Source organism: Candidatus Omnitrophota bacterium, assembly GCA_030650275.1.
Taxonomy (GTDB): domain Bacteria; phylum Omnitrophota; class Gorgyraeia; order Zapsychrales; family Fredricksoniimonadaceae; genus JACPXN01.
The window spans coordinates 1-57671 of record JAUSEK010000008.1; the positions used below are offsets into that span (position 1 = coordinate 1).

Below are 57671 nucleotides of genomic sequence, written 5' to 3' on the forward strand. Positions count from 1 at the left end.
ATTACGCATCAGGGTGGACACGTTGTTTATTTCCAACCCGCAAAGGGCGGGTTTTTACAGAAGGTCATCGCGGGTCAACGAGATCGTTTTAACGAATAGCCGGTTTTATGACACTTTTTTGGCCCATTCTTACCCGGTGACGGAGGATTATATCGTATTTTTGGACTCCATGGTACCATATCACCTTGATCAGGTGCTCTGGGGGCATGGCCTGATCGACAGAAGTTCGTATTATTCCAATCTGAACCGCGTTCTGGATGTCATTGAACAAAAACTGGGCAAGAAAATGGTGGTGTGCCTTCATCCTCAATATGATGAAGCAAATTCAAAGAGAGATTTTGGCCGGCGTCAAACTGTCAAGCATAGGACCCGGGAGTATACGGCCCAAGCGGCCGTGGTCATTACGCACGAATCAAGTTCAGTCAACAATGCTGTCCTTTATCATAAGAAAGTTGTCCAATTGACCGGCAGCCGGTTCAATGATTTTACAAAAGCCAATTGTGCATGTATACAAAAAATGCTCAGTTTTCCGACGATCGATATGTATGAAGCCACTGAACAACAGATATCCGATTTGTTAAATACGTTAAAGATCGATGAGGAAAAATACAAAGCGTTTTTGTCCGATTACATTGTACGTTCCGGTCAAGAGGGAATCACTTCTTACCGGAAAATAGCCGACCATATTAAATTGAAATACATGTGAGAATGATATGTCCGATCTGAGAGAGATAAAGTTTTACGATAAAAATATAGATAAAACCAGCGTGATCTATGACGAGCATATTGGGGACAAAACCAACTGGTTTGGAGATGTGCCGCCGTTCACATGCCTTGAATTGAACATCCTGGCCATTTGTAACCGCAAATGTTTTTTTTGCCCTAAATCCGATCGGGAGAAATTTCCTAATTTAAAAGAGTATATCTCTTTTGAATTCTATGAAGAATTGATGAAGCAGCTTGCCGGCGTTCATTACCGGGGACGCATTTCGTTGTGCGGCTTAAGCGAACCGTTCATTCATAAAGGACTTAATCGCCTGGTGCAGATCACTAAACAGCATTGTCCGAAGTGCTATCTGGACATTATTACCAATGGTGATTTTTTAACGGTGGATAACGTCAAGGAACTTTTTGGGTCCGGGTTGGATAACCTGAAAGTGAGCATGTACGATGGGCCGCAGCAGATCCCGAAGTTTGAGAAGATCAAAGAGGCCCTGCAGTTGACAAATAAGCAGTTTGACGCACGTCCGCGGTATTTGTCCGCCGATCAAGATTTCGGGATGACCATTAATAATAGAGGAGGGTCTGTCAATCTGCCGCAATATAATGTGGTTCCTTTAGCCGAACCTTTGAAACAAAGCTGTTATTACCCGTTCCATAAATTGATCATTGATTACAATGGGGATGTCATGATCTGCCCCAGCGATTGGGAAAAACGGCTGGTTGTCGGAAATCTCAACAAAAAAAGCATATTTGAGATTTGGAATTCACCAGGTATGAAAGAAGTGCGTTTGCGGCTCATCAATAAAGACCGCTCCAAAGCGCCTTGCACGCAGTGCAACATTCATGGCACGCTTTATGCCCAGAAACATTTTGATGCCTGGAAAGACTATTACGGAGTGAGCCAAAAGCGTGCAAAAATTTAATTTTGGTTTTGTCGGATGCGGGAAAATGGCCCACGCTCACGCGGAGGTCGTTAAATCCATCGGCCACAGGATCGGGGCTGTTGTTGCCCGTCCGGGGTCATCGCACATTGACAGTTTTTCCAGTTCCTTTGGTGTTGTCAAAAAGTTTTATGCGTTGACGAAATTCATGGAGGAGCTGAAGCGTTCCCCAAAGGAGTATGATGCGCTGGTGATCTGCGCGGCGTGGGACGCGCAGGAAGGGATATTAAAACAGTTACTTCCATTTAAAAAACCTGTTTTTGTCGAAAAACCTGCCGTGTTGTCCATGGCTGCCTTAAAAAGGATCAAGACGCAGCGCGGCACAAAAAATATATACGTGGGGTATAACCGGCGGCATTACGATTTTATCCCGCGGCTCAAAAACATGATCGCCCGTGGAGGCCTGGTCTGTGTGGATATCCTGTCGGCTGACCCCTGGACCATGCTCGTCAAGCAGCGGGGGGCAAGGATCAAGGGCCATATCCTGCATTATTATACGGCGCATATCATTGACTTGATGTTTTATCTTTTAGGGGACGTGAAACTAAACCAGGGCGCGGTTGTCAGGCATCAGGGGAAGGATTCCTGGGTTTGCCAGCTGACGGCAAAAAAAATACCGGTCCAATTGAAGGTATTAATGGACAGTCCGCAGAACAGTTATATGAAATTCTTCTTCAAAGATAAAGTCGTGCAGTTGTGCCCGCTGGAGACAATGGTCATCTACGATCGGATTGAACGGGTCCAACGCAATGGCCGGGGCATTTATCGTCCCGGCGAACGTGCCCGCATGGTGACTTCGGACACCTTTAAGCCGGGCCTTTATAACCAGATGTCTTATTTTCTGAAAAATTTTGTCATTCATAAGAATTCTTCCAATGAACAGTTCAAACAGTTGGAAAACGTCACGGCCTTTTGTGATGAGCTTCTTCAGATGAGGGCATAATGAAAAAAATGATCGATGACGCTAAAGAAGTTTTTAAGATCGAGGCCGAGGCGATCCTGCTCTTGTCAGAGCAGCTCGATGAGAATTTTTCCGCGGTGGTTGAAAAAGTCCTTTCGTGCAAGACGCGGGTGATCGTTTGCGGCATGGGCAAGTCCGGCATTATCGGACGAAAAATTTCCAGCACGCTTGCCAGCACGGGAACGCCGAGTTTTTTTATGCACCCCGGGGAGGCCTTTCACGGTGATCTGGGGATGCTCAAGAAGGAAGATATTTTAATTTTGATCTCTTATTCGGGGGAGACGGAAGAGGTGCTGCGCATTATCCCGTTCTTAAAAGAAAATGGGAATATGCTGATCTCCATGACCGGGAACCCTGGATCCACCCTGGCCAGAACAGCGGATCACCATTTGAACGTGGCTGTCAAAAAAGAGGCCTGTCCGCTGGCCATGGCCCCGACATCATCAACAACCGCGGCGCTGGTGATGGGGGACGCGCTGGCGGTTGCCCTGATGAAAGCAAGGAATTTCAAGGCGGAGGATTATGCCCGCTTTCATCCCGGGGGAAGCCTGGGACGGCGCTTGCTGACACGGGTGGGGGATGCCATGACCACGGGCAATTTGCCGCTTGTTTCCAAAACAACGCCCATGAAGGATGTCATTACGATCATGACTTCGGGGCGTTTGGGGCTGGCGGTCGTGGTGGATGAAAAGGGCCTCATCATCGGGGTCATTACCGATGGGGATTTGCGCCGGGCGCTTAACAAACACGAGAACATTTTCCAGTACAATGCCGAAAAATTCATGACCAGGGGTCCCAAAACCATTGACAAAGACCTTTTGTTATATGAAGCCGAGAAGCTCCTGAATCAGTACGCCGTCAACGCCCTTTTGGTTGCGGATAAAGAAAAGAAACTCCTCGGTATACTTTTATTCCATAATATCCAGCATCTTTAAGAGAGTTCCCTGATGACCCCGGAAACCAAAAGCAAAGAAGAGATCTTCCAGCAAACGATCCTCGTTAATATTAAACGCAAATCGCTTTATGTCGACCAGGTCCAGATGCGGGAGGGCGTGCCGTTATTCAGCTGGATCGATATTAACCCCACTGAACTGTGCAACCGAAAATGCGTATTCTGTCCGCGTGTTGATCCAACAGTTTATCCGAATCAGAATTTGCATATGCCGGTGCCCTTGGCCCAAAAGATCGCGGACGAACTGCGCACGTATCAATACAAAGGAGGCGTCATTTTTTCCGGCTTCGGAGAACCTCTCCTGCACAATAATTTTCTTAAGCTGGTGTCCACCTTTGGCTATGATATTCATACGGAGCTTGTCACCAACGGCGACCGGCTCACCGTCCCATTGATCCGGGAACTTTACGCGGCCGGAATGGGTGTGATCTTGGTCAGCATGTATGACGGGCCTCACCAGATCGGACATTTTCGCAAGATGTTCCAGGAGGCCAGGGCGCGTGAAGATCAATATGTCTTGCGGGACCGCTGGTACGACATGGAAAAAGATTTTGGGCTCAAACTCACCAACCGCGCCGGCATGGTCACTACCGGTCATCAGATGGAAGTGGATGTGAAAAGACCGTGTTTTTACACACACTATTCGCTTCAGGTCGATTGGAATGGCGAGGTGCTTTTATGCGTCCAGGATTGGAATAAAAAAGTAAAATTCGGCACTGTGGCTGATCAGTCATTGTTTGAGATCTGGACATCTGCGCGATTCAGCGAATATCGCAAGAATCTGGGACGAGGTTCCCGGTGCCTGGCCCCTTGCAGCGGTTGCAATGTCAACGGAACATTGCACGGGAAGAAGCACGCGCAGATCTGGAATGATCTTTACAAAACCATCCCATGAGCCATCAGACGCTTAAGAAAAAATTATACCGCGTGTTGCATCAACGCAATCAACCCGCATCCGTTTATCTCCGTCTTCGTCGAAAAGCCCGCATTTTTAATGAAGGTTATGCAAAAAATAAACTGCACGCCGTTAAAGCCCGGGGCTGTTTGATCACAGATGTCAGCGGTCACATCTACATTGATACCGCGATGGGAGCGGGAACGCATCTTTTGGGATATGCGCCCGGCGTCCTGACCAAAGCCGTTAAAGAGCAATCCTCCCGGGGAACGTTGTACATCCTTCCCAACCTGCATGCGTATCAGCTGGGACGGCTTTTGACCAAAGCCATTGGGCATTTTGACAGTTTTGTGTTCTGCAATACCGGTTCAGAGGCCACGATGCGCGCCTGCCGCATTGCCCGCGCGTATACGGGGCGGAAAAAAATCGCCATGTTCAGCGGCGGATGGCACGGCGGTCACGACGGTCTTTTGTTTGACGAAGATTATAAAGGCCGGGAGACGGCCCCAAAGATCATTTTCAAATCCGCCGGCGTGCCTGACGAGCTTAAAGATCTGGTGCTGATCCTGCCTTATCATTGCGACTCCGCCTTAACAATGATCAGGAAGCATAAAGATGAGCTGGCTATGGTGATCATTGAGCCCGTACAAGGTTCCAACCCGCGTGATGATATGGGGGAATTTTTGAAAGAATTGCGCGGGTGCACAGCAAAGAACAAGGTCCTTCTTTGTTTTGATGAGATCATCTCGGGATTTCGACTGGCTCCGGGGGGCGCCCAGGAATACTACGGGGTTAAAGCCGATCTGGCGACCTACGGCAAGGCGTTGGGCGGGGGACTGCCCATCGGGGTTGTGGCCGGGCCAAGATCGATCATGAATGTTGTGACAGGTCAAAAGAGCGGCCGGACGGTTTTTATGGGCGGGACTTTTTCGGCGAATCCGTTGGGCATGTGCGTGGCCAGAACATTCCTGGAATATCTGCTCAAGAACAAAAAAAGAATTTATCCGTTGATCAATGATCATGGACAATACCTGCGGGATTCTGTCAACGCCTTTTGTTTGCTTCATCGCATTCCCGTGCGCATGATGGGCATCGGCTCGATGTCGCGGCTGATCTTTACCGATCGCGCCGTCCGATCGCGCTGGCAGAGGGACCATTTTGAAATAAGTCGGGAGATCCAAGATCTTTTTTATTTATATCTTCTTCTTGAAAAGGGAATTCACGTCAATCATAACCGGATCCTTTATCTGTCCACGGCGCATCACAGAGAACATGTGCAGAGGATCATTGACGCGATCACGGAAACCCTGCAATATTTCTCCAAGAAATTAAAACTTATATAACGGAGCTCGATCGTGCGTAAAGAAGAGCTTGTCTCCAAAGAATATGTTTTTAAAAAGGTCAAAGGCGATCAACTGGCCTTTGTCGGTGACTTCGATGTGTTTTATAAGAATGAAGACGACCCGTGGGGCCAGAAGGGCAGTGACGTCAGACTTAACGAATACTATCAATATTCACGCCGTAATCTTTTAGAGACCCTCCGGACGTTCACGAGTTCAAAGACAAAAGTAGGAATTCTGGAAGTCGGCTGTGGTTTGGGCTACGTAGCCGATTTCTTAAATAAAGGGCTTGCAGGGGCCCAAGCCGCTGTCACCGGCATGGACATCAGCCAAACAGCTGTCGCAAAAGCCAAGAAAGTTTTCCCCCATCTTAATTTTGTCGCTGCGGACATAGGTGAGGTGGATTTGAAACACAAGGCCAGCTATGACGTTATCATTATGAGCCAGATCTTGTGGTATGTCCTTGAGAAGCTTCCGCAGATCTTTAGAAATTTTAAGCGGTTGATCAAGCCCAGCGGACATGTGGTCTTTGTCAATGCGTTTTTGCGTGAACAAAAATATGGCAGGAACATTGTTGACGGTTTTGATGGCTTAGTTCGTTATGTTATGACGAAACACGGGACCCAATTTCGTCTGGTCAGTGCGAAGATAGATTATTCTAAAGAATTCATCCATGACGATGGCATTGCCGTTTTTCAAAAGAAATGAAAAACCTGCGGCTCTTAAAAGCTTTTTGCGCCGGCTACTTTAAATATAAAAAATTGTTCGCCGATGTCGGTCTCGAGCTGGGCCAATGCGAGTTGATCGATGGGGTCAATATTGTCTTGCTGGTCGATCGGAAAAGATCCATTGTTTATCGTTGCGCGTTGAATGCATTGGGCCGTGAAGGGATCATCAATAATTATCAGTTCCTTACGGAATCAAAGATTGAGGGCATTCCGGCCCCGATCGCATTGGTCCACAAGGGTGGGGCAGTGGTCAGCGCTGAGAGATTTTTGCCCGGCAAGCCCGTTGGCGTTAATGACCAAGAACGTTTCAGCGCCATCATGGACCAGCTTTCTTTGTATTATAAAGCAAATCTGGTCCAGGTTGAATTCGATGTCCGTCAGTGGTTTGAATATTATGACCGTTATTTGCGCTTTATTGATCCTGTTTATGCGCAGAAATTGGCTGATCTTAAGGTTAAGCTGATCAAAAAGTGGCCTTCAGGCCATCAGGCCGCTGTGCATACTTATATCCACGGAGATCTGACGTTCAGGAATATATTGGTTGAGGGGAATAAGATATTTTTCTTTGATTTTGACCGCTCCTGTATTGATTTTCCTGAATTTGATGCGTTGCTTTTCCATCTTGATCTGCTGACCCATCAAACCGGGCGGTCCAGCTATGATGTTTTCCTTGATCATCTTGCGCGATTTGCTCATGGGAAGACCGATGTCCCATTGTTGGAGGGTTTTTATGACCGCAACCCGGCTTTTGCGGGCAATACGCATATCAAAGGCCTAAAGTATTTATTTTTGTACAGGGCCTTGATCTTTGGGTTGTATGATCTCAATAACAAAGAAAAGTTCAATTTAAACCGGTTCGATAAATTTTTACAGGAACTTGATGAGACGTCTAGCAAGGATCTCTAAAGTTTTTCCTTACCTGTTCATCAATTTCATCCGTTGCTTTGCATTGGTGGAATTGTATCAACCCACGTACAATCCTCGCCGGTTATTTCTGGTCCGTTCAGGCCCCATTCAGCGGGCGTCCGATGACAGGATCCAGGCCATTGAAAAACATGTGCCTGTGGAGGGGATCAATACCTACATGGACTTGGGCTCCCAGCTGGGCTATTTTCTTTTTAGGATATGCGCTAAGAGAAAAGAAATGGTCGGGTATGGCGTTGAAATGGACGGCCTGGCCTGCCACTATGCCAATGCCCTGGTTTTTTTGAACGATCTGGAGAATATTTCTTTTATCAATTTGAAACTCACCGCATCATCGGTCAAGAACTTGCCCGCCTGTGACATGGTCAGTTTCTTGAATGTTTTTCATCACATTGTGCATTTTGAGGGCTTCGACGCGGCGGATGCCGTCATGCGGGAACTTTATAAAAAATGCGGCCGTTATTTCATTTTTGAAACAGGACAGTTCGATGAACCAGGGTATTATTGGCACGGGTCCTTAAAGTTCATGGGTGAGAAACCGGAACAGTGGATCCGGGACTATCTTCTCACGCTGGGGTATCAACAGGTCGTTTTAGTGGATAGGTTTCCAAGCCATTTGAGTGATCGCAAGAGGGCTTTTTTTATTTGTACTAAATGATGCGCGTTCAATTCTTCCTTAAAAAGATATATCAATTCTTCCGTCGCCACGCCGGCATTCTGATTTATATTCTTTCCGGAAGAAAACCCTGGAGTATAGGTTATGGGGAGTATAAAAGACGTGAGATCGCCCGCCTTTGTTCTGATGGGGACCTTTTGAGCGCCTTCTCGCAAAATAGGCCTTTACCGGCCAATTACGGCCACCGGCTTGATGAACGGATCATTGAATATCCCTGGGTCTTGTCCAGATTAAATTCTAAACACAAGGGGATACTCCTTGATGCCGGGTCAACTCTCAATTTTGATCTCATTCTTTCCCATCCTGTTTTGATCAACCGGACCGTTTATATTTATACCCTGGCCCCGGAAACGGTGATCAGCCGGTCCAATGTTTCTTATATATACGGTGACTTGCGTTCAACAGCTTTTAAAGACGAGCTCTTTGATGACATCGCTTGTATTTCGACCCTTGAGCATGTGGGGATGGACAATACTTTTCTGTATTCTGATGATCAGGGATTCAAAGAGTCCGCGGGCCATGATTTTCTTAAAGTGATCAATGAATTCAAAAGGATCTTAAAGCCGGGAGGAAGGCTTTTCATAACGGTCCCTTTTGGTGAATATGAGCATATGGGCTGGTTTCAGCAGTTCAATGGGAACATGGTGAACAGCGTTGTGGAAAATTTTAAGGGAAGAGAAGCAAAAGTGGCTTATTATCAATACCTCCCGTCGGGCTGGCGATCAAGCACTGCGGACCAATGCGCGCACTGCCGGTATTTTGATATCCACAAAACCGGGAAATTTGACCCCGATTGCGCGGCGGCGTCCCGGGCCGTTGCCTGCATAGAATTGATCAAATAGCCGAGGTTTTATTGAATATGCGCGTGGTGGTCGATGGTGTCATTTTTCAGGCACAAAAATACGGGGGCATTTCACGTATTTTTCATGAGATCATGCCGCGGATATGCGCGCTTGATCAAAGTGTAGAGTTTATCCTTTACACCGATGGCATACTTTTACAACACCTGCCCTGTCATCCGCGGATCATTCAAAAGAAAAATTTTCCGATCCATTCGTTTCTAAGGCCGCAAAGGTTATGGGCCCCGTTGACGCCGGTTCTCCGTCAGATATTCCAGAAAATGGTTCTAGGGGACGGGCAAGGCGTCCTCTGGCATTCAACTTTCTTTACATGGCCCAAAGGATGGAAGGGAAAGCGGGTGGTCACTGTTTATGACCTCATCCATGAGAAATTTTCTCATCTTTTTAACGGGCGCGATGATGATCTGTTTCGAAAAGAAAAAAAAGAGTGCATTGAACAAGCGGATGCGGTCATCACCATTTCCGAAACGACGCGCCAGGATGTCCACAAATTGTACGGTACGCCGCTAAGTTCCATTTTTCCGGCGCATTTGGCTTGCAGTGAGGCCTTTAAGGTCTTAGGCGAGAACGAGAAGAAGCCGTTGCCTTTGATCACCAAACCTTTCTTGCTGTATGTCGGAGGCAGGGTGCATTACAAAAATTTTGATTTGCTGGTTCAGGCCTTTGACCGCTGGCCGCAGGCCAAGCATGCGCAATTGGTGTTGGTGGGGGACGCGTTAAATGAAGCGGAAGAAAGAAAATTGCGTGAACTGAACATCCTTGAGCATGTCTGTGTGATGAGCAAAGCCGGCGATGACACGCTCTGCCAGCTGTACAATCAGGCGGCGGCGTTTGTTTATCCGTCGTTATACGAAGGTTTTGGAATACCCCTGCTGGAAGCGATGAACTGCGGATGTCCCGTGGTGGCTTCCCGCATTCCAACGACCCAGGAGATCGCCGCGGATATTCCTTTGTATTTTGAACCGACCAGCGTTGAAGGGCTGGTCCATGCCTTGACCCAGGTTTTTCAAGGCAAGGACATGGAGCGCGTTGCATCGGGTTTGGCCCGGGCCAAAACATTTTCCTGGGATCAAACGGCAGAAGAGACCTTAAAGGTTTACCGGAAAGTCCTGCAATGAAGAAAAAGGCGTTGATCACGGGCATCACGGGTCAAGACGGCTGCTACCTGGCCCAATTCCTTTTGGGCAAAGGTTATCAGGTCCATGGCATTGTCCGTCCCAAGCAAGGACCTGATCTTAAAGGATTGCGCTATTTGGGAATTGACAGGCAGGTCCATTTGTCTTCGGCTGATCTGGCCCAAGGCCGTCAAGTTCAGAAGATCGTCGGCGCTATTAAGCCCGATGAGATATACAATTTAGCGGCCATGAGCTCCGTTGCCCGGTCATTTCAAAAGCCGTTGGAGACCATTGAATTTAACTTGAACTCGACAACCAACGTGCTGGAGGCGGCGCGTTTGTTTGTACCTCACGCAAGGATCTATCAGGCATCATCCAGCGAGATGTTCGGAAGGGCAAGCCGGTTACCGGCCACCGAAAAAACGCCGTTCGATCCGGTCAGCCCTTACGGGATCTCCAAAGTTTTCTGCCACTGGAAGGCGCATCATTACAGGCGCATGCATCACATGTTTTGCGCCTGCGGGATCCTTTTTAATCACGAGTCCGTTTTGCGTCCCGGATATTTCGTGACCAAGAAGATCATTGCAACGGCCGTGCGCATCAAGCATGGTTCCAGGGAAAAACTTAAATTGGGGAATATCCGCGTTCAAAGGGATTGGGGCTATGCGCCGGAATATGTGAAGGCGATGTGGCTCATGCTTCAGCAAAAAATACCGGATGATTATATTTTGGCGACGAACAAGGCGCACAGTTTGGAGGAGTTTGTCAGCACGGCTTTTGGTTATTTGGGTCTGGATTGGAAAAAGCATGTGGTGGTGGATAAAATCCTTTTTCGTCCGAGCGATATTGATGTCAGCCGCGGTAATCCCGCGAAAATAAAGCGCGGCCTTGGCTGGGTTTATGACCTTCGGTTCAAGGACCTGATCAAATTGTTGATCGACGAAGAACAGGGATCGAGAGGAAAATTTTGAGTCAGCGCCTGACCATATTCTCCTGCCCCAAACCATTCAAAGGGCATATTGAGATCATCCAGCGCAATGCCGTGCAAAGCTGGGCGCGTCTTTCCTTGAAGCCGCAGGTCATTTTGATAGGAGATGAAAAAGGCGTTGAAGAAGTTGCCCGGGAATTTGGCATTGAGTACATAGGATCGATCAAACGCAATGCGTATGGGACGCCTCTTTTAAGCTCTATTTTTGAGACCGCCGGCCAAAGATCACGGGGCGAATTTCAATGTTATGTGAATGCCGATATTATCCTGACCAATAAAATAGCGGACGCGCTTGAACAATGCCCGCGCTTTTTCAAAGAGTTTTTAGGCGTTGTCCGTCGATTAGAGATCAATATTGAAAAGCCCCTGGATTTCGCGTCTGACTGGGAAAGGCAGGTTGAGGGCATTTACAGGGAGAATGGCAAATTGCAGGACCATACAGCCATTGATTGTTTTATTTTTCCAAAAGGGATGGTGGATCATTTTCCGGATCTGGCCTTGGGACGTCCGATGTGGGACAATTGGTTTATTTATGATACCCAACGCAAGAAGATCCCGGTCATAGACCTGACGCCCGTTCTGCCGATCTATCATCAAAACCATGATTACGCCCATTTGAAAGACAACACATGGGAAGGGCCGGAAGGGGATGAGAACCGCAGGCTGGCCGGCGGCTACAGCTATCTCTATACGATCGCGGACAGCGACTACCTTTTAACACATAACGGCTTGAAAAAGAATACGCGACGGCATGTTTCAAAATTCATACGTCATTTAAAGACGGCTTATCACCGATATATACAACATGATGCCGGATGGTAGGAGGGGCATGAAAGAACAGACCTTGGCAAAATTACGTGTACCGGGCCAAAGCGGCGATCGGCTGACATTATGTGAAGGCGATCTGCGCAATGGAAAATTATCCGGAGCCGGGCGGAATTTTAACATCGTCCGGGGCATACCGCGGTTACTGGCAGACCGGCATGACCGCTACACCAGCAGCAGTTTTTCCAGGGAGTGGAAGGAGCTGAATGCCGGGGATGATGTGTGGGGCAGGCCGGTCAAAGAGAGGATGAGTGAGTTGAATTTCCTGGAAATCCCTTTGGACCGGCTGAAAGGCCTGGACTTTTTAGACGTCGGCTGCGGGAATGGATTATTCGCCAGGGAAGTCGCCGCGACCTTTGGCGCCAATGTCATTGCCGTTGATATTTCCCAGGGGCTTGAATTGGGCAGGACAATGTCTGATGATCAAATGACCGTTGATTTTGTACAGGCGGACGTCCAATATCCGCCGTTTGCCGAGGGCTCTTTTGATATCATATGGTGCGCCGGCTCGATCCACCATACGCCTGATCCGAAGAGAACATTTCAACGCCTGGCCCCTTTGTTAAGAAAGGGAGGGCGGATCTTTCTTTGGTTATATACGCCCGAGGAACATAAATCCCTGAAGACGGGCATTCGGAATATTGTTAAAGAAATTGTCTGCCGGCTTCCCGGGATCGCGCAGAACATGGCTGTTTATGCCATCGCTTCTTTTACCCTGGCCAAACATTTCGTGATCGTTAAAGTGTTAAGGCAAAAACTGCATGTGCCTTTGGTCTTGAAATTTCGTCACCATCGCATGATGGCCAGAGATGCCTTTACGGTCCGCTACGACTGGCATTTGACAAAAGAAGAAGTGGCCGGATGGCATGTGCCCAACGGGTTAAAAACCATCTATTCAAAATATGTGCAAGAGAGCGACGGGCTTTGGCTTGCCGCTTTGGGAGAGAAAGTTTAACGCGCGGGGTTTCATCAATGTGCGGATTTGTCGGTTTTGTAGAGTTTGGTGAGGCGCGTGCACAGCAAGAAGATCTGCTGGCGATGCGCGATCGCCTGCGTCATCGTGGTCCCGACGATGAAGGACATTGGTTCAAGCCGGGGGCAGGGCTGGCCCATGCCCGGTTATCCATTTTAGACCTGTCTTCCAAAGCGCATCAGCCCATGCGCCGCGGGAATTTGGCGCTGGTTTATAACGGTGAGATCTACAATTACCGTCAGTTGCGCGAGGAATTGCGGGGGCTGGGACATCAGTTCACGAGCGATAGTGACACGGAAGTTCTTTTGTGCGGTTTTATACAATGGGGCACCGGCGTGCTGGCGCGTTTGGACGGCATGTTCGCTTTTGCCATTTATGATGAAAGCGCGCGCACGCTTTTTTTGGCGCGCGATAAGGCCGGCATCAAGCCGCTGGTCTATTACGCGGACGCGGGGCGTTTTGTGTTCGCCTCCGAGCTTAAAGCATTGTGGCATTACCCCGGGCTTGCCCAAGAACTTTCCGCGCAGGGGCTTGAAGATTATTTGCGCCTCGGTTACACCACGGGCCGCATCACCATGTTCAAGGGCGTCGCGCGCGTTTTGCCCGGAGAATATTTGAGCATTGACGCCGGCGGCAACGTCCACAGAGATACGTATTGGCCGGGGGTTTTCACGCCGGAGAAGGGGCTTAATTTTGCGGATGCCGCCTCCCGGTTAAAGCCGTTGCTGGCCCAAGAATTTAAAATGAGCCTGGTCAGCGATGTGCCCGTCGGTGTGTGCATCAGCGGTGGCGTGGATTCCAATGTTTTGGCCGGCATCCTGGCCAAAGAGCACGGGCTTAAAGTCAGGACGTATTCTTTGGGCGGCGCGGATGCCGCCTTTGATGAGAACCGCCAGGCCGCGGCCGTGGCCAAACATTTGGGAACGGACCACCGCGCTTTGATGATGGACCCCTCCGGGGCGCGGGCCTTACTGTTGGATACGATCAGTCATTATGATGAGCCCATGGCAGACCAGAACATGCTGTCCTTGAGGGTCATTGCCCGTCAGGCGCGCGCGGATGGGGTGAAGGTTTTGCTTTCGGGTTTGGGCGGCGATGAGCTGTTTTACGGCTATCCCACCATTGATGTTATGGCCGGCCTTAAGGCATTGTTCTGTGTTCCCGCATCCATCAGACGTCTTTTCCCAAAACAATGGCTGGCATTTTCCAACGCCGCGTATAAGGCGGTGCACATAGGCCAGCAAAGGGATTTTTATTCTGCCGTGTATGGCGTTACAGGCAATTGTTTTTTTGACGATGAAGTTGAGCGTCTGATGGTCCATAAGTCCCTGCCGGCGCGGGAGGACTATTTGAGGGAAACATTCGACCGTCAGCAGGCAACAGGCACAGGTATTATTGAGGCGCTCATGCGGGTGGATCTTAAGTCGTACTTGCCGGACAATGGTTTGGCCTTGTCCGATATGAGCGCCATGGCCGAAGGAGTGGAGATGCGCGTTCCTTATTTGAACGGACCGGTCATGGATCTTGCCCTGCGCGTGCCAAGCGCAGTTAAGAAACACGGGGGAGAATTTAAGGCCTTATTACGTTCCATTGAGCGTGAATATGTGCCGTCCCATTTGACCATGCCGGATAAAAAAGGGTTTTATCCGTTTGTCAAAGCCCAATGGCTTAAAGGTGAGTTCAAAGACCTGACGGAGGAATTGCTTGGGCAGGAGCATATCCGCCGCCAGGGGATCTTTGATCCACAGGCCGTTGCTTGCACGCGGCATTTGTTTGAACATTCCAACGTCAATGTTTCCGGGAAGATATGGAATCTGCTGATGTTTGAGCTTTGGGCAGAGGCTCATTGATATTCACGCCGGGGCCCGTTATAATGACGGTTCTTCGAATGAGGATTTATGGGGACCATTAAAACAGCGGCAAAAAAGGTCATGTGGTTTCTTAGCTATCTGGGCTGGGCGTATAAATATGCCCGCCTGCGGCTGGGTTTTAACACGCTCAAAGACATTGAGATCCTGTCCATTGAATTTTCATCGGTATGCAATTTGCGCTGCAAGTATTGTTTTTTGGACCAGCTGGACCGCGCGCGGTTTTTGGACATCGCCGTTTATGAGAAACTGATCCGCGAGATCGCCTCTAATCCGAAATACAACCTGAAGGCCATGGAGTGGCCCATCAGCGGCGAGTTTTTGGTTTACCCCCAATATAAAGAGGTCGTTGAGATCACCCGCCGGTATATGCGGCAATATCCCCATTTCCGTCCGCATGTCATCCTGAATGAGAACCTGGCTTTGCTCAACGAAGAGAAGATCGAATTGCTTTTAGGTTCAGGCGTTCTTAAGCAGATCATCTGCAGCATCGACGGGCATGATGCCGCCACCTTTGAAGACATGCGCCCGCCGGCCAAATTCGACCGGGTGCTGGCCAACATGCGTCTGTTGCATAAACGCAATGCCGAATTAGGCCATCCGGTGTTCATCCAGGTCAACAATGGCCGCGATGAGCGTTCACAGGACAGGCCTTTGAGCGACGCCATGAAGGAGATCTTCCGCATGGGGGACATAGTGAGCTTCTGGAATCCAAAGTATTGGAACGAGTCCTTTAATAAGAAAGATAAAAGGTTCTTTCCCGCTAAAGGTTTTTGTTCTTTTGTTTTTAATAATGTGACGCTGGCCAGCTCCGGCAAAATATCCAAATGCTGCATGGACCTGCGGGGAGCGACCGTATACGCGGACCTCAATACCCATACGCTCGAGGAAATTTGGAATTCGCAGATGCGCCGGCAGTTTTTGGACTTGATGTTCGCCAATAAGCGCAAGGACATCAAAGGTTGTAGCACGTGTTCCATCACCCAGACCAATAACGACAACCGTTATACCAATTGGGCGCGGACGGTGCGCCGTATATTGGCTAAAGCGGGCGGGTACGCTTAAAAGGAGAGAATGTCAGAGACGGGTCAGTATATTTTGGGGATCTCCGCGTTTTACCACGACAGCGCCGCCTGTTTGCTCAAAGACGGCGATATCGTCGCGGCCGCGCAGGAGGAGAGATTCACCCGCAAAAAGCACGATGCCGTCTTCCCCAGGCAGGCCATTGCGTATTGCCTGCGCGAGGCGGGCATTACGATGGCGCAGGTGCGTTATGTGGCCTTTTACGAGAAACCCTTCATCAAGTTCGAACGCTTGCTGATGACATATTTGAATTACGCCCCCTGGGGCTTAAGTTCTTTCCTGAAGGCCATGCCCGTGTGGCTTAAGGAAAAGATCTTTATTAAAGAGCTTATTAAAGACGAATTGCAGTTTACCGGTGAGATCATTTTTCCGGAGCACCACGAGTCGCATGCCGCCTCCGCTTTTTTCCCCTCGCCTTTTCAAAAAGCCGCGGTCATCACCCTGGACGGTGTCGGGGAATGGACCACGACCAGCTGGGGGACGGGGGAAGGCAATGCCGTTGAGTTAAAAAGCGAGCTCCATTTTCCCCATTCGCTGGGGCTTTTGTATTCGGCCTTCACCTATTACGTTGGCTTCAGGGTCAACTCCGGCGAGTATAAGCTGATGGGCCTGGCGCCGTACGGTCGGCCTGAATATGCGGATCTGATCAGAAAAGAACTGGTGGACATCAAACCGGACGGCTCATTTCGTTTAAATATGAAATATTTCAATTACCCGGTTGGATTGACCATGACCAATGCGCGTTTCCATAAGCTTTTTGGGGGAGGGCCCCGCAAGCCGGAGACGAAGATCACTCAAAAGCACATGGACATCGCCGCCTCCATCCAAAAGGTGACCGAGGAGATCATGGTCAATATCGCCAACCATGTCCATCGGCAGACCGGCCTGGATAATTTGTGTCTGGCCGGCGGGGTAGCGCTCAATTGCGTCGGCAATGGAAAAATATTAAAGCAAACGCCTTTTAAGAACGTTTGGATACAGCCGGCCGCCGGGGACGCGGGCGGCGCTTTGGGCGCCGCGCTGATCGTTTGGCACCGGTATTTGGACAAACCGCGCCGGGCAGACGGTGTCAACGACAGCCAGAAAGGTTCTTTGCTGGGGCCTGATGTGGACGGGGACATCAGGGCATTGGCAGACGCGCAGGGTTGGGTCTATGAATATTTGTCTGATGATGCCCTTCCCGCGCGTGTGGCAGGGCTGATCGCGGAGGAAAAAGTCATCGGCTTGTGCCGCGGCCGCATGGAATTCGGGCCGCGCGCTTTGGGCAGCCGCAGTATCGTCGCCGATGCCCGTTCGGAGAAAATGCAGTCGCTGTTGAATTTGAAAGTGAAGTTCCGTGAATCATTCCGTCCCTTTGCTCCGGCGGTGCTGAAGGAGAAATGCGCGGAATATTTTGATCTTGGCGGGGAAAGCCCGTACATGCTGCTGGTCGCCGATGTTCAAGAAGGCAAGCGTTTGGATGCGCGGTCATCCGCAGAGGGGATAGAGCTTTTGAAGGTCAAACGTTCTGTTATTCCCGCGGTAACGCATGTGGACTATTCCGCCCGTGTCCAGACGGTTGATGAAGAGCGCAATCCTTTATTTTATCGTCTCATCAAGGCCTTTGAGAAGAGGACCGGCTCACCGGTCGTCATCAACACGTCGTTCAATATCCGCGGGGAACCCATCGTCTGTTCCGCCCGCGACGCGTACCGCTGTTTCATGTGCACGGACATGGATTATTTGCTGGTCGGCAATCATTTGTTCGAACGCGAACACCAGCCGAACAAGGATGCGTATAAAAAAGAGGATATTTCAACGGTATTGGATTGATATGGAACAACAGCAAAAACAATTATTGGTGTTCGGCTTCGGCTTACCGGCGGTCCTTTTGGTCTTGGGCGCAGGCCATTGGCATCAACACGGTTTTGATGCGACGGCCGCGGCATTATTGGCCGTTGCCGGTTTTGTCCTTTTGATCACCCTCTTTAACCGTCCTATGCTTCAGGTCCTGTTCAAGTATTGGATGAAGGCGGCAGGGCTGATCGGTGTTGTCGTCACCACGGTCATTCTGTCGGTTTTATTCTTTGGGGTATTCTCCGTCGTTGGGATCATTTTGCGGCTATTGCGCAAAGACCTGCTGCATTTACGCCTTTGCCCTGAGGCGCGTTCTTACTGGGTGATCCGCGCGCAGGATACTGAAGATCTAACCAGGTATACCCGGCAATTCTAATTGAAGGAGGAACTATGTCGAAGCTGGCTATTTTTAAGGAACTGTGGGATTTTATGAGGGTGCGCAAACGGTTTTGGCTGGCGCCCATTGTTGTTGTGCTTGTTCTGTTGGGGCTTTTGATGGTATTCGCCCAGGGTTCAGCTATGGCGCCGTTCATTTACACGTTGTTTTAGCCAATGGATCAAATACGCTCCGTTAAGATCATATTCATTACCAATATGTGCACGCATTACACCAGGCCTTTGTTCGAGATCCTGGCCGGGCGTTATGACGCGGGCTTTTATTTTACGGGCGGGCATGAGGGGTACTGGCATAAACAAAATGAATTAAAACCGGGAAATTTCCGGGGAAGGTATTTGCGCGGCCTGTTGCTGCCCGGCCATGTCAAGATCACCCCCGGGCTGTTGTGCCTGCCGTGGCGGGGATGCGACGCGGTGATCAAGACGATCGATGACCGTTTTGCTTTGCCGTTGGCATTTTGCGCGGCAAAATTGTTCAGAAAACCTTTTGTTCTGTGGACGGGGCTGTGGGCGCATCCGCAAACACCCGTGCACCGCTGGACATTTGCTTTGACCAGATCCATTTACCGGCGCGCGGATGCCATTGTGACTTATGGGGAGCATGTGCGCCGGTATTTGATGGACATCGGCATTGACGGGCGTAAGATATTTTGTGCCCCGCATGCCACGGACAATGCGGTGTATGACCGGCCGGCCACTGACGCGCAGAAAGCGGAATTAAAAAAGCAGCTGGGGATCGCGGCGGATGAGAGGATCATCCTTTACGTCGGTCGTTTGGAAGACGGCAAGGGGCTTGATCATCTGATCGAAGCGGCGGCGTCTTTCAAGAGAGTTGGCGTGACGCTTTTATTGGCCGGTACCGGGTCTAAAGAAACGGGTCTGCGCGCTATGTGTACAAATCGTGGCGTGAGGGCTGTTTTTGCGGGGCATGTGCCGAATGAACAATTGTATGTGTATTATGCCCTCGCGGACATTTTTGTATTACCGTCGGTGACAACCGCGGATTTTAAGGAACCGTGGGGCATGGTCATCAATGAGGCCATGAACCAGGGGTGCGCGGTGGTGACGACCGATGCGGTCGGGGCCGCGGCCGGCGGGCTGGTCGAGGACGGCAAAAACGGCTTGATCGTGCGGGAAAAGGACAGTAAGGCCTTGGCGGGCGCATTTGAACGTTTGTTCAACGATGAACGCTTGCGCCGTGACATGGGGACAGCCGGCCGCGCAAAGATCAGTGGTTGGACACCGCGGCAGGCGGCACAAGGGTTTGTGAAGGCCCTGGAATATGTTCAAAGTGACCATTAAACATTATTTTGATTTTGGCGGTATATCCCGGACCGTCAACGGTCCTGTGCACAGCGCCCAGGCCTGGGATGCCCTGCGGCTTGAAAGCGCGCCGTCAAATATTTTTGCCATTCCCCCCGGACGTCAGGAATGGCTGAAGCGCTGCCATGAAGAAGCGTTTGTTGAAGAACAGGCGCGGGGTATCGCGGAGATTATCCGCGGCCGGTTCACGCGGGTCAATTCTTACGGGGCGGGTCCCGGTTTCCTGGAATTTTTTATCAAACAGCAATGCCCGGATGTTCTTTTACAATGTTCCGATTATACGGCTAAAAGCATGGAACGCTTGCGGCAGGTATTCACTGAGGCGGATGAGATCACGGCCTTTGACATGCTCAAGGACCCATGGCAGAATACGGACAAGGGCACGCTGCATTTATTATACCGGGTGGATACTGTTTTGGACAATGACCAGTGGCGTGCGGTCTTCAAAAAGATGTGTTCAGCCGGGATCAGGGATGTTTTATTTCTTCCGTGCGAGTTTTTGACGGCGCGCCGCTGGCTTGGGCAGATCCTCAAGCGCCGGTTGTGGCCTTTGTTGGGCAAAAAGGTCGCTTTTGCCGGGTATTTACGCACTAAGGCGCAGTTTTTGGATTTTTTTCGCGGCGCGTATACCGTTGAGCGGGAAGTGGAATTGGCCGGCCGCATGCGGGGATTTTTATTAACCGGTAAGGGATAAAGCGATGGATGCCGAGCAGATCATGCATGAGGGGAAATTATGGGCCGTGATCATCCGCGCCGGCCAAGTGTCCCCCGGCGTGCATTTTTTCACGCCCGATGACAATTCTTTGCAGGTGGGACGGCAAATGCGTCCCAAGGGGACCGTCATCGCGCCCCACGCCCATTGTGAAGTGAAGACCGGCCGGACCGGGTTCTTGCAGGAAGTCCTGCATATCCAGCAGGGCCGTTTGAAAACGATCTTTTATACCCATGAAGGTCAACGCCTGACCGAGCGTGTGCTGGAAGCGGGGGACACCATCCTGTTGATCCGCGGCGGGCACGGGTTTGAGGCCTTGGACGACGTGCGCATGCTGGAGATCAAAATGGGCCCTTATGATCCGGCGAGTAAGAAAAATTTAGAGGTAAAACCTTAATGATCCCTGTCTGTGAACCATTGCTGGCCGGCAATGAACAAAAATATGTCCTGGATTGCCTGAAAACCAGTTGGATATCTTCAAGCGGTCCTTATCTGACAAGATTTGAGGAGGGTTTCAGCCGTTATTGCGGGGTCAAGCACGGTATCGGCGTGTGCAACGGGACAGTGGCTTTGCATCTGGCCTACGCGGCGCTGGGCATAGGGCCGGGGGATGAGGTCATTATGCCGACCTTGACCATCGCCTCAACGGTATTTTCCGCTCTCTATTGCGGGGCCAGACCAGTGTTCGTTGATGTCCAACCGGACACATGGAATATGGATCCTGTTCAGTTAGAGGCAAAAATCACCAAGAAAACCAAGGCCATTGTGCCGGTGCATATGTACGGTCACCCCTGCGATATGGATGCGATCATGCGCGTGGCGCGCAAGCACCGCATTGCCGTCATTGAGGACGCGGCCCAAGCGCATGGGGCCCAATACAAAGGCCGCAAGACAGGCAGTTTCGGGAAATTGTCGTGTTTCAGTTTTTACAGCAATAAGATCATCACCTGCGGTGAAGGCGGCATGGTCTTGACCGACGATGATCAGCTGGCGGAAAAATGCCGCAGTTTAAAAAACCTTTCTTTTTTAAAAGAACGCCGGTTTTTCCATAAGGACATGGGTTTTAATTACCGGATGACCAATGTGCAGGCCGCCATCGGTCTGGCGCAGTTGGAGCAGATCGATGACATGATCGCCCGGCGCCGGCGGAACGCGCGTTTGTATAATGAATTATTATCCGGCATTGAGGGCTTGGTCCTTCCGACGGAAAGACCGGATGCGCGCAATGTGTATTGGATGTATGGCGTTGTTGTTGACAGGTCGTTTGGTGTCAGCCGTGATGTTTTGATGAAGAAACTGTCGAAAAAGGGCATTGAGACCCGCACATTTTTTATCCCCATGCACGATCAGCCGGTATTAAAAAAGGCGGGCTGCGCCGATCACAGGAAATATCCTGTTTCCGAACGTCTGGGCCGCTGTGGATTCTACCTGCCTTCCGGCAGCGGGCTTAAGCCCAAGGAGATCGCATACATCGCAAAATGCCTTAAAGCGGTCAGATGAAGATAATCTTAGCGGCCAAAAGCGTTTATCCCTTCCATCCCTTCGGCGGCGTTCAAAAATACGTTTATTATTTTGCAAAGCATTTGCTTCAAGCGGGCGTTGACGTTGAGATCATCGCCCCTCTTGATGACGGCAAACCCCGGACGGAATATTTTGAAGGCATCCGATACACGCTCATTGGACCCCGCATTTCTTCCTATTTGGAGCTTCCCGTCGGGTGGCTGGGGGTGCACTGGTTCGCCCGTGATCTGGCGCGTTATTTAAAAGACAAGCCCTTCGACATCCTGCACAGTTTTGATATGACCGGGCTGTATTACCTCAATGTTCCCGGCCGTAAACCGGTCATCGCCCATATTTTTTCCGACAATTATTTATGCAATCCGATCACGGTCACCGGATATTTGAGCCTGTTCGGTTATAAGCCCCACGATATCAAGAAAACCAAGATAGCCCTTTCCCCGTTCGCCGGCTTAAAGGCCATTGCGCAGTATCCCGCCCAGTATTTTTTCAAGACCAAACCCATGCACCGGTATCTGACCGGATGTGAGCGGGTGTTTTTGGAGGATGAATATTTCCGTGAGGAAGTTGTGCGCTTGTTCCGGCTGGACCCTGCCAAGGTGCGGGTCATTCCCGTCGGGGTGGATGTGGGATATGCGCGCAAACAGATGGAAGCCGCGGCCCTGACCAGAGCGCAGCTTGGTTTTTCCGAAGACGATCTGGTCTTATTGACGGTCAACCGTTTGGCCGCGGACAAAGGGATCGACAAGATCATTTTAGCGCTTAAGACCATACGCCTGAGCCTTCCCGCGGCAAAACTGGTGATCGTAGGCAAGGGGTATCAGGAACAGGAACTGTTGTCGTTGATCAATGCCGGCGGATTGAAGGAACATGTCCGGCTGTTTAAAGATGTCCGGGAAGAGGACCTTTATGCGTATTACAAAATTTCCGATTTGTATCTATGCGCTTTTTCTTTTCCCGGTTCAAGCATCAGCACATTGGAGGCCATGGCCGCCGGCTTGCCGGTCGTGACCACGGCCCAGCCATGGCTGGTTCCCGCGGGCCGTAACGGGATTTTCATCCCTGATAACCAACCGTCTGCCATCGCGCAAGCCGTTATGAGTTTGGCGGCAGGGGATTTGAAGGCCAAAGCCGCTGTTTCTTTAGACCTTGCCAAGAATTACGATTGGCCGCAGATCGCCCGCCGCGCCCAGGGGCTTTATCAAAAGATTTTGTCTAATTCGTAAAATCAACTATAATAACCCCTTATGCACGAACGGGTTAATATTCTAGGCGTGCGCGTCAGCGCCCTTAACGTGGATCTGGCCTGTCGGGAAATTGAGGGCTGGGTCAAAGAGCGGCGCAAAAGCTATGTGTGCGTGGCGCCGGTTTCCACCATTGTGGATTGCCAGCACGACAGCGCTTACAGGGACCTGGTCAATGCCGCGGACATGGTCACGCCCGACGGTATGCCGGTGGCATGGCTGGTCAGGTCCAAGGGCTATCCTTATGTTGAGCGTACTTATGGTCCGGACCTGATGCGTATTCTTTGCCGCCGCCCGGGGCTGCGTCATTATTTCTTTGGCGGTACCCCACAGGTCCTCAAAGGGCTTGAACAATGTTTGAGAAAGGATTTTTCCGGCATTGCTATTGCCGGCAGGATTTCCCCGCCGTTTCGTCCCCAGGCCCAATTGGAAGATGAACAGACAATAGCAGCGATCAACCAGGCCAGGCCGGACATCCTCTGGATCGGTTTGGGTTCTCCCAAACAGGATTTCTGGATGAAGCTCAACCGGGACCGTTTGGAGGTGCCGGTCATGGTCGCGGTGGGCGCGGCATTCGATTTTCTGGCAGGGGCCAAACCCCAGGCCCCGCGCTGGATGCAAAGGGCGGGTTTTGAATGGTTGTTCCGTTTGTGTTGTGAGCCCAAGCGGTTATGGAGACGCTATTTGGTCGGCAACAGCTTATTTGTATACTATTTATTAAGGTCATTGTATAATAACTCCTTTTCCAAGCATTAAATTTATACATCGCCTATGCGCTCCCGAAAAGAATATTTGATCATCCGTTCCATTTACGCGGCCATTGACCTTTTTTGCGTCTTTTTGGCCTTTTATCTGGTCTGCTGGTCCAGGCGGGCGACCCTGCCATTTACCGTAGACCTTCCGGGTTTTTTGGGAGAAGACAATCCTTTTAAATCGGTCTTCCTTTTATGGGCCGCGGTCGTTTTATTTTTTAACCAGACGCATGGGTTATATAAGACCCACCGGGAACAGATGGAAGGGTTGGAGATCTGGGAAGTCGTCAAATCCATTTTTGTCTCCACGTTAGTCATCATCACGCTGGCCTATTTGTTCAAGATCCAGGATTTTCCCCGCGGCGTCATGATCTTAAACGCGCTGGTCATTGCCCTGTTTTGCTCGATCTGGCGGGTGTTTAAGAAACTATTGGTCAATTATCTGGCACGGCGCGGCTATAACAATTTTAACGCCGTGATCATCGGGGCCGGCAAGGTGGGCGTATTGCTGGCCGAGGAGATCAAAAAGCGTCCCGCGCTGGGAGTTAAAATTGTCGGTTTCCTGGATGATTATAAAACCGGAACGTGCGGCAGCGGTCCCTGGCCGGTTTTGGGGCGCATTGATCAATTTTCTGCCATTACCCCCAAATCGTTCATCAACAAAATGTTCATCACCATTCATCATAACAGCGACGTGTTCGTGCGCCTTCTGGAGCAGGCGCGGGGATTGGGGGTGGCGGTCCGTGTCGTTCCCCAAGGGTATGAATGGATGGTCCATGATCCGGCTAAATATAATATAGGGATCATTCCGGTCCTGGAATATTGGGATGTTGATGTCAATTACCGTTTGCGGGCCAAACGTTTTTTTGATCTCTGCCTGGCCTGGATCATTTTTTTATTCCTGTCGCCGGTATTGGCTGTCATTGCCGTGCGCATCAAACTCGACAGTCCGGGACCGGTCTTTTACAAGTCCAGGCGCTATGGCCTGTGCGGCAAGGTCTTTCCTATGTATAAATTCCGCAGCATGGTTTGCAACGCGGAGGAGATGTTGTCCCAGCTCAAAGATAAAAATGAAGTGGACGGGCCTATTTTTAAGATACGCAAAGACCCGCGGATCACGAAATTCGGGACGTTCTTGCGCAAATACAGTCTGGACGAACTGCCGCAGATCCTCAACGTCATCAAGGGGGACATGAGTTTGGTCGGGCCCAGGCCTTTGCCCGTGGAACAGATCGAGAAAGAAGACCTGCAGCAATTCAAACGCCTGGAAGTGCGCCCGGGGATCACGGGCTTATGGCAGATCCGCGGCCGTAGCGACCTGCCTTTTGTGCGCCTGGTCAAGTGGGACATTTGGTATATAAATAACTGGTCTTTTGGTTTGGATTTGTATATATTGTTCCAGACTTTGCCGGTCGTGCTGAAAGGCAAAGGGGCCTATTGATGGCAAAAACCGCGCTGATCACAGGCATCACCGGTCAGGACGGCTCTTATCTGGCCGAGCTCCTTTTAGCCAAGGGCTACACGGTCTACGGTTTGATCCGCCGCGCCAGCAGTTTCAACACCGGCCGCATTGACCATTTGTATCAAGACCCCCATGAACGCAATCCCAAACTGCGTTTGGTTTACGGGGACTTGAACGACGCCAGTTCTTTGAACCTCACCATTAAGACCTTAAAACCCGACGAGATCTATAATTTGGGCGCGCAAAGCCATGTGAAGGTCTCTTTTGAGATCCCCGAATACACGGCGGAAAGCGCAGGGGTGGGCACGACCCGGATCCTGGAAGCCATCCGCGATTCCGGCCTTAAGACCAAATTTTATCAGGCCTCCTCGTCGGAAATGTATGGCAAGGTCCTGGAAACCCCGCAAACCGAACGGACACCGTTCTATCCGCGCAGTCCGTATGGGGCGGCCAAGGTGTACGCATATTGGATGACGGTCAATTACCGCGAAGCATACCGTATGTTCGCCTGCAACGGCATTTTGTTCAACCATGAATCCCCACGCCGGGGAGAGACCTTTGTGACCCGTAAGATCACCATGGCGATCGCCCGCATCAAACACGGGCTGCAAAACAAGCTTTATTTGGGGAATATCAATGCCAAACGCGACTGGGGCTATGCCGGTGATTACGTGGAGGCGATGTGGCTGATGCTGCAGCAGCCCAAACCGGATGATTATGTGATCGCCACCGGCCGGACCCACTCGGTGAAGGAATTTTTACAAGAGGCGTTTGAGTATGCCAAATTGGACTGGCGCAAATATGTGGCCATTGACAAACGGTATTTCCGTCCGACGGAAGTGGATCTTTTGCAGGGGGATGCGTCCAAAGCCCGGCGGGTCTTAAAATGGAAACCGAAAGTCAGTTTCACCAAACTTGTGCGCATGATGGTTGACGCGGACATGGGGTTGGCCCATAAAGCGGTTTACGGGCTGAAGGGGAAGAGGCCGTGAATTTTTGGAAGAATAAAAAGGTCGTGATCACCGGCGGGGCCGGTTTTTTGGGAAAGTTCATGGTGCGGGAGATCAAGCGGCGCGGCTGCCGGCAGATCTTTGTTCCACGTTCATACGAATACGATCTGCGCAAGGTTTCCGTGATCCGCCGTTTGCTCAAAGAAACCAAGCCGGATATCATCATCCATGCCGCGGCCGTGGTCGGCGGCATCGGCGCTAACCGCGAAAACCCCGGAAAATTTTTTTATGATAACTTGATGATGGGCGTGCAGCTTATTGAGCAAGCCCGCCTGTTCCAGGTGTCAAAATTGGTGGCCATAGGCACGATTTGCGCGTATCCGAAATTCTGTCGGGTCCCGTTCAAGGAAGATTCCATCTGGGACGGCTATCCCGAGGAGACCAATGCCGCCTACGGCCTGGCCAAGAAAATGCTTTTGGTGCAGTCCCAGGCGTACCGCCAGCAATACGGGTTTAATTCCATCTATCTGTCGCCGGTGAATTTGTATGGTCCTGGGGATAATTTTGCTCTGCCGACATCCCACGTTATCCCTGCGCTGATCCGCAAATGCGTGGAAGCCAAACAAAGCCGCTCTTCGAGCATTACGGTCTGGGGGACGGGTAAGCCCACGCGGGAATTCTTGTACGTGGAAGACGCCGCGCAGGGCATTGTGCTGGCAGCGGAAAAATACAACAAGATCGATTCGGTCAATATCGGCACGGGACAGGAGATCTCCATCAAAGAGCTGGCTGTTTTGATCATGAAATTGACGGGTTTTAAAGGCCGCGTGATCTGGGATGGGTCCAAGCCCGATGGCCAGCCCCGCCGGCATCTGGATGTTTCCCGCGCGCAAAAGGAATTTGGGTTTAAAGCAAAGGTCGGTTTACAAGAAGGCCTAAGAAAGACCATCCAGTGGTATGTTAAGAGCCATGGGTGTTAATCAAAATAATTCTATGGACCAGAGAAATATGATCGTATGGCTGGATCGTTTGATCCGGGGTTCTTTTTACATTTTGATCTTTTGCCTGCCTATTTCCATCGCGCTGGTGGAGTCCTTTTCTGGATTCGCGATCTTTTTTCTTGCTCTCAAGCGTGGGTTGGCCTTTGCGAAGGCCGGCGGCGGGCTCTGGCCGCGCGTGCGGGATTTTTTTGCTCCGCCCATCAGCTTCCTTGACCGTCCTTTAGGTTTTTTTATTGCCGCGACCGCCCTTTCCGTTGTTTTTAGCCAGCATCATCAGTTGAGCATTGTGGCATTTTTCGGGAAAACATTGCAGGGGTTCTATGTGTACAGCGCTTTTTTGGAGGCGTTCACGGACACGGATTCGGTGGATAATTTCATTTTTGTCTGGTTTGCTTCGGCCCTGATCACGGGATCAAGCGGTTTATTCCAGTATTTTTTCGGCCATGATTTTTTGCGCAATACCGCGCTGGTGGGCGGCCGTGTTTCATCGTCCCTGCGTCACGCCAATGATTTTGGCGCTTATATCGTTGCTGTCTCCCCCTTGCTTTTGGTCCTGTTGCTGCGTTGGAAAGCATTTTGCACGCAGTTAGACAGCAGGCCTTCCTGGTGGGTGCGCGTTTTTCTTTTAGCCGCGTGTCTGGTGCTGGTCGTGTGCCTGGGGCTGACCTTTTCCCGCGCTTCATGGATCGCTTTTTTCGCGGCCATTGTGCTGGGAGGGCTTTCTAAAAGAAAGAACACGCTCATTGTTTTCCTGATCATCATGGGATTTATTGTGGTTTTTATGCCGATCATGGTCAAGACCCGCAACGCGCCTTTGATCACGGATGGTGTCCGCGCCCAAACGGACAATATGAGCCAAACCGCCAAAGACCACGGGATCTTTTCCAAGGAATATATTCAGACCCTTCTCAAGGGCACGGTCAGCCCGGGGATGGGCAGGTCCTCGTATTGGCGTGAAGCGCTGGGGATCATTTATGATCATCCGGTGTTTGGGGCGGGGTTAAACACTTATTCCCGTGTTGCTCCGGCGTATAAGATCGGTTGGGGCGGGTATCCGCACAATTCCTATCTGCAGATCGCGGCGGAACTGGGTTTGGTTGGGTTAGGCGCGTTCTTATGGATGCTCTGGACATTTTTTAGAGGATCATTTCAATGCATCAACCGGATGCCGGTCGGATATCTGCGCTGCGTTTTGATCGGGACCCTGGCCGGATTTTTCGCGTATTTGGTCCAGAGTTTTTTTGATACCACATTTTACTCGGTGCAATTGTCCATGTTTTTATGGATCATGATGGCCCTGGCTGTGGCTGTCCAAAAGATCTTCCGGAGCCAACCCGCCCTATGAATAAACAGACGGTCAAAGACGTCATTTTAAAGGGCAAAAGGGTCATGATCCGCGTGGATTTTAACGTGCCTTTGGATGAGCATTTTCATATCACCGATGACCGCCGCATCAGCGCGGCTTTGCCCACTATCCGCTACGCGTTAAAGCAGGGGGCCGCAAAGGTCATTTTGATGAGCCATCTGGGCCGGCCCAAGGGCACTGGTTTTGAAGCGGTGTTCTCGCTCAAACCCGTGGCTGTCCGTTTGCAGGAACTGTTGAAAGAGCCCGTTACATTTTTGAATGACTGCATCGGGCCTGCGGTCAAGGACGGTGTTGCCCAGGCCAAGGCCCGTGTCGTGCTTTTAGAAAATTTGCGTTTCCATAAAGAGGAAGAGAAGAATGACCCTGCTTTCGCCAAAGAGCTGGCTTCCTTGGCCGATATTTACGTGAATGACGCGTTCGGCACCGCGCACCGCGCCCACGCCTCCACAGCCGGGATTACCGCGTTTTTGCCGTCGGCGGCCGGGTTTCTGATCGAAAAGGAACTGCAATATTTGGGCAGCGCCATCAATGACCCCAAGCGGCCGCTGGTTGTTATCTTAGGCGGGGCCAAGGTCTCGGACAAGATCGCGTTGATCAAGAATTTGATCCCCAAGGCCGATGCCATCATCATCGGCGGGGGCATGGCGTACACGTTCCTGAAAGCCCAGGGCAAAAGCATCGGCAATTCCAAACTGGAAGCGGACAAGGTGGGGATGGCCGGGGAGCTTCTTAAGCAGGCCGAAAAAGCCGGCGTTGAAATGGCGCTGACCATTGATTTCGTCATCACCCAAAGTTTTACCAGCGACGACTGCAAAATTTCCGATACCATTCCCGACGGGTGGGAAAGTTTGGACATCGGCCCCAAGACCCGCGAACGGTATAAGGCCATTTTGTCCAAGGCCAGGACCGTGGTGTGGAACGGTCCGCTGGGTGTTTTTGAGCGCGATGCTTACGCCAAGGGCACAAGGGCCATTGCCGAATACCTGGCGTCTTTAAAAGATGTGACGGTGATCATCGGCGGCGGGGATTCGGCGGCCGCGGTGGCCAAATTCGGTTTGGAAGACAAGATGACCCACATTTCCACCGGCGGCGGGGCTTCGCTGGAATTTTTGGAAGGCAGGGAATTGCCTGGCATTGCCGCTTTGAATAATAAACCGTAAGGGCGATTATTAATCGCCCCTACAGACGGACAATCAATATGCGCACACCTATCATTGCCGGAAATTGGAAATTGAACAAAACCTCCCGCGAGGCCATTGTGCTCGTGGAGGAGCTAAAGCGCGAGGTGGCAGATTTAGAAGGCGTGGACATTGTTGTGTGCCCGCCGTTCACCGCGCTTGAAAGCGTCAGTGAGGCCCTGATCGAGACCAATATCGCCGTCGGCGCCCAGAATGTGTATTGGGCTGACAGCGGCGCTTTTACCGGCGAGATCTCGGCGCCCATGCTCAAAGATTTTGGTGTTCAATATGTCATTGTCGGCCATTCCGAGCGCCGCCAGTATTTCGGGGAGACCAATGAAACGGTCAATAAGCGCCTGCGCGCGGCCCTGGCCCATGGCTTGACGCCCATTGTTTGTGTGGGTGAGAATTTGGCCGAACGCGAGGCCGGTAAGACCTTTGCCGTCATCCAGACGCAGGTCCAGGGATCTTTGGCGGGCCTGACATTTGATGAAATGAACAAGATCGTCGTGGCCTATGAACCGGTGTGGGCCATCGGCACGGGCAAGACCGCGACACCGTCCATGGCGCAGGAAGTCCACGCGTTTATCCGCGGCCTTTTGGCAAAAATTTTTAATCCGGACACGGCGCAGTCCGTACGCATCCAGTATGGCGGCAGTGTTACGCCGGAAAACATCGCCGCGCTCATCAGCCAGCCCGACATTGACGGCGCTTTGGTGGGCGGGGCCAGTTTGAAAGCGGCTTCTTTCGCGGCCATTGTTAAAGCGGCTTTAAATAAAGATGTTAAACTCTAAGCCCTAAATTCTAAACTCTAAACAAATTCAAATGACCAAATGTTCCAATGACCCAAACGTTTTGAATTTTGTTCTTTTGAATTTTGATATTGTTTAGGATTTAGAGTTTAGGATTTAGAGTTTAATCTTAGGAGACCAATTTATGGGATTTGTCCTTTTTATCCACGTTACGGTGTGCGTTCTTCTGGTCATTTCCATCCTCATGCAGGCTGGCAGGGGAGGCGGCCTGGCCGAGAGTTTTGCTTCGGCGGAGTCCATGTTCGGCACGCAGACCAATGCGTTCATGGTGCGCGTCTCGACGGTTTTGGCCCTGATTTTTCTTGTGACGTCCTTGATCCTGGCGTTCAACGCTTCAAAGAAGGAAAGATCTCTGATGACCAATGATCGGCTTTTGCCAAAGGCCCAGGAAACCAAACAGCCGGCTGTCACTGTTACGCCGGTGACGCCAGCTCCGGCGGCAACAACAGTGCCGGACAGCACCCCCAAGCCCTAATGTGAAAATATTTTTTTCCGCATTTTTATTTTTATTTCTGCTGTCCATGCCCGCCGGGGCGGTCCAAAACCGTTACGGCGGGCAAATTGTTTTAGCCGTATCTTCCGACCCCAAGACCTTCAATGAGATCGTGGCCAGCGAGACCTCGAGTTCCGCGGTCACCAACATGCTTTTTGAAGGGCTCACCACCACCGATGCGTTCACCCTGAAAGTTATTCCCAATCTCGCCGCCTCCTGGCAGGTGAGTCCCGACGGGCTGACGTGGACGTTTCATTTGCGCCCCGGTGTGACGTGGTTTGACGGAAGGCCTTTTGGCGCGGACGACGTGGTCTTTACCTTCAATGACCTCATTTACAATCCCGATATCCCGTCTTCTTCGCGCGACGTGTTCACCGTGGACGGCAAACCGTTTGTGGTCCAAAAGGTGGATGATCTGACGGTGCGTTTTATCCTGCCGGTCAGATTCGCGCCGTTTTTGCGCGGCATGTCCCAGCCCATTTTACCCAAACATAAACTGGAGGGGCCGCTGAAGGCGGGCAAGTTCGCCTTCACCTGGGGTATTGATACTCCCCCTAAGGACGTCGTCGGCACAGGATCATTTTATCTGGACCAATACGCTCCCGGCGAACGGCTGGTTTTCAGGCGCAACCCGCATTATTGGAAAAAGGCCGGTAACGGGGATGTCCTGCCGTATCTGGACAAGGTGGTCTTTTTGATCATCCCCGACGCGGACGGCCGGCTTTTAAAATTTCTGGACGGACAATTGGATCACGTGGATCTGCGCGGGGCAGATTTTCCTTTGCTTAAGCCCCTGGAGGCAAAAAGAAATTTTCATATTTATGACGCCGGCCCCGCGTTCGGGAGCAATTTTATCGCGTTCAATCAGAACGCGCGCGCAAATCCCAAAACCGGCAAGGCGTTTGTGGACCCGGTGAAATTGTCCTGGTTCACGGACGTTAATTTCCGCCGGGCCGTGGCCCATGCCATTGACAGGCCAAAGATGATCGAGATCCTGGCCAACGGGCTGGGCACGCCCCAATACGGCCCCATGAGCCCGAGCTCCGGGTTCTTTTACAATCCCAGGACGCCTTCCTACAATTATGATCTGGATAAGGCCCGGCAGTATCTGGCCGCGTCCGGTTTTAAAGAACGCAACGGCCGCCTTTATGACAGCAATGGCGATCCCGTCGAGTTCAACCTTTATACCAACGCGGGGGAGCGCACCCAGATCGCGGCCATGGTCCGCGCGGACCTGGAACATTTGGGTATGAGGGTGAATTTGCTGACGCTTGAGTTCAACGCCTTGGTCGCTAAACTTATGTCTTCCTATGATTGGGATGCCATCATTTTGGGTTTGACCGGCGGGATAGAGCCGCATTTCGGCAAGAACGTGTGGCATTCGTCCGGCCAATTGCATTTGTGGGGTCCCAAGCAGGAGGTGCCCGCGACCGCGTGGGAGAAACGGCTTGATGACATTTTCACCGCGGGCGTGCAGGAACTCAACGAGGACAAGCGCAAGGTCCTTTACGACGAGTTTCAGATGATCGCCGCCCAGCAATTGCCCGTGGTGTACACGTATCTGGACGACAATCTCTTTGCCGTGCGCGACCGTTTCGGCGATCTCAAACCTTCTGCTTACGGCGGGGCATTGCATAATCTGGAGGAGATTTACGTAAAATAATAAGATATGCGCCTGTACATTTTAAAAAGATTGGGTATTGCGGTCCTGCTTTTGCTGGCCATGACGTTCATGACCTTTCTGATCATGCGCGCAACACCGGGCAATTTTTTTGACGCGCTTAAGATGAACCCGCAGATCTCGCCGGAAACCGTGGCGCGTTATGAGCATCTTTACGGCCTGGATAAGCCGCTGTTCATCCAATACGGGCATTGGCTGGCCAATATCCTGCGCGGGGAGTTCGGCTATTCTTTTTATTACAATGTGCCGGTCACTCATATTCTGGTCGGCCGTTTGGGCAATACGTTCATCCTATCTTTGGCGAGTTTCCTGCTGACATGGCTTGTTGCCATTCCTTTAGGTGTCTGGGCCGCGCTTCGCCGCAACCGGTTGGCTGACCGTTTATTGAGTTTTTTGTCATTCGCCGCTTTTTCCACGCCGGGATTCTTTCTGGCCATGCTGTTATTGTACGCGGCCAGCCAGTGGGGTGTTCTGCCTTTGGGAGGCATGCGCAGCCCGACCTACGATGATATGACAGCTCTCGCCAAGATCCTGGATGTCGGCGCGCATTTGATCATCCCGACGGTGGTCCTGTCCCTGGCGTCCATGGCCAGTTTACAGCGGCTCATGCGCGCCAATCTGCTTTCCGTTTTGCGCAAACAATACGTGACCGCGGCCCGTGCCAAAGGCCTGCCGGAAAACCAGGTCATTTACCGCCACGCTCTTCGCAACGCTTTTAATCCCATGGTCACCTTGCTGGGATATGAATTTTCCGGTCTTTTAAGCGGGGCCGCGCTCGTCGAGATCGTTTGCAGCTGGCCGGGACTGGGAACGCTGATGCTCACCGCGGTGCGGGCCAAGGACATGTATGTGGTCATGGCCAGCATGCTCATGGGCGGGGTGCTTTTGCTGTTGGGAAATTTGCTCGCCGACATTCTTTTACTTTGGGTGGACCCGAGGATCCGTTATGGCTCGAATGCGTAACCGCTGGGCTGTTGGATGTGCCTGCGTTCTGGGCTTATTGTACGGGGCTGCGGTCTTTGCCGACGTTCTGGCGCCTTATGGTTATGGCGATGAAGACCGCAATTATTCGTTCTGCCCGCCCACACCTGTTGTTATTTGGGAGAAAGGTCATTTCGTGCCGCCGTTCGTTTACGGCCGCGTTCTGCGTTTTGATGAATACCGCCGAAGGGTTTATGATATTGACCCCGCGCAAAAATATCCGGTCCGGTTTTTCCGTGAGGGCCGTTTGTTCGGCGTGGACACCCCGGGGCGCGTTTATCTGTGGGGCGCGGATAGCCGCGGCCGTGACCTTCTTTCCCGTATTCTCTACGGGGCGAGGATCTCATTGTCCATCGGCTTGGCCGGGGTGGCCATCGCCTTTACGCTGGGACTGATGGTGGGAGGCATTGCCGGTTATTACGGCGGATGGGTGGATGGGATCTTGATGCGTGTTTGCGAAGCGTTCATGATGGTCCCCGGGTTTTATTTGATGCTGGCTTTGCGCGCCGCGGTGCCGGATAATTTCAATTCCGTGCAGATCTATTGTTCGGTCGTGGTCATTTTGTCTTTTATCGGGTGGGCGTCGCTGGCGCGCGTCATCCGGGGGATGGCCCTGTCTTTGAGCCAACGGGATTATGTGCTGGCCGCCAAAACCATGGGCGTGCCCGACGGCATTATTATTCTACGCCATATTTTGCCCCATACGGTGTCGTATTCTCTGGTGGCGCTCATGTTGAGCATCCCCGCTTATATTTTAGGGGAGGCGGGTTTGAGTTTATTGGGTTTAGGCATCCAGGACCCGGTCCCCAGTTGGGGAAATTTGCTTTCAGATGCCATGGGCATTGTCCAGATCACATTCGCGCCGTGGATCCTCATTCCCGGGCTTTTTATTTTCGCGGCCGTCATCTGTTTTAACGTCATCGGCGACGGCCTGCGTGATGCTTTAGAAGGATCGTAAATGAATTTATTATCCATCCAAAATTTAACAGTTACTGTTAACGAAACAAAAATTCTCAACGACGTTTCTTTTTGTGTGGGCAAAGGACGCATCATGGCTCTGGTCGGCGGTTCAGGCGGCGGTAAGACCACCGCGGGGATGTCCATCCTGCGGCTTCTGGCCGAACCCCTGTGCATCCGCAGCGGGAGCGTCATTTTTGATGGTCAGGATATTTTATCTTTACCTCACCAACAGATGCGTCGTCTGCGGGGAGCGCAGATCGCCATGGTGTTCCAGGAGCCGTTGGACGCTTTTGATCCTTTGTTCACCATCGGCGAACAGATCGACGAGGTTTTGGCCGCGCATACTGATCTATCATCGCAACAGCGCCATGAAAGAGCCATGGAAGTTTTGTCCCAGGCGCAATTGCCGCAGCCCGAACGCGTGGTCCGCCGTTATCCCCATCAGTTGAGCGGCGGCCAGCGCCAGCGCGCCATGATCGCCCAGGCCATTGCCTGTAGACCAAAACTTTTGATCGCGGATGAGCCCACCAGCAATCTGGACGTCGTGGCCCAGGCCGGGATCATGGACGTGTTGCGCGCGCTTAAGTCGGAGATGTCCGTCATTTTGATCACCCATGATCTGGGCATGGTCGCGCACATTGCTGATGACGCGGTCGTGTTATGCGAGGGCAGGGTCGTGGAAGCGGGGCCGGTCATGGACATCATGACAAACCCGCGTCATCCGTACACGCAAGCCATGGTCAAGGTATTCCAATAATGCTTGAGATGCGGGACATCAAGAAATATTTCGCTTCCGGCCTTGTCAAAGCCGTGGACGGGGTCAGTTTATCTGTTGAGCGCGGTGAATGTCTGGCCATCGTCGGTGAATCCGGATGCGGGAAAACCACGCTGGCCAAGGTCCTTTTGGGATTATTGCCCGCGGATGAAGGGCGGATACTGCTCGACGGCAAACTTCTGGATACCCGCGGCCGGCGTAAGGTCCAAATTGTTTTTCAGGACCCTTACGCCAGTCTGGACCCGCTCTGGACGGTGCGCGGCATTTTGTCTGAAGCGTTCCATGCGCGGCCCGGTCTGGGCCCCCAGGAGCAGGAGAGGCAGATGCGCGCCGTGCTTGCCGAGGTCGGTTTAACAGAGGACATGCTGGTCCGCCGGCCCCATCAGTTGAGCGGCGGCCAGCGCCAGCGCGCGGCCATTGCCCGGGCGCTGTTGACCCAGCCCCGCGTGCTGGTGCTCGATGAGCCCGTGTCGTCTCTGGACGTGCTGGTGCAAAAACAGATCATGGACCTTTTGAAGAAGGTCCGCAGTGATTTCGCGCTGACATGCGTTTTTATTTCCCATAATCTGCGTGTCGTGCGGGATTTCGGTGATAAAATAGCCGTGATGCGTGAGGGCCGCGTCCTTCAAACAGGGTCCTGGGCGCAGGTTTTTGGTCCCGACGGACATCCATACGCGCGCCAACTCCATAAAGCCGCTTTCGAATATACGACATGAGCGACCGATTCTGGCAACGGTTAAGTTATCTTTCAGGGATCGCCGCCCTCGGCGTATTTTTCGGGCTCGCCGTTTTCCTGGCCGGTGTTGAGGTCAAAGACCTGGACCTGTGGCTGCATTTGAAGACCGGCCAGATCATCGCCGAAACCGGATCTGTCCCGTCCGTTGACATTTTTTCCTCCACCATCGCCGGAAGACCCTGGATCAATCACGAATGGCTGTTCCAGGTCCTTGTCCACTATGTGCATCAGTTCTTCGGCTTTGACGGGCTGATCACCATGCAGGTATGGGTGGTGACCCTGACCCTGGCCCTGCTGCTTTTTCTGGGCTACAGCCGCGAGCGTCAATGGCTGGTTGTTTTCACCCTGCTTCTGGTTCTTTTGGTCTATAAGACCCGTTTCACGATACGTCCTGACATTTTTTCCCTGCTTTTTTTCGTCCTTTACGTCCATCTTTGTTCAGCGCACATTCACAAGCGATGGTTTTTGCCCGCTCTGGTCCTGATCCAGGTGGTGTGGACGAACATGCACGGGTTTTTCTTTTTCGGGCCCTTGCTCATCGGGACCGGGATATTCGCGGAATTCCTCAAGCGCCGCGTGCCCCTGCCCTTTGAATGGAATACCGTCGCGCGTTTGACCGACGAAGAATACCGGCGTCTTCGATGGGCGGGCTTAGCCGTGCTTCTGGCCTGCTGTGTCAATCCTTTGGGTATCAAAGGCGCTTTATACCCGCTTGTTGTCCTGGGACAATTGGGCAATGGGGCAGGGGTATTTTTCAAACACATCACCGAACTGCAAAAACCCATTGCCTGGAACACGCTGTTCACGCTGCAATACCTTCCTTATAAAATGCTGATCCTGCTCTCGGCTTTAAGTTTCGTTTTTAACCGCCGGCGCGTGGATGTGAGCGTTTTTTTGGTGTGGATCGTCTTTCTCTTATTTTCGCTCACCGCCATACGCAATATGGTTTTTTTCGCGGCGGCCGCGTATCTGGTCTTTGCCGCCAATGCCGCGCAGGTCGTCTGGGACGACGTGACGCCGCTGCGTTTCACGCATCCCAGGTTCAAATCCATGACCGGCATTATCCTGAAGCTCTCCCTGCTCATGTGGATGATGAATCTGGGGCTGGCGGTGGCCACCAACGGCTATTTTGATTTTGATACGTATGAGCGCAAAAGCGAATTCGGGGGACTGTCCAAACGCAGTTATCCGTATAAGGCCGTGGATTTTTTGGTCGCCAACGGCATCAAAGGTGATTTTTTCAATGATTTTAATTCCGGCGCGTATCTCATCGGCCGCGCTTACCCCAACGTGAAGGTTTTTATCGACGGACGCACCGAACTGTACGGCTCGGATTTTTTTGAACGTTATCAAAAGGTATGGAAGCAGGGAGACCTGAAGATGTTCCGGGAGATGGATATCAAACGCAATATCACCGGCGCGTTCTTGAACAACAACAATCAGGACATCCCGCGCAAGGTCCTTAAGATGTTTGCCCGCATGCCCGGATGGAAGGTCGTGTATTTCGACGACGATGCCGTCATTTTTCTTAAAGAGACGCCGGTCCATAAACCCCTGATCACGAAATTTGCCGTTGATCTGAACAAGTGGAACCCCAAACCCATGGACCTCTTGAAGCTCGGCCCCAAACGCATTGACCCGTTCCCGTTTGTCAGCCGTGCTTATCTCCTGGAGTCCTTGGGGATGGACGGGCCCGCCTTAAAGGAGGTGGCGTGCGCCTTGCAGGTGTCGCCCGACCACCCCGGGGCATACAGGTTGTGGGGGAAGATCGATGCACGGCGCCGGGATTATCGCAAAGCGTTTGAACATTTCCGCATGGCCGTCATGCTGTTTCCCGGCGACCGCCAGAGCCGCATGGGACTGGCCAATGCCTATGAACATTTGGGGGACCGTCAGGGAGCGCTCAGGCAATACGAACGCCTGCTTGCGGATAAGCCCAATGATGTTAGAATAGCCGATAAAGTCAGGAAGTTGAAAGAACGTTTGAAAAAGTAAAAACAAAAGGTTTTCGCATGCGTGATATTTTGACCTTCATCCTCGCCGGCGGCAAAGGCGAGCGTTTAGACCCCCTGACCCGCGACCGGGCCAAGCCCGCCGTTCCTTTCGGCGGCATTTACCGCATCGTTGATTTTGCATTGAGCAATTGCGTCAACTCCGGGCTGCGCCGGATTTTTCTTTTGACCCAGTACAAGTCCTTTTCCCTGCAGCGGCACATCCTGGAGGGATGGAACATTTATTCCAATCAATTGGGGGAGTTCATCGACGTGGTCCCGGCCCAGCAGCGTATTTCCGCCGACTGGTACCGCGGCACCGCGGACGCCATTTACCAGAATTTGAACATGGTCCAGGATTATGACCCGAAACTGGTGCTCATCCTCGCCGGCGATCACGTCTACAAGATGGATTACCGCAAGATGATCGACGATCACGTCCGTACAGGCGCGGACATGACCGTGGCGTGCTTGTCCATGCCTAAAAGCGAAGCCGCCTATTTCGGGGTGGTTGAAGTGAATAAAAATAGCATGATCGTGGGTTTTCAGGAAAAACCGAAAGACCCTAAAACCATCCCGTCGGACCCCGGCTCCATTTTCGGGTCCATGGGCATTTACCTTTTTAATGCGGACGTTTTGTTCAAAGAATTGAAGATCGACGCGGACAAAAGCGATTCCGGCCATGATTTCGGTAAGAACATCATCCCGCAGATGATCCAAAAGAAAATGAAGGTGTCCGCTTACGATTTTGCGGCCAATAATGAATTTTCGTATTGGCGCGACATCGGGACCCGCGACGCCTATTATCAGGCCAACATGGACCTGGTGGGCCCCGACCCCAAATTCAACCTTTTTGAAAGATCATGGCCCTTAAGGACGCATTATCATCATTATTCGCCCGTGCGCGCGTACACGACGGGTAAAAAACCAGGGACGATCGTCAATTCTTTGGTGGCCAGTGGTTGTGTCCTGGAAAGCGCGCAGGTCATCCATTCGGTGGTTTCCAACAATGTGTTCATTAAGGACGGGGCGTCGGTGACAAATTCCGTGATCATGGACAGCGTCACCATAGGCCAAGGGGCGCAGATCCAGAATGCCATCATTGACAAGGACGTGGTCATTCCCGCGGGTGCCCGCATCGGTTTTGATGCAGAGGACGACCGTAAACGTTTTACGCTGACCACGTCGGGGATAGTAATTGTTGCGAAAAAAACATCATTATGAGGAAATCCCGCTTCGCGGGATAAATTCGCACAAACAAGTTATGTTCGTCCCGACGCTTCGGTCGGGACTCCATAACTTGTGTGCTCATTTATGATCATTCAGTCGAAGATCCGCGGTTTCATCTGCATCACCGCCCATCCCATCGGATGCGCCCGCAATGTCGCCGGGCAGATCGCTTATGTGCGTTCGCGCGGGGCCGTCAGCGGCGGGCCTAAAAAGGTCCTGGTGCTGGGCGCCTCTCACGGTTATGGCCTGGCTTCGCGCATTACAGCTGCTTTCGGCTGCGGCGCGGCCACGATGGGTGTCTTCTTTGAAAGACCCTCTGACGGCAAACGCACGGCCACGGCCGGGTGGTACAATTCCGCCGCTTTTGAAACAGAAGCCAAAAAGGCGGGGCTTTACGCCAAAAGTTTTAACGGTGATGCTTTTTCCGACGACATGCGCCGGCAGGTCTGTGACGCCGTTGCCAGGGACTGGGGACAGACCGACTGCGTCATTTATTCCCTGGCTTCTCCGCGGCGTATTGACCCTAAGACCGGAACATTATATAAGTCCATTCTTAAGCCCAAAGGCAAACCTTACACCAATAAGAGCATTGATTTTGAGGCCAACCGGGTGACCACGGTCACTTTGGAAGCGGCGACCGACGAAGAAATACAGGACACGGTCAAGGTCATGGGCGGGGAGGACTGGGAATTTTGGATCGAGGCCTTGCGCGCGCGGAATTTACTGGCGCCCAAGGCATTGACCGTGGCGTATTCCTACATCGGTCCGGACATGACTACGGCCGTGTACCGCAACGGCACCATCGGCGCGGCCAAAGACCATCTGGAGGCCATGGCCCATAAACTCGATGTCCTTCTCAAGCCAAGCGGCGGCCGGGCCGTGGTATCCGTCAACAAGGCCTTAGTCACCCAAAGCAGTTCCGCCATTCCTTTTATTCCTTTATACTTTGTGCTCTTGATGAAGGTGATGAAGACCAAGGGTGTGCATGAGGACTGTATCCAGCAGGCCTATCGGCTCTTTGCCGAACGTCTGTATAACGGGCGCGCGTTTGATCATATCCCCGTGGATGAGGCCGGCCGCGTGCGCATTGACAACCTGGAAATGCTGCCTGAGGTCCAGGCGGAGGTCAACAAACTGTGGGCCATCGTGTCCAGTGACAATGTGAACGCCATCGCCGACGTCACCGGTTATAACAGCGATTTCCTGCGCCTCTTCGGCTTCGGCATGGAGGGTGTTGACTACGACGCCGACGTCGACCCCTTAGTCGGCCCCGACGTGCCCCTTGAGCAAGCCGACGTTTCAAAACACCGCTCTTGATTTTTTATCGTTTTGGTGGATAATTAATGTATGAGACGTGTGAGAACTTTAGCTAAATTGATTGAGCCATTTGCGGGTCAATGGGTGACATTGACAGCAGATGAAAAGACCGTCCTTGGCGTTTCCAAGAACATGCGCACAGCCATTACTCAAGCCAGAAAAAAAGGCGAGCAGCAACCCTTTCTTATCAAATCCCCGGATGCCTATACGGCGGCGGTCTTCTATTGAAGCAAATATTCAATCTTGCTTATACCAACCTGATCATCCCTGCCAGCGGTTCGTTTGCCAGACGGATCATGTCCCGTCCGATGTTGCATACCGTATTGTCCCATCAAAAAAAGGATTTGGATTTTTCTTTTGCCTGTATCGTTGATTCAGGAGCGGATTATTGTGTTTTTCCTGCGAGATATGGGGAAATTCTCGGTCTGAATATAGAAAGCGGCCGTCGCCTGCGATCGGGCGGACTTGGCGGAGGGGACGTTCTTTATTTTCATAAGGTTACCGTTAAGGTGGTTCTTGATGGTGAGCCAGTGCAATTTCATTGTAGGGCCGGTTTCTCGCGCACCATGGACAAGGCGGGCATCGGCTTTCTGGGCAGGCATGGATTCTTTGAATTATTTGAGGATGTTTGTTTTCATGAAGACAAGAAGAAATTTGTTTTGAAAACCAATGATGATTTAGATTTTGAAGAATAGATTTTCTCCCCCCAAAATCCAGCAAATCAAAACTCCCCGATTGGCAAATCATTTAAATATCGTATATACTTGGCCCATCATGTATTTAAATCCAAGAATAAGACGCTTTCTGGCTTTGGGCCTGCTTTTTGCCTTTTTGGGCAATGGCTTGACCTTGCCACCTGCCTATGCTGACGTAGGGGCGATTATTAATCGCCCCTACATGCCTGCCCCCGGCACCCGCATTGGCTTAAGCCCCGCCTTTAACCCCCCGGTCCTCAAAGGCCTCAAGGTCCATCCTGACAACCCATTTCGTTTTGACTTTATTCTTGATCAAGGTGATTCCCTCCCCCTTGTGGGGAGGGCTAGGGAGGGGGATAAGCAAGAAGAACTCAAACAAGAAGCCAATAAACTCATCAAGTACTTCCTCGCCTCTTTGACCGTTCCAGAGAAGGACTTGTGGGTCAATTTATCTCCCTATGAGAAAGACCGCATCGTCCCTACATCCTTTGGCCAAACCGAGATGGGACGTGACCTCTTAGCCCAGGACTATCTGCTCAAACAGATCACGGCAAGCCTCATTTATCCTGAAGACGAATTCGGCAAGAAGTTCTGGAACAGGATATACCAAGAAGCAGCCAAAAGGTATGGAACAACCAATATACCGGTCAATACCTTCAACAAGGTCTGGATCGTTCCCGAGAAGGCCGTTGTCTACGAGAATGCCCAGGCAGGCACGGCCTATGTGGTTGAATCAAAGCTTAAAGTCATGCTGGAACAGGACTACCTAGCTCTTGAACATCAAGGGCGGGTCCTGCAAAGCCACTATGGAACCCGGCCTGCTCACCAGCTCGCAGGCGCGCTAAGCGGTCCGGCTTATTCGCCGGACCAGCGCCCCGCACCACGCGGGGATGTTAATGCTCTTGGCTCCCAAGTCGTCCGTGAAATAGTAATCCCAGCCCTGACCAAGGAAGTCAACGAAAACAAAAATTTCGCCCAACTGCGTCAGGTCTACAACTCTCTTATCCTGGCCACCTGGTACAAGAAGAAGATCAAGGACAGCATCCTTCTTCAAGTGTATGCGGACAAGAATAAAATCTCAGGCATTGGCTACGCTACGCCAACCCGGGGACATGTTCCGCAGAACGTGTCCCCAAGCACGTTGCCAACCAACCAAGCACTGAATGTGAAAGCACCCCAGGGAAACCCGCCCAACGATGTCGAAGCCATTTACCAGCAATACCTCACCGCCTTCAAGAAAGGCGTTTATAACTATATCAAAGAAGAGCAGGACCCCATCACCCAACAGATGATCCCAAGGAAGTATTTTTCGGGTGGCGCCACTATGGGGCAAACGGAAAAGATTTTAGATGTTGTGGACGAGGCTATGTTGGGAAGTGAAAGGGTTGATCGGATCATAAATGGTATTAAGAAAGCGACCTTAGTTATTTTGACTGCCGGATTAGTGCTGTCCCCTGGCGATACTCGACCGACACATTTGCCTCATCAAACGACGATCACCTTGGATAAATCCGTAGAGAGAACCATTACAGATGCTGTTAATACTCTGCCTTATTTTGAGTGGCGCGTGATGGGAGCAAAAGACAATCTTAAGGTAGCACAATTTATTGATCAAAATCTCATGGTTTATTATGCTGCAGATTCCGGTCCCATTCGACAGGTTAATAGACCGACAGTTTTTTATAGAGACATTCCGCAGGTCGGCCCGGCGTACATCGCAGCCATGATCCCGGGGACGGAAGGAGCCCGGAGGAGGCATATTGTACTTTCCGCGCATTTTGACACGAGAAGTATGTACGGCGCGGATGATAATGGTTCGGGGATTTCGTCACTTTTGGCGATCGCCAGGGCCGCAGTCAATTACACCTTTCGGGACAATGTTTATTTTATATTTACCAATGATGAAGAATATGGAAAGCTGGGAGCAAGAGCTGCTGTTAAAGATTTGCAGGATGTTGGAATTAATGACGGTAATGTTTTCTTTATCGATATTGATAGCATAGGCCAGTCACATTTAAGTTTGTCGAAAGAAGGAACAAAGCCGGATATATGGCTTTCTAAACCTATTGTATCCAAGGGGCAAGATGCCGTGAGTGTATTGGAAAAAGAGGTCCGGAACGTTCTTTCCAACGACCCACCATTTAATTTGCATAATGACATTAACGATGTATCAGCTTTTGAGACATTGCCTAGCGATGCGTCAGCATATACCCTTTACGGATATCCAGCTTTAACTGTTTCAGGCATCCCCTGGGGTAAATCCACAATACTCCATACTGAAAAGGACTCCCCAGACAAGGTGTCGCCAACGTCCATTTATCAGATCACGAGGTGGATTTTATCCTCATTACATCAACTGGCCAGGGGAGAGAAAGATATTGTTTGGCAAGCGTCTGTCTCCTATATTCCCTTGACTTCCGCCGGGATTGATCGCACGGAACGGAACTATTTAACGGATACACAAAGATTATTTGAGTCGTACGGGCTTTCTTTTCAATCGCGCCACGCCGTTTCACTAGACGAATATGAGTTGTTATCGCGATGGATGAGTTTTATCAGGGAAAAGTTCCCGGGTTATCGGGAACATTTCAAGGGGATTATATATGATCTGTCTTCGGGCATTGCTCATGCCAATCGACAGACAAGAATGATCGAGTTCGGGTTTCCTCTTCGTTCCAAGGCGATCTGGCTTCCTTACGGGTACTCGTTAAAATCCGGGGTATGGTATGCATCCGCAGATCTTGTCTTAACACATGAACTGGGGCATTTTATCAGTGAAGATGGATTGAGAAAGCAAGGAGTTGATTTGCACAGGTCTGGTTATATAGGCGATCTTCATACGCCTGAAGAATTGTTTGCGACTGACCTTGCTCTATGGTTGTTATATGGGAATTTGAAATCAGCCCCGGCTGTATTCCTAGATCACTACATTCATGGCGATTACGATTTTAAGACAGGCCAATTAACAACAATTATGAAGGAGGAACCTAAAAATATTGTTCCGTGGGAAATCCAAAGAATGAATTTGATTAAAAAGGCCGCTCAGGCAGTGGGTATTTCTATCGGGGGAGGATGGACAGCCGCTCCCGTAGATATAAATCCTTTTGTGCCTAAAAATTTTACTGCTCCTGTAAGAAAAGAGATGAATCCTGTGGATAGTAAGGATACGAAAAAGGATAAAGCTATGTTGAATAAAGGCGGTATTGATTTGAATGCCGTTGATAAGAATTTACAGGTAAAAATGGATTCCCTCCTTCGCGGGAATGACAAGGAGGGGGTCAAATTCAACATCAACCCCGTTATCTTGGAGCAATTGCAAAACGCCCCGGGCTTTGTGCCGGTCATTATCAACATCCAGCCCATGAATGATCTCCATTTGTTTCTGGGGATCCAAAATTAAATAGCCATGTTCTGGATTCCCGACAGAAGCATTCGGGAATGACACATAAAAATATCACTTCCCCGTTGACTTCCCGTCGATTGACCGTTAAATTAAAATGTATATGCATTTTAAACGTTTGGAAATTTTTGGCTTTAAGTCCTTTGCCGAGAAGACCGTGCTGGAATTCCAGCCCGGCCTCACCGCCATCGTCGGGCCCAACGGCTGCGGCAAGAGCAATGTCTTTGACGCTGTTCGTTGGGTCTTAGGCGAGCAGAGTGTTAGGGAATTGCGCGGCTCGTCCATGGAGGACGTGATCTTCAACGGCACCGACAGCAAGCCCCCCCTGGGGTTCGCCGAAGTCAGCTTGACCTTTTCCAACGAAAAGAAGATCCTCCCCATTGAATACGACGAGGTCACCGTCACCCGGCGGCTGTTCCGTTCCGGGGAAAGCGAATATCTCATCAACAAGAACGTTTGCCGCCTGAAGGACATCGTTGAGCTCTTTTTGGGCACCGGTGTCGGGGCGGAAGCGTATTCTTTGATCCAGCAGGGCAAGGTGGACTTAGTCGTCAGCGCCAAGCCCGAAGACCGCCGCCAGATCTTTGATGAGGCCGCCGGCATCACCAAATATAAAGCCAAGAAAAAAGAGGCGCTGGGCAAACTCAAGGAAACCGAAGACAATCTTTTGCGCATCAATGACATTGTCGTTGAGGTCAAACGCCAGATCGGCTCCATCGAGCGCCAGGCCAAAAAGGCCCAGCGTTACAAGGAGGACTTTGAGCGGCTCAAGAATTTCGAGGTCCTCATCGCCCATCGTCAGATGGCCCGGTTTGCCGCGGACATGCAGGAATTGACGGCCCGGAGCGAGGCCCTGCAGGCCAAGGAGGGTTCTTTAGCCGCCGAACTGCAAGAGGCCAACCGCCGTCTTGACCATGAAACAGCCCTCGTCGAAGAAATAGACGAAGCCATCAGCGCCGCCAAGGCCAGGCAGATGCATCTGGAGAACGACAAGGACAGTTTCGGCCGTCAAATTATTTTAAATGAAGAACGTCTGGCGGACCTGGATACGGTCTGTGCCCGCCTTGAGCAGGACAAAGCCGCGGCCTTGGCCCGCTGCAGTACAAACCAGGGCAAAATTGAAGAGATCCGTTCGGGCCTGGCCCAATTGTCTGAAAATTTGGCCACGGTGCAGGTCCGGCTGCAGGCCAGGAAGGACGCGCTGGCCGTCATCATGCACGCCATCGGCGAGGCGAAACTTTCCATCCAGAATTACGAGAACGAACAATTCCATTTGAATGGCCAGCAGGCGCGCGTCAAGAACCAATTGACCGACAACATGAAACGCGTCACGGAATGCGCGGCGCGCAAGGACCGCCTGGAACATGAAAATAATAAAGTCATCGGCGAGCGCACGCAGGTCAGCCAAAAGGCCGAGGCCATCAACGCGGCCATTGCCCGGTCGGAGTCCATTTTGTCCTCCCTGTGGGCGGACCTGGAAGGCAAACGCGCGCATTTAGCCCAACTGAGATCGTCGCTGGCCGCGCAGGAAACAGCGGCGGACGATCTGGAAAAGAAGAAACTTTTCTTATTGTCCCAAAAAGATTTCGTCGCGAAGATGCAAACACAGTATCAGGACATCCCCGACCCGGTGGTGGAGGGCAAATTCATTTCCTGCGTCCGTCCCAATGAACAGCAGACCGGCATCATCGGCAAGATCAAGGACATCCGGGTCATGGCCGGCGAAGCGGTGCGCGAACTCTATGAGATCACCTGCGCGACCAAATATGTTGAACTCGATCTGCGGCATATGGACGAGCGCATCAGTGTCCTTGACGCCCAATTGGCCCGGGCGCTTGAGGCCAAAGCGCAAATAGTCCTGACCATTGACGCCCGCAATGCCGAAATAGACGCGGACCTTAAGCATATCCAGGAGGGGGAAAAAGGATTTTCCGTCCTGGAAGCGCAGAAAAATAACATTGAGCAGGAAAGCGGAAAGATCACCGGTGAATTGGACCTGATCGTCACGGAATCGGCCCAGGTGGGAACGGATCTGGCCGCGTTAAGGACCCAGGAAAGCGAATTGTCCCAGACGCTGGAGGGCATTACCGGACAGATCCGGCGCTGCCAGGACGATGTCAAAGCCAAGGCCGGATGGATCGCGGCCCAGCATAAAGAGCGTGAGGACATGGGGCTGGCCATCGTGCAGGTGGAGGCCGAAGTGCTTTCCGCGGCGGACAAACGGAAGTCCCACGAGGAGAGCTGTTCGGTTTACACCCAAAATCTGGACCGTGACCTGGCGGACATCGCGCGTTTTGACCGGGAAAGCCAGGAGGCCCAGGCCAAGAAAACCGGACTTCATGAGGGGATCGCGCAGTTGAATAGCCAGCTCGACGGGCTTAAAAGCCGCCAGGAAGCGCTGGCTGTTGAACTGGAAGGCCTTTTGGCCCAGAGATCCGAAATGACCGGCCGTTTGAACAGTTTGCGCGCCCAGACCCGCGGCGTCGAGGATGCGGTCATCGCTTTAAAGACCGACCGCCATAATGACGATTTGCGTCAGCAGGAGATCCATTTTAACGAGCGCGCCCTGAAAGATAAACTTTTGCAGACCTATAAGATCAATTGGGACGAAAGCCCCGCCGCAGGCGGGGCGCCCGTCGACCAAACGCCGATCAATGAGGAAGAAGCCGCCGTTGAGATCGAAAATTTGAAGAAGCGCTGCGAGTCCTACGGCGCGGTGAATCTGGTCGCCATCGAGGAATTTGAGGAATTAAAACAAAGGTTTGAGTTTTTGACCAAGCAGCAAAGCGACCTTTTGACCGCGCGCGAGGCCTTATTGCAGACCATCACCAAGATCAACCGCACCACCCGGCAGATGTTCACCGACACGTTCACGAGGGTCAATGAGGAATTTCAGGTGTATTTCCGCATGCTCTTCGGCGGCGGCCAGGCGCAATTGGTTTTGCAGGACCCCGAGAATGCCCTGGAATGCGGCATTGACATCATCGCCCGTCCGCCGGGCAAGAAATTGCAGAATATTTCGCTTCTTTCCGGCGGCGAGAAGACGCTGACGGCCATCGCGCTCATTTTCGGCGTTTTCAAGGTCAACCCCAGCCCGTTCTGCGTTTTGGACGAGATCGACGCGGCCCTGGACGAAAGCAATATCGGCCGTTTCGCCTATCTTTTGAAGGATTTCGTCAAGATCGCGCAATTCATCGTCATCACCCACAACAAAAAGACCATGGCCAACGCCGACATTCTTTATGGCATCACCATGCAGGAGCGCGGCGTATCCCGCATTGTTTCGGTCAAATTTGATGGTTCGACGGCGCCTGCCCTGAGCAAAGCCGAAGGGCTCAGTGCAAGCGGCCAGAAAAAGTCTGTTCCGATCGAACCCTCCGCCAAAGGCGGATCCGCCTCCGGCGGAAAGGCCGAACCCAAGGCCGAAGCCCGTCTTGAACCCCAACCCGCGGTCGCGGGGGTTTAGGGGAATTTTCCAAAAAATAATTTTTTGACCTCTTCAGATTTATTTCATAACCCCATTGTCAATAAGCAGTTATACCCTTATCCTGTGCCGGCAAGCGCTTCCTTGACACTCCCATAGGTGCATGTTATACTTGCACCTAAATTACTTAAAATCAATATGTTGACGCAATTTTTCAGATCCATCAATTGGGTTGATGTGGCACTGCTGGTTTTGTTCGTCCGTACGGTTTTTATCAGCGTCACAACCGGCTTTGTCGCAGAGGTTTTCAAGTTTTTGGGCCTTGTGACCGCGATCTTTGTCGGGTCGCATTATTACGCTTTTGCCGCGGAATTTTTGGCGAAAAAAACATCCCTGCCGCTGGCGGGCTTAAGGTTTTTGGTCTTTACCGTCCTTGTGTGCGCGGCCATCCTTGTTTTTAAATTCGCGCGTGACGGCATTTCGCTCTTATTTAAGGTAGAGACCAACCATCAGGGTTTTGACAAATACGGAGCCGGCGTGTTGGGTGCTGTGCGCGGATGGCTTTTATGCAGTACGGTGCTGTTTGCCGTGTTCCTTGTGCCTCATCCTTTGGTCCATCGTCAGGCGTTCTCCTCGTGGGGGCATAAGGTGGCCGCCAGGGCGGCCCCGGATACATACAGTTTTTTGTTCCATCAGGTGATCGGCAAATTGTTCGAAAGCCAAAAGTTTAACGCGGACGTGTTCACGGTTGTCAGCGGCCAAAGTAAGATATAAGGCGTTTAGTTATGGGTTTGATCCCCAATGATATCATCACGGCGGTCATCGACCGTTCGGACATCGTCGAGACCATCGGGCAGTACATGGTCCTAAAGAAAGCCGGGCGTAATTTTAAGGGGCTTTGCCCGTTCCATCATGAAAAGACGCCGTCCTTCGTCGTCAACCCGGACAAACAGATCTTTCATTGTTTCGGTTGTGGTACCGGGGGCAATGTTGTCGGGTTTGTGATGCGCCAGGAACGCCTTGAATTCCCCGAGGCCGTGCGGTTTTTGGCGGCCAAGGTCGGGGTGACGGTCCCCGAAACGGCCGCGGACGCCCAAAGCCCGTCGAAGAAGGTCCGCGACGATATTTATAAGGCCAATGAACTGGCCTTGCAATTTTTTCACCAGGCGCTGTTGACGGGGCGTGATCCGGGAACACAAGCCGTTCGTGACTATTTAAAGAACCGCGGCATCAACCTGGACGCGGCCAAACAGTTCCAGTTGGGGTTCGCGCCCGGCGATTGGGACGGTCTTTTAAAATATTTGACCTCCAAAGGGCTTGGCCTTGATGTGATGCAGCAGGCGGGTTTGATCGTCGCCCGTGAGAATAAAAGCGGTTTTTACGACCGGTTCCGTAACCGGGTGATGTTCCCGATCTTTGATATTCAGTCCCGTCCCGTTGCGTTCGGCGGACGAGCCCTGCCTCGGCAGGCAGGCATGAGCGGCGATGATGGGGCCAAGTATATCAATTCTCCCGAAACACCGGTTTACACCAAAGGCCGGCACTTGTTCGGCCTTCATCTGACAAAAGCTGCTGCCGGGAAATTGGACCGTCTCATCGTGGTGGAAGGGTACATGGATATGGTGACGCCTTTCACCCACGGGGTGCAGAACATAGCGGCCTCTTTAGGCACGGCATTGACCGTCGAGCAAATACGCCTGATCCGCCGCTACACCCCCAATGTCACCATGCTCTTTGATACGGACCCCGCGGGCCAATCGGCGATCATCCGCAGTCTGGACCTGCTGATCGACGAGGAAATGAACACGCAGGTGGTCAAGCTTAAAGCGGACGAAGACCCGGACTCATTCATACGGTCATTCGGTATTGAGGCATTTTATGAACGTTTAGGTCAGGCCCAGTCCCTGTTCGATTATAAACTGGACTGGCTGAAAGCCCATCATGACGCTGATACCGTCGAGGGCCGTTCAGAAATATGCCAGGAGATGCTGGGCACCATCGGCCGCCACAAGAACGAAGTCGTCAAGTTTGAGTTGACCAAAGAACTGGCCCAGAGGTTTGCGATCCCCCAGCAGGTGCTTTTGGACCAGGCCAAGAAATTGCCGCGGCCGTATTCATCGCCCGCGCCCGTTTTCGCGCCTGTTCCGGCGGTCTCCAGAGTCAACAAAACGGAGGAGATGCTGCTGGCCTTGTTCTTGTCCGACCCCTCGTGGGTCGCCCAGGCCCGGGATGTTTTAAGTCCGGGGGATTTTTCCGTGGCCGCGCGCGATATCGTTGAGGCGATGTGGCATTTAAGCCTTGAAGCGTCGGAATGGTCGGGCAATGATCTTTTGTCCCTGATCCATGACGTGTCCTCCCAGGCGCTTGTAGCACGGCTGTTAAGCCAGGATGAAAAGAAATTGGGAGATCCCAAGAAAGCGTTCAAGGATTGCGTGGCCAAGATCCAAAAGTCCCACACGGACAAGCACAGGGACCAGTTGCGCCAGGCCATTGCGATGGCCGAGGCCCAAAAAAATACATCATTGATCCATCAATTGCGTGGAGAGTTCAATGCGCTTATTAAAAAGTAGCAGGGGCGGGGTGACCCCGCCCGTACGAGCAGAGGTTAAAATGAGAGAACCGGCCAAAGAAAAAGAATTCCAGGAAGACCTGGACAAGTTGGTGCTGTTGGGCAAGAAGAAGGGTTTTTTGACCTATGAAGAGGTCAACGAGACCCTGTCCGACGCCATCGACTCTTCCGAGGACATTGACCAGGTCTTTGATATTTTAGACGGCAAGGACATCAAGGTCGTGGATGCCGGCGAAGAGACCCCCATCATCGCGGAGGACTCTCCCGAGGAAAGCCGCGAGCAGCAGGTGCGCCGCCTGCGCGAGGAGAACAAGGAGGATGATGTTTATTCCGACAAGTTCATCCCGCTCGACGATCCGGTCAAGATGTACCTCAAGCAGATGGGATCCATTCCGCTTTTGACCCGCGAGGAAGAGATCTCTTTGGCCAAACGCATTGAAGAGGCGGAGATCCGTTTCGCCGAGGCCTTGTTCAAGACCTATTTCGCGCGCAAAGAGGCCATTGCCATCATCAACCAGGTCCTGCGCGAAGAGATCAACGCGGAAGACGTGATCAAGGATGAGCTCGAGCGCCGCAGCCGCCTGGTCAAAGATCTGGCCAAGATCCTGGAACACGTGCGCCATACCCGCGTGGGGTCTGACCTTTCCGCCAAATCCATTGCCGAGTTCAAACTGACGTCCACGGTCAATGAAGACATTGTCATCAAGATCCAGGAGATCATTGAACAGATCGACCGCATTGACCGCATGCTCAAGGCCAAGAGAAAACAGGCCAATGCCGCGGAATTCAGGAAACAGAAGGCCGCGCTGTTCAAAGAATTGGGCGAGCCCGTCGAGCGCGTGAAAAACCAGCTGCGCGAGATCAAGTACCGCCAGTCGCGTTTCAATAAGGCCAAGAAACTGCTCGTCGAGGCCAATTTGCGCCTGGTCGTGTCCATTGCCAAGAAATACATCAACCGCGGCCTGTCGTTTTTGGACCTCATTCAGGAAGGCAACATGGGCCTGATCCGCGCCGTGGAAAAATTTGAGTACAAGCGCGGCTACAAATTCTCAACGTATGCCACGTGGTGGATCCGTCAGGCCATCACCCGTTCCATCGCGGACCAGGCGCGCACCATCCGCATCCCGGTGCACATGACGGAAACGATCAACAAGATCATCCGCGTTTCGCGCGTGTTCGTGCAGGAATACGGCCGCGAACCGTCGGCGCAGGAGATCGCCAGGGAAATGCGCATGCCGGTCAGCAAGGTCAAAGAGATCCTGAAGATCTCGCAGGTGCCGATCTCTTTGCAGACACCCATCGGCGACGAGGGGGACACGCATTTCGGTGATTTCATTGAGGACAAAAAGGCGGTGTCGCCGGCCAATGCCACGCTGCATTCCATGCTCAAAGAGGAGATCACCTCGGTGCTGTCTTCTTTGGATGATCGCGAGCGCAAAATTTTGGAATTGCGCTTCGGCATCATGGACGGCACCAGCCGCACGCTGGAAGAGGTGGGGGCGGAATTCAACGTGACCCGCGAGCGCGTGCGCCAGATCGAATCCAAGGCCCTGCGCAAATTGCGCCATCCCACGCGTTCCCGGCGCATCAAGTCCTTTTTGGACATGGCTGCCAAGGACGGGGAAGTCAGCATTTAATGTAGGGGCACGGCATGCCGTGCCCGTACGCTATGAAACCAAAAATCGTTTTAGTCATTACCGACCAGGAAACCAACGCCCAGTTAGCCAAGCTGGGCGTTGGTCTTTTGGAGCTGCGCGTGGACCTGTTCAAAAGCCGCGCGCCTGATCATGTCGCCCGGCAGATCGCGCATCGCCGCAAACTCGGCATCCCGTTGTTATTGACGGTGCGTAATCAAAAGAAGGAAGGCGCGCTTAAAGAATTTTCCGATGCGGCCAAATGGGAAATTTTAGAACAGTTCATTCCGGCTGTGGATTGGGTGGATGTGGAGTTAAGTTCGCCTTTATGCGCTAAGGTTGTGGCTTTGGCGCGCAAGGCAGGCGCCAAGGTCGTGGTTTCGGCGCATGATTTCCGCCAGACCCCGCATCGCCTGGACGGTATCCTCAAAAAAGCGTTGAGCACCCGGGCGGACATGGTCAAGATCGCGGCCTGGGCGCGCTCGTCCGGTGACATTCTCCGACTGCTTGAGTTCACGCTTCACAACAAAAAACACCCTTTGGTCACCATGTCCTTGGGGCCGTGGGGAGCTGTATCCCGTCTTCTTCTGCCTTTGGCCGGCAGCCGCTGGGTGTATACCTTTTTGGGCACTCCCAAAGCCCCGGGCCAGGTGGATATCCACACCCTCCAGAGCCATCTGAAACTCTACTTCAAATAATATAAATTATTTAGCCCCAAGCCCTTGCGCCCCAAGCAAAATGTATTGAAAAAACATGGGCGTTATGGTATCGTTTTAGGACTATTTTTGGGCGACATCCCGACTTTGGCGGGATGAAAAGGGGTTGTTAAGGGGAAAAATCTTTTCCCCTTAAGCATGCGGATCAGTTTGACGGAGGGGTGTGACAGCCCCGCCAACGGCGGGGCGCCAGAAGGGGAACCTATGGTTCCCCTGATGGAGAGTGAGCCCTGCGAAGCAATTGGCTAGGCGAACGAGGGCCCATAGCTCAGTCGGTCAGAGCAGGGGACTCATAATCCCTTGGTCCCAGGTTCGAGTCCTGGTGGGCCCACATATAAGAATTACATACCCAGGAATAACGGACGAGCTCGAAGAGCGAGTACGTGAAAGGGGTGTGGGGGAAACCTTCCCCCACGCTTTCGGGGTAACAGCGACCCCGCTGAGGCGGGGGAGCGCCATAGGGGCAGAGCCCCTTTGGGGAGTGAGACGAACAAAAACGAAGTTTTTGTGAGCGAACGACGGACTCATAGCTCAGTTTGGTTAGAGCGCTTCCTTCACATGGAAGAAGTCGTAGGTTCGAGTCCTACTGAGTCCACCATTTAGAGGACAACGCGTGACGACCATTTCAGTCAAAGACCAGATCAAAAGATTGGTTGAATTGCAGGCGATGGACGTCGAGGTTTACCGCTTCAAGGTCCAGCTGCGCGAAAAGCCCGCCGAGATCGAGGCGCTTGACGCCGAATGCGAGGCCAAAAAAGCAGGATTGAAACAACGGGAAGAGGAATTAAAAGCCATTCAGCTGGCGCAGAAGAACAATGAAGGGGAATTGAAGGTCAAGGAAGAGGCCATTGTCAAGGCCGACGGCCAATTGCTGCAGTTAAAGACCAATAAGGAATATCAGATCAAACTTTTAGAGATCGAAAGCATCAAGGCCGACAAATCGTTGATCGAGGAAAAGATCCTGTTGGGCTTTGATCAGGTGGAAGCCGCGCGCAAGGCCGTGGAAGCCGAGCGCGCCCTTGTCGCGTCCCACGAAAAAGAATTTGCCGTCAGGAAAAAGAAGATCGAGGATGATATCGCCATTGCCCAGGACCAGATGAAGGTCAAGGAGTCCCAGCGCGGCCGGCTGACCCCGGACGTGCGTCCTGACCTGCTGGGGCGTTACGAGCGCATCCTGGAAAACAAGGAAGGCCTGGCCATTGTGCCGGTCGTGGACAACGCCTGCGGCGGGTGTTTCATGCATTTGACCGAGCAGCGCATTGACCAGATCAAACGCAGCGACCAGATCGTGACCTGCGACATGTGCGCCCGGATCGTGTACCTTCCGGACGACCTATGAAACTGGTCATTTTTACCGACGGAGGATGTTCCGGGAACCCCGGCCCCGCGGCCATCGGTGTGGTCATCACCAAAAATGGCGCTGTCATCAGGGAAATTTCCAAAGTCATCGGCGAGGCCACCAATAATATCGCCGAATACACGGCTGTCATTTACGCGCTGCAGGAGGCCTTGATATTAAAAGCGCGCGATGTCCTGGTCAAGACGGACAGCGAGTTGATGGCCAGGCAATTGAACGGCCAGTATGCCGTCAAGCACGGCCATATCAAACCGCTCTTTGATCAAGTGAAACATTTGTATTCAGGGTTCAGATCGGTTGAAGTTGTGCACGTACCGCGTGAAGAAAACGCGCGCGCCGACCGGCTGGCCCGCAGGGCTCTTAAAGCAAATCAGGATGGCCGCTCCGATGCCTTTGGCGTCGGAGAGGAAAGTCCGAGCTCCGAAGGATAATGCATCCCGGTAATGCGGGACCTCTGCCTGAAAACGGCGGAAGAGGATCAGAGCTACAGAGACGAGTCGCCCCGCCTATGGCGGGGCGGGTGAAACGAGCAATCTCTGCATGGAGCAATGCCAAATAGGGGAAGATGAGGTGATCCGCCTCGCTATCATTCCCGGGTAGGCTGCCAGATATCCCGCCGCAAGGCGGGATGTTAGTCAAATGGCCATCCCCCTGTCAAAAGGGGAACAGAACTCGGCTTATGATTTGCTTTATTTTTTGATCATCACCAAGGGAGGTCATTCGCATGTCAGGACATTCAAAATGGGCAAAAATTAAACATAAAAAAGGCGCGGAAGACGCCAAGCGCGGCATGTTGTTCACCAAGCTGAGCAAGGAGATCACCGCGGCCGCCAAGGAAAAAGGCGGGAACCAGGAGACGAATTTCCGCCTGCGCGCGGCTGTGGCCCGCGCCCGTGAATACAATATGCCCCAAAACAACGTCGAGAACGCCATTAAAAAAGGCACCGGTGAGATCCCGGGCATTGTCTTTGAAAATGTTGTCTTTGACGCGTACGGTCCCGGCGGTGTCGCCATGCTCATCGAGGGTTTGACCGACAACAAGAACCGCACCACGGCGGAGATCCGCAATATTTTGAATAAAAAAGGCGGGTCCATGGCCGGCGGCGGAGCCACCGCGTTTTTGTTCTCCAAAAAAGGTTATTTTTCCGTTGAAAGATCCAAGGCCAGCGAGGACGCGGTCATGGAAACGGCGCTGGATGCCGGGGCGGAGGATATCACGACCGAAGATGATTCTTACGAGATCATTTGCGACTGGTCCGTGTTCGAAGCGGTCAGGAAAGCCCTGGAAGCCAAGAAGATCGAGACCGCCACCGCGGAGATCACCATGATCCCCAGCTCAACGGTCAAGGTGGAAGGCAATGACGCCAAACACATTTTAGATCTGATGGAAACGCTGGAAGATCACGAAGACATCCAGCGCGTCTACGCGAATTTTGATATTTCCGATGAGGAAATGGCTAAGGTCACCGCCGATCATACTGACTAAAGAAAGCGTTCTATGCGGATCCTAGGCGTTGATCCGGGCTTGAAAGCCACCGGCTATGGGGTGATCGACTTGGGGCGGGGGGCCCGCGTCCGGGTCCTTGAGGCCGGCACCATTGAGCCCGACCCCAAAGCCGCTTTTGCCGAACGCATCGCCCGTGTCCATCAGCATATCGGCGCGTTGCTGGCGGCCCACAAACCCGACGTGGTGGTCCTGGAAAAATTATACGCCCATACCAAACACCCCACGACGGCTTGCGTTTTAGGGCATGTGCGCGGGGTCATTTGTTTGAGCACGGCCCAGCACAAGGTCGCGCTCATTGAATACAGCGTCAAGCGCGTGCGTCAAGCGCTGGTCGGCAACGGCAACGCGACTAAATTGCAGGTGCAGGCCTTCGTGAAACGGCTTTTGAGGATCGAAGGGACCGAAATGGCGCTGGATGCCAGCGACGCGCTGGCATTGGCCCTGGGTCACGCGCACATGCTGAAATTCAAATTGTTCTGAGATTCTTCGGCCTATGGCCTCAGAATGACCTTTATTGAGGTTAATCATGATTTCCGCCATTGCAGGAAAGGTCACGGAGACAAAAGACAATACCCTCGTCATCGCCTGCGGGGCTTTGAGTTACGAGGTGCTGGTACCGTTGTCTGTGCTGCAGAGGGTCCAAGAAAACCAAGATAGCGATGGCAATGTCCGGCTAATTACGTATCATTATTTACAGGTGTCCCCGTCCAGCGCTTCACCGGTACTGGTGGGTTTTTTCAACAAACTTGAGCGGGATTTCTTCCTGGAATTCATCAAGGTTTCAGGTATCGGCCCGCGCGCCGCGGTCAAGGCCCTGAACAAAAGCATCGGCGAGATCGCCCAGGCCATTGACCGGGGCGACACCGCGTATTTGAGGACCCTGCCCGGCATCGGTTTGCAGAGGGCCAAGGAGATCGTCGCCAAACTGCAGGGCAAGATGGGCGGCTTTACGCTCATGCGCGACAAGGTTTCTGAGCCCGTTGGGGCGCAAAAGGCCGGCCTGAAAGAGGAAGCGTTGGCCATCTTATTGCAATTGCAATACAAGCGCCCGGAAGCCGAGGCCATGATCGAGGCGGCCCTCAAACGCGCCGCAGAGATACAAACGTCCCAGGAATTGTTGAACGAAATTTACAAACAAAGGACCACGGTGTGATGGAACAGCCCGAAGATCAGCATTACAAAAGCGCCATGGAAGCGCTGTTGTTCGTCAGCGACAAGCCGGTGGTTTTAGACCAGCTCAAACAGGTCTTTCCCCAATTGACGCCGTCCGTCCTTGAGGACCTGCTGCGCCGATTGCAGGATGAATATGCCGCCCGCGACGCGGGCATGGTCGTCGTTGAGATCGCCGGGGGCTGGCAGATGCTGTCCAACAGCCACGCGGCATCTTACATCCGCGAGTTTTACAAGACGCGCACCAAGGAAAAATTGTCCCGTCCGGCCCTGGAATGCCTGGCCATTGTCGCGTATAAACAGCCGGTGGGCCGCGGCGAGGTGGAGGCCATCCGCGGGGTCAATTCCGACGGGACTATCGCGCATCTTTTGAACAAGGGGCTTGTCAGGATCGTGGGCCGCAGGGAAGTGCCGGGCCGCCCGTTTTTGTACGGCACCACGAAAGAATTTTTGGAATATTTCGGTTTGAAGTCGCTGGAGGACATCCCCAAGATCGAGGCATTGTCTTTGCCGTTACAGCCGGAGATCGGGGAGGAAATGAACCTGGAAGCCGCCGGTCAGGAAACGAGCGGTCAGTCACGCGTGACCCAAGAGGAGCAAAAATAATGGACTTGACCCATTTGCGTAAGAAAA

Annotated in this window: 54 protein-coding genes, 2 tRNA genes, 1 other RNA gene and 1 pseudogene (1 of these 58 running past the window's edge); all 58 read left to right on the forward strand. The window is 52.2% G+C overall.

The annotated features are described in order from the left end of the window. On the forward strand, window positions 1-706 hold a 706-nt coding region (locus tag Q7K71_02360), incomplete at its 5' end, for a hypothetical protein (GenBank protein ID MDO8674947.1). A gap of 7 nt (window positions 707-713) precedes the next feature. Continuing rightward, window positions 714-1646, forward strand: a complete 933-nt coding sequence (locus tag Q7K71_02365; GenBank protein MDO8674948.1) for an SPASM domain-containing protein — start codon at window positions 714-716, stop codon at window positions 1644-1646. Then, a complete protein-coding gene (locus tag Q7K71_02370; GenBank protein ID MDO8674949.1) occupies window positions 1633-2607 on the forward strand; it encodes a Gfo/Idh/MocA family oxidoreductase in 975 nt (324 codons plus the stop codon). The genes Q7K71_02365 and Q7K71_02370 overlap by 14 nt, the downstream gene beginning before the upstream one ends. After that, window positions 2607-3560, forward strand: coding sequence for a KpsF/GutQ family sugar-phosphate isomerase (locus Q7K71_02375; protein MDO8674950.1), 954 nt, complete (start codon window positions 2607-2609; stop codon window positions 3558-3560). The genes Q7K71_02370 and Q7K71_02375 overlap by 1 nt, the downstream gene beginning before the upstream one ends. Before the next feature lie 12 nt (window positions 3561-3572). Next, entirely contained in the window at window positions 3573-4472 is a 900-nt protein-coding gene (locus Q7K71_02380; protein MDO8674951.1) for an SPASM domain-containing protein, read from the forward strand. After that, window positions 4469-5815 (forward strand): aminotransferase class III-fold pyridoxal phosphate-dependent enzyme, encoded by a 1347-nt coding sequence (locus tag Q7K71_02385; GenBank protein ID MDO8674952.1) that lies wholly within the window; start codon window positions 4469-4471, stop codon window positions 5813-5815. The genes Q7K71_02380 and Q7K71_02385 overlap by 4 nt, the downstream gene beginning before the upstream one ends. Window positions 5816-5827: 12 nt before the next feature. Beyond that, window positions 5828-6520 (forward strand): class I SAM-dependent methyltransferase, encoded by a 693-nt coding sequence (locus Q7K71_02390; GenBank protein ID MDO8674953.1) that lies wholly within the window; start codon window positions 5828-5830, stop codon window positions 6518-6520. Then, entirely contained in the window at window positions 6517-7446 is a 930-nt protein-coding gene (locus Q7K71_02395) for a phosphotransferase (protein MDO8674954.1), read from the forward strand. The genes Q7K71_02390 and Q7K71_02395 overlap by 4 nt, the downstream gene beginning before the upstream one ends. Beyond that, window positions 7421-8122, forward strand: a complete 702-nt coding sequence (locus Q7K71_02400; protein MDO8674955.1) for a hypothetical protein — start codon at window positions 7421-7423, stop codon at window positions 8120-8122. Before Q7K71_02395 ends, Q7K71_02400 begins: the two co-directional genes overlap by 26 nt. Continuing rightward, a complete protein-coding gene (locus Q7K71_02405) occupies window positions 8119-8982 on the forward strand; it encodes a methyltransferase domain-containing protein (protein ID MDO8674956.1) in 864 nt (287 codons plus the stop codon). Before Q7K71_02400 ends, Q7K71_02405 begins: the two co-directional genes overlap by 4 nt. Then, window positions 8934-10118, forward strand: a complete 1185-nt coding sequence (locus tag Q7K71_02410) for a glycosyltransferase family 1 protein (protein MDO8674957.1) — start codon at window positions 8934-8936, stop codon at window positions 10116-10118. Before Q7K71_02405 ends, Q7K71_02410 begins: the two co-directional genes overlap by 49 nt. Then, window positions 10115-11086 (forward strand): GDP-mannose 4,6-dehydratase, encoded by a 972-nt coding sequence (locus Q7K71_02415; GenBank protein ID MDO8674958.1) that lies wholly within the window; start codon window positions 10115-10117, stop codon window positions 11084-11086. Before Q7K71_02410 ends, Q7K71_02415 begins: the two co-directional genes overlap by 4 nt. After that, window positions 11083-11925 carry a hypothetical protein gene (locus Q7K71_02420; protein MDO8674959.1) on the forward strand — a complete coding sequence of 281 codons (843 nt, stop codon included), beginning with the start codon at window positions 11083-11085 and terminating at the stop codon, window positions 11923-11925. The genes Q7K71_02415 and Q7K71_02420 overlap by 4 nt, the downstream gene beginning before the upstream one ends. 7 nt (window positions 11926-11932) lie before the next feature. After that, window positions 11933-12883, forward strand: coding sequence for a methyltransferase domain-containing protein (locus tag Q7K71_02425; protein ID MDO8674960.1), 951 nt, complete (start codon window positions 11933-11935; stop codon window positions 12881-12883). 17 nt (window positions 12884-12900) lie between these two features. Then, the gene (asnB, locus tag Q7K71_02430) at window positions 12901-14751 is read left to right on the forward strand and encodes an asparagine synthase (glutamine-hydrolyzing) (protein ID MDO8674961.1); all 1851 of its coding nucleotides are present in this window, start codon (window positions 12901-12903) and stop codon (window positions 14749-14751) included. A gap of 48 nt (window positions 14752-14799) precedes the next feature. Continuing rightward, the gene (locus tag Q7K71_02435; protein ID MDO8674962.1) at window positions 14800-15834 is read left to right on the forward strand and encodes a radical SAM protein; all 1035 of its coding nucleotides are present in this window, start codon (window positions 14800-14802) and stop codon (window positions 15832-15834) included. A gap of 9 nt (window positions 15835-15843) precedes the next feature. Beyond that, window positions 15844-17664, forward strand: a complete 1821-nt coding sequence (locus Q7K71_02440; protein MDO8674963.1) for a carbamoyltransferase — start codon at window positions 15844-15846, stop codon at window positions 17662-17664. A gap of 1 nt (window position 17665) precedes the next feature. Further along, window positions 17666-18064, forward strand: a complete 399-nt coding sequence (locus Q7K71_02445; protein MDO8674964.1) for a hypothetical protein — start codon at window positions 17666-17668, stop codon at window positions 18062-18064. Window positions 18065-18078: 14 nt separating this feature from the next. After that, window positions 18079-18237 carry a DUF5989 family protein gene (locus tag Q7K71_02450; GenBank protein ID MDO8674965.1) on the forward strand — a complete coding sequence of 53 codons (159 nt, stop codon included), beginning with the start codon at window positions 18079-18081 and terminating at the stop codon, window positions 18235-18237. A 3-nt stretch (window positions 18238-18240) separates the two neighbouring features. Beyond that, window positions 18241-19386, forward strand: coding sequence for a glycosyltransferase family 4 protein (locus Q7K71_02455; protein MDO8674966.1), 1146 nt, complete (start codon window positions 18241-18243; stop codon window positions 19384-19386). After that, window positions 19376-20101: a hypothetical protein gene (locus Q7K71_02460; protein MDO8674967.1), complete on the forward strand. Its 726-nt coding sequence runs from the start codon at window positions 19376-19378 to the stop codon at window positions 20099-20101. Before Q7K71_02455 ends, Q7K71_02460 begins: the two co-directional genes overlap by 11 nt. A gap of 4 nt (window positions 20102-20105) precedes the next feature. Further along, window positions 20106-20516, forward strand: a complete 411-nt coding sequence (locus Q7K71_02465) for a hypothetical protein (protein MDO8674968.1) — start codon at window positions 20106-20108, stop codon at window positions 20514-20516. Continuing rightward, window positions 20516-21619 (forward strand): DegT/DnrJ/EryC1/StrS family aminotransferase, encoded by a 1104-nt coding sequence (locus Q7K71_02470; GenBank protein ID MDO8674969.1) that lies wholly within the window; start codon window positions 20516-20518, stop codon window positions 21617-21619. Before Q7K71_02465 ends, Q7K71_02470 begins: the two co-directional genes overlap by 1 nt. After that, window positions 21616-22863 (forward strand): glycosyltransferase family 4 protein, encoded by a 1248-nt coding sequence (locus tag Q7K71_02475; GenBank protein MDO8674970.1) that lies wholly within the window; start codon window positions 21616-21618, stop codon window positions 22861-22863. The genes Q7K71_02470 and Q7K71_02475 overlap by 4 nt, the downstream gene beginning before the upstream one ends. Window positions 22864-22884: 21 nt before the next feature. Beyond that, window positions 22885-23637, forward strand: a complete 753-nt coding sequence (locus Q7K71_02480) for a WecB/TagA/CpsF family glycosyltransferase (GenBank protein MDO8674971.1) — start codon at window positions 22885-22887, stop codon at window positions 23635-23637. A 15-nt stretch (window positions 23638-23652) separates the two neighbouring features. Further along, the gene (locus Q7K71_02485; GenBank protein MDO8674972.1) at window positions 23653-25074 is read left to right on the forward strand and encodes a sugar transferase; all 1422 of its coding nucleotides are present in this window, start codon (window positions 23653-23655) and stop codon (window positions 25072-25074) included. After that, window positions 25074-26087, forward strand: coding sequence for a GDP-mannose 4,6-dehydratase (gene gmd / locus Q7K71_02490; GenBank protein ID MDO8674973.1), 1014 nt, complete (start codon window positions 25074-25076; stop codon window positions 26085-26087). Before Q7K71_02485 ends, gmd begins: the two co-directional genes overlap by 1 nt. After that, window positions 26084-27025, forward strand: coding sequence for a GDP-L-fucose synthase (locus tag Q7K71_02495; GenBank protein MDO8674974.1), 942 nt, complete (start codon window positions 26084-26086; stop codon window positions 27023-27025). The genes gmd and Q7K71_02495 overlap by 4 nt, the downstream gene beginning before the upstream one ends. A gap of 13 nt (window positions 27026-27038) precedes the next feature. Then, window positions 27039-28391: an O-antigen ligase family protein gene (locus Q7K71_02500; protein ID MDO8674975.1), complete on the forward strand. Its 1353-nt coding sequence runs from the start codon at window positions 27039-27041 to the stop codon at window positions 28389-28391. Continuing rightward, the gene (locus tag Q7K71_02505; GenBank protein ID MDO8674976.1) at window positions 28388-29572 is read left to right on the forward strand and encodes a phosphoglycerate kinase; all 1185 of its coding nucleotides are present in this window, start codon (window positions 28388-28390) and stop codon (window positions 29570-29572) included. The genes Q7K71_02500 and Q7K71_02505 overlap by 4 nt, the downstream gene beginning before the upstream one ends. 38 nt (window positions 29573-29610) lie before the next feature. After that, window positions 29611-30384, forward strand: a complete 774-nt coding sequence (gene tpiA, locus Q7K71_02510) for a triose-phosphate isomerase (protein MDO8674977.1) — start codon at window positions 29611-29613, stop codon at window positions 30382-30384. A gap of 142 nt (window positions 30385-30526) precedes the next feature. Then, window positions 30527-30877, forward strand: coding sequence for a preprotein translocase subunit SecG (secG, locus tag Q7K71_02515; protein MDO8674978.1), 351 nt, complete (start codon window positions 30527-30529; stop codon window positions 30875-30877). Window position 30878: 1 nt separating this feature from the next. Then, window positions 30879-32558, forward strand: a complete 1680-nt coding sequence (locus tag Q7K71_02520; GenBank protein MDO8674979.1) for an ABC transporter substrate-binding protein — start codon at window positions 30879-30881, stop codon at window positions 32556-32558. Window positions 32559-32564: 6 nt separating this feature from the next. After that, complete coding sequence (locus Q7K71_02525) at window positions 32565-33539, forward strand: ABC transporter permease (GenBank protein ID MDO8674980.1); 975 nt, start codon at window positions 32565-32567, stop codon at window positions 33537-33539. Beyond that, window positions 33523-34515: an ABC transporter permease gene (locus tag Q7K71_02530; GenBank protein ID MDO8674981.1), complete on the forward strand. Its 993-nt coding sequence runs from the start codon at window positions 33523-33525 to the stop codon at window positions 34513-34515. The genes Q7K71_02525 and Q7K71_02530 overlap by 17 nt, the downstream gene beginning before the upstream one ends. Next, on the forward strand, window positions 34516-35274 hold the full coding sequence (locus Q7K71_02535) for an ABC transporter ATP-binding protein (protein MDO8674982.1): 759 nt from the start codon (window positions 34516-34518) through the stop codon (window positions 35272-35274). It begins immediately after the preceding gene. After that, window positions 35274-36008, forward strand: coding sequence for an ATP-binding cassette domain-containing protein (locus Q7K71_02540; GenBank protein ID MDO8674983.1), 735 nt, complete (start codon window positions 35274-35276; stop codon window positions 36006-36008). Before Q7K71_02535 ends, Q7K71_02540 begins: the two co-directional genes overlap by 1 nt. Further along, entirely contained in the window at window positions 36005-38023 is a 2019-nt protein-coding gene (locus tag Q7K71_02545) for a tetratricopeptide repeat protein (GenBank protein ID MDO8674984.1), read from the forward strand. Before Q7K71_02540 ends, Q7K71_02545 begins: the two co-directional genes overlap by 4 nt. Before the next feature lie 17 nt (window positions 38024-38040). Further along, entirely contained in the window at window positions 38041-39243 is a 1203-nt protein-coding gene (glgC, locus tag Q7K71_02550; GenBank protein MDO8674985.1) for a glucose-1-phosphate adenylyltransferase, read from the forward strand. 90 nt (window positions 39244-39333) lie between these two features. After that, window positions 39334-40566 (forward strand): trans-2-enoyl-CoA reductase family protein, encoded by a 1233-nt coding sequence (locus tag Q7K71_02555; protein ID MDO8674986.1) that lies wholly within the window; start codon window positions 39334-39336, stop codon window positions 40564-40566. 30 nt (window positions 40567-40596) lie between these two features. Beyond that, window positions 40597-40794 (forward strand): hypothetical protein, encoded by a 198-nt coding sequence (locus tag Q7K71_02560; protein MDO8674987.1) that lies wholly within the window; start codon window positions 40597-40599, stop codon window positions 40792-40794. A gap of 116 nt (window positions 40795-40910) precedes the next feature. Further along, the gene (locus Q7K71_02565; GenBank protein MDO8674988.1) at window positions 40911-41261 is read left to right on the forward strand and encodes a hypothetical protein; all 351 of its coding nucleotides are present in this window, start codon (window positions 40911-40913) and stop codon (window positions 41259-41261) included. Further along, entirely contained in the window at window positions 41251-44661 is a 3411-nt protein-coding gene (locus Q7K71_02570) for a M28 family peptidase (GenBank protein MDO8674989.1), read from the forward strand. Before Q7K71_02565 ends, Q7K71_02570 begins: the two co-directional genes overlap by 11 nt. A gap of 103 nt (window positions 44662-44764) precedes the next feature. Then, complete coding sequence (locus Q7K71_02575) at window positions 44765-48127, forward strand: AAA family ATPase (GenBank protein ID MDO8674990.1); 3363 nt, start codon at window positions 44765-44767, stop codon at window positions 48125-48127. A gap of 156 nt (window positions 48128-48283) precedes the next feature. Beyond that, window positions 48284-48859, forward strand: a complete 576-nt coding sequence (locus Q7K71_02580) for a CvpA family protein (protein MDO8674991.1) — start codon at window positions 48284-48286, stop codon at window positions 48857-48859. Window positions 48860-48870: 11 nt separating this feature from the next. After that, on the forward strand, window positions 48871-50655 hold the full coding sequence (gene dnaG, locus Q7K71_02585; GenBank protein ID MDO8674992.1) for a DNA primase: 1785 nt from the start codon (window positions 48871-48873) through the stop codon (window positions 50653-50655). 40 nt (window positions 50656-50695) lie between these two features. After that, window positions 50696-52291, forward strand: a complete 1596-nt coding sequence (gene rpoD / locus Q7K71_02590) for an RNA polymerase sigma factor RpoD (protein MDO8674993.1) — start codon at window positions 50696-50698, stop codon at window positions 52289-52291. Between the two features lie 14 nt (window positions 52292-52305). After that, complete coding sequence (locus Q7K71_02595) at window positions 52306-52986, forward strand: type I 3-dehydroquinate dehydratase (protein ID MDO8674994.1); 681 nt, start codon at window positions 52306-52308, stop codon at window positions 52984-52986. Between the two features lie 275 nt (window positions 52987-53261). Next, window positions 53262-53335: transfer RNA gene (locus Q7K71_02600), tRNA-Ile, on the forward strand. A 189-nt stretch (window positions 53336-53524) separates the two neighbouring features. Next, window positions 53525-53602: transfer RNA gene (locus Q7K71_02605), tRNA-Val, on the forward strand. 15 nt (window positions 53603-53617) lie between these two features. Beyond that, window positions 53618-54343: a C4-type zinc ribbon domain-containing protein gene (locus tag Q7K71_02610; protein MDO8674995.1), complete on the forward strand. Its 726-nt coding sequence runs from the start codon at window positions 53618-53620 to the stop codon at window positions 54341-54343. Beyond that, a pseudogene (locus tag Q7K71_02615) lies at window positions 54340-54663 on the forward strand (ribonuclease HI family protein). The gene Q7K71_02610 and the pseudogene Q7K71_02615 overlap by 4 nt, the downstream one beginning before the upstream one ends. 60 nt (window positions 54664-54723) lie before the next feature. After that, an RNA gene (gene rnpB, locus Q7K71_02620) (RNase P RNA component class A) lies at window positions 54724-55056 on the forward strand. Between the two features lie 29 nt (window positions 55057-55085). Continuing rightward, window positions 55086-55847, forward strand: coding sequence for a YebC/PmpR family DNA-binding transcriptional regulator (locus tag Q7K71_02625; protein ID MDO8674996.1), 762 nt, complete (start codon window positions 55086-55088; stop codon window positions 55845-55847). A gap of 12 nt (window positions 55848-55859) precedes the next feature. Continuing rightward, entirely contained in the window at window positions 55860-56348 is a 489-nt protein-coding gene (gene ruvC / locus Q7K71_02630; GenBank protein MDO8674997.1) for a crossover junction endodeoxyribonuclease RuvC, read from the forward strand. Window positions 56349-56394: 46 nt separating this feature from the next. Next, window positions 56395-57021: a Holliday junction branch migration protein RuvA gene (gene ruvA, locus Q7K71_02635; protein MDO8674998.1), complete on the forward strand. Its 627-nt coding sequence runs from the start codon at window positions 56395-56397 to the stop codon at window positions 57019-57021. After that, window positions 57021-57644: an SMC-Scp complex subunit ScpB gene (scpB, locus tag Q7K71_02640; protein MDO8674999.1), complete on the forward strand. Its 624-nt coding sequence runs from the start codon at window positions 57021-57023 to the stop codon at window positions 57642-57644. Before ruvA ends, scpB begins: the two co-directional genes overlap by 1 nt. Then, window positions 57644-57671, forward strand: partial view of a prephenate dehydratase gene (gene pheA, locus Q7K71_02645; GenBank protein MDO8675000.1) — the beginning only. The gene runs 1040 nt beyond the window's last position; the window shows 28 of its 1068 coding nt (coding positions 1-28); it begins with the start codon at window positions 57644-57646; the stop codon falls past the right edge of the window. Before scpB ends, pheA begins: the two co-directional genes overlap by 1 nt.

Coding starts and splice junctions, on each gene's coding strand:
- Q7K71_02525 (MDO8674980.1), top strand. CDS start 32,565: ATGCGCCTGTACATTTTAAAAAGATTGGGTATTGCGGTCCTGCTTTTG.
- Q7K71_02625 (MDO8674996.1), top strand. CDS start 55,086: ATGTCAGGACATTCAAAATGGGCAAAAATTAAACATAAAAAAGGCGCG.
- Q7K71_02480 (MDO8674971.1), top strand. CDS start 22,885: ATGCACGAACGGGTTAATATTCTAGGCGTGCGCGTCAGCGCCCTTAAC.
- Q7K71_02540 (MDO8674983.1), top strand. CDS start 35,274: ATGCTTGAGATGCGGGACATCAAGAAATATTTCGCTTCCGGCCTTGTC.
- gmd (MDO8674973.1), top strand. CDS start 25,074: ATGGCAAAAACCGCGCTGATCACAGGCATCACCGGTCAGGACGGCTCT.
- Q7K71_02545 (MDO8674984.1), top strand. CDS start 36,005: ATGAGCGACCGATTCTGGCAACGGTTAAGTTATCTTTCAGGGATCGCC.
- Q7K71_02395 (MDO8674954.1), top strand. CDS start 6,517: ATGAAAAACCTGCGGCTCTTAAAAGCTTTTTGCGCCGGCTACTTTAAA.
- Q7K71_02560 (MDO8674987.1), top strand. CDS start 40,597: ATGAGACGTGTGAGAACTTTAGCTAAATTGATTGAGCCATTTGCGGGT.
- Q7K71_02450 (MDO8674965.1), top strand. CDS start 18,079: ATGTCGAAGCTGGCTATTTTTAAGGAACTGTGGGATTTTATGAGGGTG.
- Q7K71_02365 (MDO8674948.1), top strand. CDS start 714: ATGTCCGATCTGAGAGAGATAAAGTTTTACGATAAAAATATAGATAAA.
- Q7K71_02415 (MDO8674958.1), top strand. CDS start 10,115: ATGAAGAAAAAGGCGTTGATCACGGGCATCACGGGTCAAGACGGCTGC.
- asnB (MDO8674961.1), top strand. CDS start 12,901: ATGTGCGGATTTGTCGGTTTTGTAGAGTTTGGTGAGGCGCGTGCACAG.
- Q7K71_02385 (MDO8674952.1), top strand. CDS start 4,469: ATGAGCCATCAGACGCTTAAGAAAAAATTATACCGCGTGTTGCATCAA.
- Q7K71_02405 (MDO8674956.1), top strand. CDS start 8,119: ATGATGCGCGTTCAATTCTTCCTTAAAAAGATATATCAATTCTTCCGT.
- Q7K71_02400 (MDO8674955.1), top strand. CDS start 7,421: ATGAGACGTCTAGCAAGGATCTCTAAAGTTTTTCCTTACCTGTTCATC.
- Q7K71_02595 (MDO8674994.1), top strand. CDS start 52,306: ATGCCGTGCCCGTACGCTATGAAACCAAAAATCGTTTTAGTCATTACC.
- dnaG (MDO8674992.1), top strand. CDS start 48,871: ATGGGTTTGATCCCCAATGATATCATCACGGCGGTCATCGACCGTTCG.
- Q7K71_02455 (MDO8674966.1), top strand. CDS start 18,241: ATGGATCAAATACGCTCCGTTAAGATCATATTCATTACCAATATGTGC.
- Q7K71_02575 (MDO8674990.1), top strand. CDS start 44,765: ATGCATTTTAAACGTTTGGAAATTTTTGGCTTTAAGTCCTTTGCCGAG.
- Q7K71_02445 (MDO8674964.1), top strand. CDS start 17,666: ATGGAACAACAGCAAAAACAATTATTGGTGTTCGGCTTCGGCTTACCG.
- scpB (MDO8674999.1), top strand. CDS start 57,021: ATGGAACAGCCCGAAGATCAGCATTACAAAAGCGCCATGGAAGCGCTG.
- rpoD (MDO8674993.1), top strand. CDS start 50,696: ATGAGAGAACCGGCCAAAGAAAAAGAATTCCAGGAAGACCTGGACAAG.
- Q7K71_02500 (MDO8674975.1), top strand. CDS start 27,039: ATGGACCAGAGAAATATGATCGTATGGCTGGATCGTTTGATCCGGGGT.
- Q7K71_02375 (MDO8674950.1), top strand. CDS start 2,607: ATGAAAAAAATGATCGATGACGCTAAAGAAGTTTTTAAGATCGAGGCC.
- Q7K71_02465 (MDO8674968.1), top strand. CDS start 20,106: ATGGATGCCGAGCAGATCATGCATGAGGGGAAATTATGGGCCGTGATC.
- Q7K71_02530 (MDO8674981.1), top strand. CDS start 33,523: ATGGCTCGAATGCGTAACCGCTGGGCTGTTGGATGTGCCTGCGTTCTG.
- Q7K71_02535 (MDO8674982.1), top strand. CDS start 34,516: ATGAATTTATTATCCATCCAAAATTTAACAGTTACTGTTAACGAAACA.
- Q7K71_02380 (MDO8674951.1), top strand. CDS start 3,573: ATGACCCCGGAAACCAAAAGCAAAGAAGAGATCTTCCAGCAAACGATC.
- Q7K71_02470 (MDO8674969.1), top strand. CDS start 20,516: ATGATCCCTGTCTGTGAACCATTGCTGGCCGGCAATGAACAAAAATAT.
- ruvC (MDO8674997.1), top strand. CDS start 55,860: ATGCGGATCCTAGGCGTTGATCCGGGCTTGAAAGCCACCGGCTATGGG.
- glgC (MDO8674985.1), top strand. CDS start 38,041: ATGCGTGATATTTTGACCTTCATCCTCGCCGGCGGCAAAGGCGAGCGT.
- Q7K71_02505 (MDO8674976.1), top strand. CDS start 28,388: ATGAATAAACAGACGGTCAAAGACGTCATTTTAAAGGGCAAAAGGGTC.
- Q7K71_02435 (MDO8674962.1), top strand. CDS start 14,800: ATGGGGACCATTAAAACAGCGGCAAAAAAGGTCATGTGGTTTCTTAGC.
- Q7K71_02580 (MDO8674991.1), top strand. CDS start 48,284: ATGTTGACGCAATTTTTCAGATCCATCAATTGGGTTGATGTGGCACTG.
- Q7K71_02485 (MDO8674972.1), top strand. CDS start 23,653: ATGCGCTCCCGAAAAGAATATTTGATCATCCGTTCCATTTACGCGGCC.
- Q7K71_02475 (MDO8674970.1), top strand. CDS start 21,616: ATGAAGATAATCTTAGCGGCCAAAAGCGTTTATCCCTTCCATCCCTTC.
- secG (MDO8674978.1), top strand. CDS start 30,527: ATGGGATTTGTCCTTTTTATCCACGTTACGGTGTGCGTTCTTCTGGTC.
- Q7K71_02440 (MDO8674963.1), top strand. CDS start 15,844: ATGTCAGAGACGGGTCAGTATATTTTGGGGATCTCCGCGTTTTACCAC.
- Q7K71_02555 (MDO8674986.1), top strand. CDS start 39,334: ATGATCATTCAGTCGAAGATCCGCGGTTTCATCTGCATCACCGCCCAT.
- Q7K71_02425 (MDO8674960.1), top strand. CDS start 11,933: ATGAAAGAACAGACCTTGGCAAAATTACGTGTACCGGGCCAAAGCGGC.
- ruvA (MDO8674998.1), top strand. CDS start 56,395: ATGATTTCCGCCATTGCAGGAAAGGTCACGGAGACAAAAGACAATACC.
- tpiA (MDO8674977.1), top strand. CDS start 29,611: ATGCGCACACCTATCATTGCCGGAAATTGGAAATTGAACAAAACCTCC.